The sequence below is a fragment of the Chryseobacterium sp. RR2-3-20 genome (genome assembly GCF_017808115.1).
Taxonomy (GTDB): Bacteria; Bacteroidota; Bacteroidia; order Flavobacteriales; family Weeksellaceae; genus Chryseobacterium; species Chryseobacterium oryzae.
In genome coordinates, this window is record NZ_JADQBD010000010.1 from 1 (window position 1) to 57,671 (window position 57,671).

General features: G+C 33.9%; 54 protein-coding genes and 1 pseudogene (1 of these 55 running past the window's edge). 24 read left to right on the forward strand and 31 right to left on the reverse strand.

What is annotated here, in order from left to right:
* Positions 1 to 559: 559 nt before the first annotated feature.
* The 7 genes from IV513_RS04110 to msrB all read left to right on the forward strand — a co-directional run bounded on the left by IV513_RS04110 (position 560) and on the right by msrB (position 6,193).
* Positions 560 to 1,123: a 30S ribosomal protein S16 gene (locus tag IV513_RS04110; protein ID WP_209389244.1), complete on the forward strand. Its 564-nt coding sequence runs from the start codon at positions 560 to 562 to the stop codon at positions 1,121 to 1,123.
* 95 nt (positions 1,124 to 1,218) lie between these two features.
* Positions 1,219 to 1,761: a ribosome maturation factor RimM gene (gene rimM / locus IV513_RS04115; protein WP_209389245.1), complete on the forward strand. Its 543-nt coding sequence runs from the start codon at positions 1,219 to 1,221 to the stop codon at positions 1,759 to 1,761.
* Between the two features lie 338 nt (positions 1,762 to 2,099).
* On the forward strand, positions 2,100 to 3,548 hold the full coding sequence (gene asnS, locus IV513_RS04120) for an asparagine--tRNA ligase (protein ID WP_209389246.1): 1,449 nt from the start codon (positions 2,100 to 2,102) through the stop codon (positions 3,546 to 3,548).
* A 178-nt stretch (positions 3,549 to 3,726) separates the two neighbouring features.
* Entirely contained in the window at positions 3,727 to 4,281 is a 555-nt protein-coding gene (locus IV513_RS04125) for a sigma-70 family RNA polymerase sigma factor (protein WP_209389247.1), read from the forward strand.
* Positions 4,282 to 4,292: 11 nt separating this feature from the next.
* Entirely contained in the window at positions 4,293 to 4,559 is a 267-nt protein-coding gene (locus IV513_RS04130) for a hypothetical protein (RefSeq protein ID WP_209389248.1), read from the forward strand.
* 78 nt (positions 4,560 to 4,637) lie between these two features.
* Entirely contained in the window at positions 4,638 to 5,075 is a 438-nt protein-coding gene (locus IV513_RS04135) for a DUF417 family protein (protein WP_209389249.1), read from the forward strand.
* 137 nt (positions 5,076 to 5,212) lie between these two features.
* The gene (gene msrB, locus IV513_RS04140; RefSeq protein ID WP_245168853.1) at positions 5,213 to 6,193 is read left to right on the forward strand and encodes a peptide-methionine (R)-S-oxide reductase MsrB; all 981 of its coding nucleotides are present in this window, start codon (positions 5,213 to 5,215) and stop codon (positions 6,191 to 6,193) included.
* Between the two features lie 73 nt (positions 6,194 to 6,266).
* On the opposite strand, the gene clpP is transcribed toward msrB, so the two are convergent.
* Complete coding sequence (gene clpP / locus IV513_RS04145) at positions 6,267 to 6,950, reverse strand: ATP-dependent Clp endopeptidase proteolytic subunit ClpP (RefSeq protein ID WP_209389251.1); 684 nt, start codon at positions 6,948 to 6,950, stop codon at positions 6,267 to 6,269.
* 99 nt (positions 6,951 to 7,049) lie between these two features.
* Positions 7,050 to 9,032, reverse strand: a complete 1,983-nt coding sequence (gene dnaG / locus IV513_RS04150) for a DNA primase (protein WP_209389252.1) — start codon at positions 9,030 to 9,032, stop codon at positions 7,050 to 7,052.
* Positions 9,033 to 9,166: 134 nt separating this feature from the next.
* On the opposite strand from dnaG, the gene IV513_RS04155 reads away from it, so the two are divergent.
* From IV513_RS04155 to IV513_RS04185, 7 genes are all read left to right on the forward strand, one after another.
* A complete protein-coding gene (locus IV513_RS04155; protein ID WP_209389253.1) occupies positions 9,167 to 9,862 on the forward strand; it encodes a hypothetical protein in 696 nt (231 codons plus the stop codon).
* A gap of 19 nt (positions 9,863 to 9,881) precedes the next feature.
* Positions 9,882 to 10,019 carry a hypothetical protein gene (locus IV513_RS04160; protein ID WP_209389254.1) on the forward strand — a complete coding sequence of 46 codons (138 nt, stop codon included), beginning with the start codon at positions 9,882 to 9,884 and terminating at the stop codon, positions 10,017 to 10,019.
* Between the two features lie 9 nt (positions 10,020 to 10,028).
* A complete protein-coding gene (locus IV513_RS04165) occupies positions 10,029 to 10,547 on the forward strand; it encodes a hypothetical protein (protein ID WP_209389255.1) in 519 nt (172 codons plus the stop codon).
* A gap of 4 nt (positions 10,548 to 10,551) precedes the next feature.
* Positions 10,552 to 11,226, forward strand: coding sequence for a hypothetical protein (locus tag IV513_RS04170; RefSeq protein ID WP_209389256.1), 675 nt, complete (start codon positions 10,552 to 10,554; stop codon positions 11,224 to 11,226).
* Between the two features lie 111 nt (positions 11,227 to 11,337).
* Complete coding sequence (gene tsaE, locus IV513_RS04175; RefSeq protein WP_209389257.1) at positions 11,338 to 11,745, forward strand: tRNA (adenosine(37)-N6)-threonylcarbamoyltransferase complex ATPase subunit type 1 TsaE; 408 nt, start codon at positions 11,338 to 11,340, stop codon at positions 11,743 to 11,745.
* Positions 11,746 to 11,794: 49 nt separating this feature from the next.
* On the forward strand, positions 11,795 to 12,988 hold the full coding sequence (locus IV513_RS04180; RefSeq protein ID WP_209389258.1) for an alanine dehydrogenase: 1,194 nt from the start codon (positions 11,795 to 11,797) through the stop codon (positions 12,986 to 12,988).
* Complete coding sequence (locus IV513_RS04185; RefSeq protein WP_209389259.1) at positions 12,988 to 13,359, forward strand: hypothetical protein; 372 nt, start codon at positions 12,988 to 12,990, stop codon at positions 13,357 to 13,359. The genes IV513_RS04180 and IV513_RS04185 overlap by 1 nt, the downstream gene beginning before the upstream one ends.
* A 114-nt stretch (positions 13,360 to 13,473) precedes the next feature.
* On the opposite strand, the gene kbl is transcribed toward IV513_RS04185, so the two are convergent.
* The 6 genes from kbl to IV513_RS04215 form a co-directional block, all read right to left on the reverse strand.
* Entirely contained in the window at positions 13,474 to 14,667 is a 1,194-nt protein-coding gene (gene kbl, locus IV513_RS04190; protein WP_209389260.1) for a glycine C-acetyltransferase, read from the reverse strand.
* Between the two features lie 143 nt (positions 14,668 to 14,810).
* Positions 14,811 to 15,182 carry a septal ring lytic transglycosylase RlpA family protein gene (locus tag IV513_RS04195; protein ID WP_209389261.1) on the reverse strand — a complete coding sequence of 124 codons (372 nt, stop codon included), beginning with the start codon at positions 15,180 to 15,182 and terminating at the stop codon, positions 14,811 to 14,813.
* Between the two features lie 269 nt (positions 15,183 to 15,451).
* Complete coding sequence (locus IV513_RS04200) at positions 15,452 to 16,798, reverse strand: ATP-binding protein (protein WP_209389262.1); 1,347 nt, start codon at positions 16,796 to 16,798, stop codon at positions 15,452 to 15,454.
* Positions 16,799 to 16,981: 183 nt separating this feature from the next.
* Entirely contained in the window at positions 16,982 to 18,049 is a 1,068-nt protein-coding gene (locus IV513_RS04205; RefSeq protein ID WP_209389263.1) for a DUF2891 domain-containing protein, read from the reverse strand.
* Positions 18,050 to 18,072: 23 nt separating this feature from the next.
* The gene (locus tag IV513_RS04210; RefSeq protein ID WP_209389264.1) at positions 18,073 to 18,825 is read right to left on the reverse strand and encodes a polysaccharide deacetylase family protein; all 753 of its coding nucleotides are present in this window, start codon (positions 18,823 to 18,825) and stop codon (positions 18,073 to 18,075) included.
* A gap of 14 nt (positions 18,826 to 18,839) precedes the next feature.
* A complete protein-coding gene (locus tag IV513_RS04215) occupies positions 18,840 to 19,805 on the reverse strand; it encodes an NAD-dependent epimerase/dehydratase family protein (RefSeq protein WP_209389265.1) in 966 nt (321 codons plus the stop codon).
* Positions 19,806 to 19,896: 91 nt separating this feature from the next.
* Between IV513_RS04215 and ggt the strand changes: the two genes are divergently transcribed.
* Together ggt and IV513_RS04225 are read left to right on the forward strand one after the other, a co-directional pair.
* On the forward strand, positions 19,897 to 21,582 hold the full coding sequence (gene ggt, locus IV513_RS04220) for a gamma-glutamyltransferase (protein ID WP_209389266.1): 1,686 nt from the start codon (positions 19,897 to 19,899) through the stop codon (positions 21,580 to 21,582).
* Between the two features lie 178 nt (positions 21,583 to 21,760).
* Positions 21,761 to 23,041: pseudogene (locus tag IV513_RS04225) on the forward strand (dicarboxylate/amino acid:cation symporter).
* 133 nt (positions 23,042 to 23,174) lie between these two features.
* On the opposite strand, the gene IV513_RS04230 reads toward IV513_RS04225, so the two are convergent.
* The 4 genes from IV513_RS04230 to IV513_RS04245 all read right to left on the reverse strand — a co-directional run bounded on the left by IV513_RS04230 (position 23,175) and on the right by IV513_RS04245 (position 26,882).
* Entirely contained in the window at positions 23,175 to 24,026 is an 852-nt protein-coding gene (locus IV513_RS04230) for a diacylglycerol kinase family protein (RefSeq protein ID WP_209389267.1), read from the reverse strand.
* Between the two features lie 65 nt (positions 24,027 to 24,091).
* Positions 24,092 to 25,000 carry an NAD(P)/FAD-dependent oxidoreductase gene (locus IV513_RS04235; protein WP_209389268.1) on the reverse strand — a complete coding sequence of 303 codons (909 nt, stop codon included), beginning with the start codon at positions 24,998 to 25,000 and terminating at the stop codon, positions 24,092 to 24,094.
* A gap of 131 nt (positions 25,001 to 25,131) precedes the next feature.
* A complete protein-coding gene (locus tag IV513_RS04240; protein ID WP_209389269.1) occupies positions 25,132 to 25,977 on the reverse strand; it encodes an ABC transporter permease in 846 nt (281 codons plus the stop codon).
* Between the two features lie 2 nt (positions 25,978 to 25,979).
* Complete coding sequence (locus IV513_RS04245) at positions 25,980 to 26,882, reverse strand: ABC transporter ATP-binding protein (protein WP_209389270.1); 903 nt, start codon at positions 26,880 to 26,882, stop codon at positions 25,980 to 25,982.
* 218 nt (positions 26,883 to 27,100) lie between these two features.
* Between IV513_RS04245 and hpt the strand changes: the two genes are divergently transcribed.
* From hpt to obgE, 3 genes are all read left to right on the forward strand, one after another.
* Positions 27,101 to 27,655, forward strand: a complete 555-nt coding sequence (gene hpt / locus IV513_RS04250) for a hypoxanthine phosphoribosyltransferase (RefSeq protein ID WP_209389271.1) — start codon at positions 27,101 to 27,103, stop codon at positions 27,653 to 27,655.
* A 133-nt stretch (positions 27,656 to 27,788) separates the two neighbouring features.
* Entirely contained in the window at positions 27,789 to 28,367 is a 579-nt protein-coding gene (locus IV513_RS04255) for an adenylate kinase (protein ID WP_209389272.1), read from the forward strand.
* Between the two features lie 79 nt (positions 28,368 to 28,446).
* Entirely contained in the window at positions 28,447 to 29,430 is a 984-nt protein-coding gene (gene obgE, locus IV513_RS04260; protein ID WP_209389273.1) for a GTPase ObgE, read from the forward strand.
* A gap of 100 nt (positions 29,431 to 29,530) precedes the next feature.
* Here the strand turns inward: obgE and IV513_RS04265 are convergent, their stop codons facing one another.
* Complete coding sequence (locus IV513_RS04265) at positions 29,531 to 30,262, reverse strand: methyltransferase domain-containing protein (RefSeq protein WP_209389274.1); 732 nt, start codon at positions 30,260 to 30,262, stop codon at positions 29,531 to 29,533.
* Between the two features lie 263 nt (positions 30,263 to 30,525).
* On the opposite strand from IV513_RS04265, the gene IV513_RS04270 reads away from it, so the two are divergent.
* Complete coding sequence (locus IV513_RS04270) at positions 30,526 to 31,794, forward strand: DEAD/DEAH box helicase (protein ID WP_209389275.1); 1,269 nt, start codon at positions 30,526 to 30,528, stop codon at positions 31,792 to 31,794.
* Between the two features lie 56 nt (positions 31,795 to 31,850).
* On the opposite strand, the gene IV513_RS04275 is transcribed toward IV513_RS04270, so the two are convergent.
* From IV513_RS04275 to gyrB, 5 genes are all read right to left on the reverse strand, one after another.
* Positions 31,851 to 32,261 (reverse strand): META domain-containing protein, encoded by a 411-nt coding sequence (locus IV513_RS04275; RefSeq protein WP_209389276.1) that lies wholly within the window; start codon positions 32,259 to 32,261, stop codon positions 31,851 to 31,853.
* A 162-nt stretch (positions 32,262 to 32,423) separates the two neighbouring features.
* The gene (locus IV513_RS04280; protein WP_209389277.1) at positions 32,424 to 33,233 is read right to left on the reverse strand and encodes an RsiV family protein; all 810 of its coding nucleotides are present in this window, start codon (positions 33,231 to 33,233) and stop codon (positions 32,424 to 32,426) included.
* Between the two features lie 81 nt (positions 33,234 to 33,314).
* Positions 33,315 to 35,252: a transglutaminase domain-containing protein gene (locus IV513_RS04285; RefSeq protein WP_209389278.1), complete on the reverse strand. Its 1,938-nt coding sequence runs from the start codon at positions 35,250 to 35,252 to the stop codon at positions 33,315 to 33,317.
* Complete coding sequence (locus tag IV513_RS04290; RefSeq protein ID WP_209389279.1) at positions 35,253 to 37,148, reverse strand: DUF3857 domain-containing protein; 1,896 nt, start codon at positions 37,146 to 37,148, stop codon at positions 35,253 to 35,255.
* 140 nt (positions 37,149 to 37,288) lie between these two features.
* Positions 37,289 to 39,223 carry a DNA topoisomerase (ATP-hydrolyzing) subunit B gene (gene gyrB / locus IV513_RS04295; protein ID WP_209389280.1) on the reverse strand — a complete coding sequence of 645 codons (1,935 nt, stop codon included), beginning with the start codon at positions 39,221 to 39,223 and terminating at the stop codon, positions 37,289 to 37,291.
* 248 nt (positions 39,224 to 39,471) lie between these two features.
* On the opposite strand from gyrB, the gene IV513_RS04300 reads away from it, so the two are divergent.
* Positions 39,472 to 40,815 (forward strand): cytochrome ubiquinol oxidase subunit I, encoded by a 1,344-nt coding sequence (locus IV513_RS04300; protein WP_209389281.1) that lies wholly within the window; start codon positions 39,472 to 39,474, stop codon positions 40,813 to 40,815.
* Entirely contained in the window at positions 40,812 to 41,822 is a 1,011-nt protein-coding gene (locus IV513_RS04305; protein WP_209389282.1) for a cytochrome d ubiquinol oxidase subunit II, read from the forward strand. Before IV513_RS04300 ends, IV513_RS04305 begins: the two co-directional genes overlap by 4 nt.
* 67 nt (positions 41,823 to 41,889) lie before the next feature.
* Here IV513_RS04305 and IV513_RS04310 read toward each other — a convergent pair whose 3' ends face one another.
* The 4 genes from IV513_RS04310 to IV513_RS04325 all read right to left on the reverse strand — a co-directional run bounded on the left by IV513_RS04310 (position 41,890) and on the right by IV513_RS04325 (position 45,178).
* The gene (locus IV513_RS04310) at positions 41,890 to 42,336 is read right to left on the reverse strand and encodes an ecotin family protein (protein ID WP_245168852.1); all 447 of its coding nucleotides are present in this window, start codon (positions 42,334 to 42,336) and stop codon (positions 41,890 to 41,892) included.
* 109 nt (positions 42,337 to 42,445) lie between these two features.
* Positions 42,446 to 43,246 (reverse strand): patatin-like phospholipase family protein, encoded by an 801-nt coding sequence (locus tag IV513_RS04315; RefSeq protein ID WP_209389283.1) that lies wholly within the window; start codon positions 43,244 to 43,246, stop codon positions 42,446 to 42,448.
* A 130-nt stretch (positions 43,247 to 43,376) separates the two neighbouring features.
* The gene (lpdA, locus tag IV513_RS04320) at positions 43,377 to 44,765 is read right to left on the reverse strand and encodes a dihydrolipoyl dehydrogenase (protein WP_209389284.1); all 1,389 of its coding nucleotides are present in this window, start codon (positions 44,763 to 44,765) and stop codon (positions 43,377 to 43,379) included.
* Between the two features lie 149 nt (positions 44,766 to 44,914).
* A complete protein-coding gene (locus IV513_RS04325; protein WP_209389285.1) occupies positions 44,915 to 45,178 on the reverse strand; it encodes a hypothetical protein in 264 nt (87 codons plus the stop codon).
* Between the two features lie 138 nt (positions 45,179 to 45,316).
* On the opposite strand from IV513_RS04325, the gene IV513_RS04330 reads away from it, so the two are divergent.
* The gene (locus IV513_RS04330; protein ID WP_209389286.1) at positions 45,317 to 45,691 is read left to right on the forward strand and encodes a hypothetical protein; all 375 of its coding nucleotides are present in this window, start codon (positions 45,317 to 45,319) and stop codon (positions 45,689 to 45,691) included.
* A gap of 54 nt (positions 45,692 to 45,745) precedes the next feature.
* On the opposite strand, the gene IV513_RS04335 is transcribed toward IV513_RS04330, so the two are convergent.
* From IV513_RS04335 to IV513_RS04355, 5 genes are all read right to left on the reverse strand, one after another.
* Positions 45,746 to 48,409, reverse strand: coding sequence for a beta-glucosidase (locus IV513_RS04335; protein ID WP_209389287.1), 2,664 nt, complete (start codon positions 48,407 to 48,409; stop codon positions 45,746 to 45,748).
* Positions 48,410 to 48,548: 139 nt separating this feature from the next.
* Positions 48,549 to 49,991 (reverse strand): alpha-L-fucosidase, encoded by a 1,443-nt coding sequence (locus IV513_RS04340; RefSeq protein ID WP_209389288.1) that lies wholly within the window; start codon positions 49,989 to 49,991, stop codon positions 48,549 to 48,551.
* Between the two features lie 96 nt (positions 49,992 to 50,087).
* Complete coding sequence (tnpA, locus tag IV513_RS04345) at positions 50,088 to 50,537, reverse strand: IS200/IS605 family transposase (RefSeq protein WP_209389289.1); 450 nt, start codon at positions 50,535 to 50,537, stop codon at positions 50,088 to 50,090.
* A 320-nt stretch (positions 50,538 to 50,857) separates the two neighbouring features.
* Positions 50,858 to 53,362: a VWA domain-containing protein gene (locus IV513_RS04350; RefSeq protein ID WP_209389290.1), complete on the reverse strand. Its 2,505-nt coding sequence runs from the start codon at positions 53,360 to 53,362 to the stop codon at positions 50,858 to 50,860.
* 12 nt (positions 53,363 to 53,374) lie between these two features.
* Positions 53,375 to 53,893, reverse strand: coding sequence for an RNA polymerase sigma factor (locus IV513_RS04355; RefSeq protein ID WP_209389291.1), 519 nt, complete (start codon positions 53,891 to 53,893; stop codon positions 53,375 to 53,377).
* Positions 53,894 to 54,176: 283 nt separating this feature from the next.
* Between IV513_RS04355 and IV513_RS04360 the strand changes: the two genes are divergently transcribed.
* Positions 54,177 to 55,379, forward strand: coding sequence for an aminopeptidase C (locus tag IV513_RS04360; protein WP_209389292.1), 1,203 nt, complete (start codon positions 54,177 to 54,179; stop codon positions 55,377 to 55,379).
* A 63-nt stretch (positions 55,380 to 55,442) separates the two neighbouring features.
* On the opposite strand, the gene IV513_RS04365 is transcribed toward IV513_RS04360, so the two are convergent.
* From IV513_RS04365 to IV513_RS04380, 4 genes are all read right to left on the reverse strand, one after another.
* Positions 55,443 to 55,946 (reverse strand): DinB family protein, encoded by a 504-nt coding sequence (locus IV513_RS04365; RefSeq protein ID WP_209389293.1) that lies wholly within the window; start codon positions 55,944 to 55,946, stop codon positions 55,443 to 55,445.
* A gap of 98 nt (positions 55,947 to 56,044) precedes the next feature.
* The gene (locus IV513_RS04370) at positions 56,045 to 57,211 is read right to left on the reverse strand and encodes a cystathionine gamma-synthase (RefSeq protein WP_262897318.1); all 1,167 of its coding nucleotides are present in this window, start codon (positions 57,209 to 57,211) and stop codon (positions 56,045 to 56,047) included.
* 59 nt (positions 57,212 to 57,270) lie between these two features.
* Positions 57,271 to 57,597, reverse strand: a complete 327-nt coding sequence (gldC, locus tag IV513_RS04375) for a gliding motility protein GldC (protein WP_209389295.1) — start codon at positions 57,595 to 57,597, stop codon at positions 57,271 to 57,273.
* 56 nt (positions 57,598 to 57,653) lie between these two features.
* Positions 57,654 to 57,671, reverse strand: the final stretch of a protein-coding gene (locus tag IV513_RS04380; RefSeq protein WP_209389296.1) for a gliding motility protein GldB. The gene runs 969 nt beyond the window's last position; the window shows 18 of its 987 coding nt (coding positions 970-987); its start codon lies beyond the right edge, outside the window — the gene reads right to left on this strand; it ends in the stop codon at positions 57,654 to 57,656.

The following is a 57,671-nucleotide window of genomic DNA, read 5'->3' on the forward strand; positions in this document are numbered from 1 at the left end:
ACCTACTTAACTTCCGTTTTTCGGTGCCGCAAAGATAGATATTCATACAAACACAAAACAAATTAATTTAACATAAAATTTACCCTCACGTAACATTAACACCATAACAGCATGGATATCAGCCACTATTTTTTTAAACAACTGTTTGCTTTTTTTTACTCTAAAGCTAGAAATGTATTCAGATTGGATACGTTTTATATCAATTCAAAAATATGACACTATATAATATGGAGCAATTTCAAAAGAAAACTCGGTTATCAATATAATTTAAATAAGTATAAAATTGATTGATTATCATTTTTTTAATTCAATAGAAATCAATATTATATAATAATATAGAAGAAAATATAGTATTTATCAATGAATCATACCAAAGTAAATATTAAATATTATACAAAACTAAAAACCCTAATTACTTTAAAATATTTAAAGAATTATATATAGTAAGAATTCTGATTTTTACAAATTCTTCATAATATATACAAAATTTATTTTTTTTTGTTTATCTTTGCACACTTAAATATTTAACCGGGACGAGTTCCCATAACAATTAAACAATATGTCAGTAAAAATCAGATTACAGAGACACGGTAAAAAAGGTAAGCCTTTCTTTCACATCGTAGTTGCAGATTCAAGAGCTAGAAGAGATGGTAGATTCATCGAAAAATTGGGTACTTACAATCCAATTACTAACCCTGCTACTATTGATTTGAACGTTGATGCTGCTGTAAAGTGGTTAAACAACGGAGCTCAGCCAACTGATACGGCAAGAGCTATTCTTTCTTACAAAGGTGCTCTTTACAAAAAACACTTACAAGGTGGTGTTTCTAAAGGTGCTTTTGATGAGGCTGAAGCAGAAAAAAGATTCAATGCTTGGTTAGAAGCTAAAGATGCTAAAGTTCAAGGTAAAGTTGAAGGTTTAGCAACAGCTAAAGCAGATGCTAAGAAAGCTGCTTTGGATGCTGAGCAAAAAGTAAATGAAGCTAGAATTGCTGCAACTGCAAAGGCTGAAGCAGATGCAAAAGCTGCTGAAGAGGCTGCGAATGCTCCAGCTGAAGAAACTGCTGCTGAAGGGGATGCTCCAGCTGCTGAGGCAGAAGGAACTGAAGAGGCTCAGGCTTAATCTTTAAGAAAATACAAAGTAAAGGCACGGTTTTTATCGTGTCTTTATTGTTTCATAAATATTGATATTTGTACACCACCACTTAAATTTTTACAATGAAAAAAAAAGAATGCTACTTATTAGGTAAAATTACGAGAAGACACGGTCTTGCCGGAAATGTAATTCTTAAATTAGATACCGACCAACCTGAAATCTACAAAAAACTGGAATCTATTTTTTTAGAAATAAATGGATTATTAGTTCCTTTTTTTATTGAAAAATCTTCTTGGAGTAAAACAGATGCACTGAATATCGCTTTCAAAAATTCTTCTGATGCATTGGTAGATCAGTCTTTAGGAAAAGATGTTTATCTTCCTTTATCCTCTTTACCAAAGTTAACAGGAAACCAGTTCTACTACCACGAAATTATCGGATACAATATTTTGGATGAAAATGATAATGACTGTGGTGTAATTCGCTCTGTGAACGATCAGACTGCACAGTCTTATTTCATCACAAATCTTGATGGTAAAGAGGTTGTTATTCCTATCATTAAAGACTGGATTTTGGAAGTAAACAGAAATGAACGTTTTATTAAAATGCAGCTTCCGGAAGGTCTTATTGATGTTTTCTTAGTTCCTTCTAAAAAAGATGAATAAAATTCACTTTTATAATAATTAGTTCATTTATTAGTCATTCATATTTTATAAGTAATTTTTATTATTTTATTCTGAAATAATTTTTTTCCAGAATTATTGGTATATAGAAACTTAAATAAATTCAGAACTTTGGATATTATTTTAATTCTCCTAAAATAAAATAATATTTACAGAACTTTTTCACGATTAAAAATCTGTAGTGCAAGCTCAATAAAAATCTTCATCTCAAAATTAAATTATAGATATTCTTTTTAAAAAGACAGCGTAAACTTTAATTTGCGTTGTTTTTTTGTAACTTTGCACTCATTAATTTTTAGACAAAAATTTATCATCAACCAATGAAAAAGCAGACGATTAAAGAAATCCTACAGGATTACAAAAAAGTATTACATCATGACATTACCGTTTACGGTTGGGTAAGAGCCTTCCGTTCTAACCGCTTCATCGCGCTTAATGATGGTTCTACAATTAATAATTTGCAGATTGTTGTTGATTTCGAAAATTTCGATGCAGAATTAATCAGTAAAATAAGCACAGCTTCTTCCCTTAAAGTTGTTGGTGAAGTTGTAGAAAGCCAGGGAGCCGGACAAACTGTAGAAATTATCGCTAAAAAAATCATTATTTTAGGAGATAACTTTACAGAAGAAAGAGATAAAACTATTCTTCAGCCTAAAAAACATTCTCTGGAAGTATTAAGAGATCAGGCACATTTAAGATTCAGAACCAATTTGTTTGGAGCTGTTTTCAGAGTGCGTCATGCGGTAAGTTTCGCAATCCACTCATTTTTCAACAAAAATCAGTTTTTTTACATCAACACACCGGTTATAACGGGTGCAGATGCAGAAGGAGCCGGAGAAATGTTTGGTGTAACCAATTTCGATTTAAATAATATCCCAAGAGATGAGCAGGGAGATATCGATTTTTCTCAGGATTTCTTTGGAAAAAAGACCAATTTAACCGTTTCAGGACAGCTTGAAGGCGAAACTGCAGCAATGGGATTGGGAAGAATTTATACTTTCGGACCAACTTTCCGTGCAGAAAACTCCAATACAACGCGTCACTTGGCAGAATTCTGGATGATTGAACCAGAAGTTGCTTTCAATAACCTTGAAGACAATATTGATCTTGCAGAAGATTTCCTTAAATATGTAATTCAGTACGTTTTGGATAACTGTAAAGACGATTTGGATTTCTTGGACAAACGTTTTGCCGAAGAGCAAAAATCTAAACCTGAAAAAGAAAGAGCAAAAGAAGGTTTGATTGAAAAACTGGAAAATGTAATTACCAAGCGTTTCAAGAGAGTTTCTTATACAGAAGCAATAGAGATTTTATTAAATTCAAAGGAAAATAAAAAAGGAAAATTCGTCTATCCAATCGAAGAATGGGGTGCAGATTTGCAATCTGAGCACGAAAGATTTTTAGTTGAAAAACATTTCGAATGCCCTGTAGTTTTATTTGATTATCCTAAAGAAATTAAAGCATTCTACATGAAGCTGAATGATGACAACAAAACGGTTGCTGCAATGGATGTACTTTTTCCAGGAATTGGCGAAATTATCGGAGGTTCCGAAAGAGAAGCAAGATTAGATGTTCTGAAAACAAAAATGGCAGAAATGCACGTTGATGAACATGAATTGTGGTGGTATTTGGATACCAGAAAATTCGGTTCCGTGCCACACGCCGGATTTGGTCTGGGATTGGAAAGATTGGTTCTTTTCGTAACAGGAATGACAAACATCAGAGACGTAATTCCTTTCCCGAGAACACCGAAGAATGCTGAGTTTTAATTTTTTAAACATACAATGTCTCTGGAAGTTTCAGAGACATTTTTATTTGCTGATTATGGGAATTAAAATTAATTTTACTTTTTTATTGTTAAACAAATTCAAACTTTGCTGATAATTTATAATTATTTTTACAAGTCTTTTAATGATGAAATCATTCAACACTTGACCTATCAAAAGAATGACCAAAAACGAAACCTTCAGAAACTGGATTAATCAGTATTCCGCTCCTTTACTAAAACGTGCCGTTTTTCTAATTTCAGATAAAACAGAGGCAGAAGATATTGTGCAGGACGTTTTTGTTGCCGCTTTTCATTCTTATGAATCTTTTGAAGGCAAAAGCAATCCTTTAACTTGGCTCATGGTAATTCTGCAGAGAAAAGTTTCTGATTATTACCGAAAAAAATACAAATCTGAGCCTCACGTTAGTTTTGATCAGTATTTCGATGAAACAGGCTCCTGGAGAAATGATGATGTATTGGCAGACTGGAATATTTCAGATAAAGAAAATGAGTTGCTGAATGATTTTGATTTTAATAAAATATTTGATAATTGTATAGAAAATTTACCCGAAAGATGGAAAATTCCCGTAAAATTGTATTACCTTCAAGAAAAAAAAGGAGAAGATGTGTGTCAGGAATTAAAACTTTCTGCGACTAATCTTTGGAAGATTCTGCAAAGAAGCCGGTTACAGCTAAGGGAATGTTTGGAGCTCAATTGGTTTTTGCCCACATAAATGAACTGAGAATGCTAAAAAAATTAATTCATAAACTTTTTTTACCATGCAGCACCGCTACCCTGCTCATGGAAAAAAGTATTGCGAAAACCATTTCTTCCAGAGAGCAAAAACAGCTCAATATTCATCTGAAAATATGCAAATGGTGCAGATCTTATCAGGAAAAATTAAAAATCCTCGATGACATTTTAAAAAGAAAAATTCAATCCGAAAACAAAACTGATTCAATTGATATTCAGAAATTTAAAGAAAAAACGATGAAAAATCTGAAAATATAGAAAAAAAATCTGTCAGGATTTTATCCTTGTTCCGACTATACTTTTGAAAATAAAGTATTCATTTAAAAACTAAAGAAAATGAGCGGAACAACATCAGTTAAAAACAAAACGTATCAGAAAGGCTACACCATTTCCATATTAGGAGCTTCTTTAATCTTACTGTGGATAGGACTTTTTAAATTTACTCCTACAGAAGCCAACGCAATAAAACCCTTATTGGAAAACCATTTCCTTACTTTTTTCGTTTATGATTATATAAATATTCAATGGGTATCAAATGCTATCGGAACGATAGAAATTATCATTGCAATTGTATTATTGTTTAGTGCGAAATTTGCAGTGCTGAAAAGGTTTGCAGGAATCGGAATGATCGCAGTGTTCACAGTAACACTAAGCTACCTCTTCACAACTCCCGGAATATGGAAGATTGTTGACGGATTTCCTGTCACAGACTTTTTCATTCTGAAAGATTTGATGCTCTTGGGATTTGGATTAATGATTTTAAATGATAAATAATGAATTTAAATAATAAGAGAAAGATGAAAAGTATATTAATGTTATTCGGATTAAGCTTCGGAATAGCTGTATTTGCAGGAAGTTGTGGTGATGCAAAACCAAAATCCACAGAAAATAAAAAAGAAAATAACACCATTATGGACAGTAAAAATTTAAAGGAAATCTATTTTGCAGGGGGATGTTTCTGGGGAACCGAGCATTTTTTTCAGCAAGTTCGAGGAGTGGTAAAAACGGAAGTGGGATATGCCAACGGAAATACTAAAAATCCTACTTATGAAGAAGTGGTAAGTCACACTACGGGTTTTGCCGAAACAGTAAAGGTGCTTTATGATCCAGAGCAGGTAGATCTTAAACTTTTAATTGATCTGTATTTTAAAACGATTGATCCTACAAGCATAGACAAGCAGGGAAATGACAGAGGAAATCAGTACCGGACAGGAATTTATTCAACAGACAAAGAAACTGAAGCGGTTGTGAAAGCTGAAGTGGAAAGATTAGCCAAAAACTACAGTAAACCCGTAGTGGTAGAAACGATTCCATTGAAAAATTTCTATAAAGCAGAAGATTATCATCAGGATTATCTTGACAAAAATCCTGGAGGATACTGTCATATTGAGCCGGGTCTTTTTGAAATGGCAAGAAATGCCAACCCACTGCCTAAAAAAGAAGTAAAATACCAAAAGCAGGATAAAAAAGCTTTGAAAGAAAAACTGACTGCAGAACAATATTATGTAACGCAGGAAAACGGAACTGAACGACCTTTTCAAAACGAGTACTGGGACGAAACAAGAGAAGGAATTTATGTAGATATTACCACCGGAGAGCCTTTGTTTATCTCAACCGATAAATTTGAATCAGGTTGCGGATGGCCAAGTTTTTCTAAGCCGATTACAAAAAAGCTGATTGATGAAAAATTAGACCGTTCTCACGGAATGACCAGAGTTGAAGTAAGAAGCAAAACAGGAGATGCGCATTTGGGTCATGTCTTTAACGATGGACCGGCAGATAAAGGCGGACTTCGTTACTGCATCAATTCAGCTTCGTTGAAATTTATTCCAAAAGCAGAAATGGAACAGAAAGGATACGGAGAATATATTTCGCTCTTAGACAAAAAATAATAGACCTAAGATATTTAAAATTTCGGCGCGCCTCTGCGAGGCGCGCCGAAATTTTATCGTATTAAGAAAAAAATTATTTTTCTTTTGATCTTTGTAAAACTTCATCTACCATTCCAAAGCTTTTCGCTTCTTCAGATGTCATCCAATAATCTCTGTCAGATGCTTTCTCCACCCATTCGTAAGTCTGTCCGGAATGTTCAGAAATAATGTCATACAATTCTTTTTTCAGTTTCAGCATCTCTCTCAGGTTAATTTCCATATCAGAAGCAACACCTTGTGCACCGCCGCTCGGTTGGTGAATCATCACTCTAGAATGCTTTAATGCAGAACGCTTACCTTTTTCGCCTGCAACTAAAAGTACAGCCCCCATAGATGCAGCAATACCAGTACAAATTGTTGCTACATCTGGTTTAATAATCTGCATCGTGTCATAAATCCCCAATCCTGCATAAACACTTCCTCCAGGAGAATTAATATAAATCTGAATATCTTTATTCGGATCCGAACTTTCCAGGAACAAAAGCTGTGCTGTTACAATATTTGCCACCTGATCGTCGATTCCGGTTCCCAGGAAAATAATTCTGTCCATCATCAATCTAGAAAAAACGTCCATTTGTGCAACGTTCATTCTTCTCTCCTCCATAATATAAGGTGTAAGATTGGTAGGATTGAATGCTCCAATATATTGATCGGTTACCAAACCGTTATTTCCCATATGTTTTACTGAGAAATCTCTGAATTCTTTTTTAATATCCATTCGCTTATAATTTCTTTATTTTTTTCCAATATCGTTCCAAACAAATATAAGGACATTATGGCAGAAGAAAAAATCGTTATTACTTATTATTCCCTTTATTTATCTCATTTTATCCAGATAAATCCCTTTAATGGGTGAGTATTCTATCATATCGTTCAGGCGCATAGAAGCCTGCTTTAGTAATGTTATTTTTTTTATCAGCTCAAAATATTTGGATTCGTCTGAAGTTCTGTAATTTTCTAGTTCGGCTATAGCTAGTTTAATTAAATAATCAATATAACGGTATTTGTGAAGTAATATATCGCCTTTTACCTGATCTCCTACTTTATCTCCGTAATTAGGCGGATAGATATTTCTCGAAGCCCAGTTTTCCAGTTCATCTTTTGGAAGAAGTGCATCTACTACTTTGGTGGTAATCTCTTCATCCATAAAAGTCACAAAAAAACTTCCGCTTCTCAGTTCGTCATTCTGAATTCCTTCTTTAATCTGGTTGATGATAATTTCGTTGTTTTTTGCTAAAAAACCGTAATGTTCTTCTTCAAAATGATGAAGAATTTCTTCAATAACAGTAATCTGATATTCTGTATTTTCCTCGTCTGTACGCTTTAGAACAACATCTCCGAACATCAGCATATGATCAATCAGTTTATTTTCCATAAATAAAACATCAAACAAAAACGGATCTTCCTTTTCTTTATCAAAAGGCACAATTTCCATTTTTACTGGTGTATTTTCTTTTTGCTGATGCGTTTTCTGTGTTTGATTATCTGTAATCTGCCGCTGAATATCCAGTTCATTAAACAGACTTTGCTCCGAAAGCTGGAATTTTTTTGAAACTTCTTTTAAGTAAATTTCCTTTTTTAATGCATTCTGAACAAAAGAAACCGATTTTACAATATTTCTTATCGCATCGGCTTTTTTAATAGGATCGTTTCCTGCATCCTTTAAAAGAATTTCAGCTTTAAAATCTATAAAATCTGTTGCTTCATTTTCAATAAAATTCTCAACATATTCCTGCGGATGCTTACGGGCGAAAGAGTCGGGATCATCACCTTCGGGGAAAAGAAGAACTCGAATATTCATTCCTTCAGCCAAAAGCATATCAATACTTCTGAAACTAGCTTTAATTCCCGCATTATCACCATCAAAAAGAATAGTTACATTCTCTGTAAGTCTTTTAATAAGCTTAATCTGCTCTGTTGTTAATGAAGTTCCGGAACTTGCCACAACATTTTCGATTCCGGAAAGATGAAGAGAAATTACATCCATATAGCCTTCTACCAAAAGACAGACATTTTTGCGGGAAATTGCCTGTTTACTTTGGTTTAAGCCATATAAAACATTAGACTTATGATAAATTTCGGTTTCAGGGGAATTGAGATATTTTGCGGTTTTCACATTGCTTCTCAGAATTCTGGCTCCAAATCCTAACACTCTTCCGGAAAAACTGTGGATAGGGAAAATTACTCTTTCTCTGAAACGATCTATACCCGCAGGAGAATTCTCCGGAAAAATAGATAATCCAGATTTTTCTAAAATTTCTTTTGTGTAACCTTTTTCTAATGCAAATTCTGTGAATGCGTTTTTCTTTTCTGGTGAATAACCGAGTTGGAATTTTTTGATGATATCGTCTTTCAGTTCTCGTTCTCTGAAATAGGAAAGACCAATTGCCTTACCTTCACCATCTTCCCAAAGGATATTCTGAAAAAACTCGTTGGCTACTTCATGAATTTTATACAGTAAATCTCTTTCAGACTGTGCAATTTTGGCTTCTTCGGAAAATTCCCGTTGATCTTCTTCTATCTCTATCCCATATTTTTTTGCTGCATGTCTTAATGCTTCAGGATACGTAAAATTTTCGATTTCCATGAGAAAAGAAATCGCTGTTCCTCCTTTTCCTGTAGAAAAATCCTTCCAAATCTGTTTACTTGGAGAAACCACAAAGCTTGGCGATTTTTCCTCATGAAACGGGCTTAACCCTTTAAAATTGGATCCTGCCCTTTTCAACTGTACATATTCTCCAACAATTTCTTCTACCCGAATTGTGGAAAATATCTTATCTATTGTCTGTTTGGAAATCATAATATAAAAATGATGAAAATAATTAAAACGATTAACTTTATATTTAACATGAATATAATCATATTAAAATATGCTTAAACGCTTACCAAAAGTTTAGATCTTTTTAATTTTGCAAAATTAAATAAGTATTTAAGATGAAAAGTATTTTAAATAAAATATCTTCTTTTTTTTTCTTTATTGTTTTTTTTCATTTTGCCAACGCACAAGTCGGGATTAATACCAATAATCCTTCAAGAATGTTAGATGTTGAAGGCACAATGAAAGTACACAATTTGAACGACGCCCATGCCAATGCAGATTACGACCAATCTATAGTAACCGACAGCAATGGCAATATAGATTTTACAAAAAAATCTAGCCTTTTGCCATCTGGAAACAGTAATAATACAGACAAGGAAAGCTTTAGCCAAATTTACAATACTACAGACGGAAATGGTGATGGAAACAAAATTTTAAAATGCGGGAAATTTCAGTTTTCGCTGACATCTACCAGTGATTCTAAGATTAGATTTAGATTGAATGACAATCCTAATACCCAAGTTGGAATTTATATGAACATGGAACAAAACTGGGATTCTAATGGTTATCAATTTTTCCAAGGAAAAAGCTATTACGGAACCCCTAGCGAAAAGTTTGTATTTGATTCTACAAATTATACAGCCTGGCAAAATTTAGCCGAAGCACAACTAGCTGATTTCGAACAAAATGTACTCAATTTTCAATATCCTGGTGATTCTGATTTTTACCGGCTCATCATCTATAGAATTAAACAAAGCGTAGGATCTACTCCAGACAGTAGGGATTTTGCCGTAGTATGCGAAAAATTTTAGAAAAATGAAGAAAATTTTAATGTCAGTTTTTTTTATTCCTGCACTGTTTATATCTCAAAACGTAGGAATTAATACAGCTGAACCCTCGAGAAAACTCGATGTAAATGGTAATTTAAAAGTAAGCAGCATCCTTGTTAAAACTGGCAATGTAGATTAGTCCAGGATCTTGCATTCTGATAAAACCTCTGGAAAGATAGACTATATCCTTATCTCGGATATTTTTAAAGCTCCAAACAATAATTCTGATGTTAAAAGAAAGATTTATTTGGCAGATACTCCTGTAACGGCTAATGAATGTACCTGTAGCGATCTCACCTTTAGAATTAACAACAATAATACTGCAGAATTTAAATTAAATTCTAATACTATTTTCACCACAAATAATAATGCTACTCAATTTGTAATGGGATATGGTATAAAAAGGTGGTCTAATAACAGCCCGGAATATACTTACCAAAATGGATCTACCACATTTACGTCTACGAATTACAACACCTTCCAAACTTTAGATGCTACTCTCTTTCCGTCTTCTACGGACAATACGATAAGAATTTATACCATTGTGCCACCCAACCAAAAAACACTGTATAGAGTAACCTTAACAAAGAATACGAATAACGATTCCGGAACTAACAAATATCTTTACGGGATCATCTGTGAACGGTTTTCAATGCAATCTTTATAAAATTATGCAAAAGAAAAATTTATATTTACTATTCAGTTTATTATTAAATCTATTTTTTTACGCACAAAATGTCGGAATAGGAACTACTAACCCTGCAGCAACATTAGATTTAAACGGAAATTTAAGAGTTCGTACCCTAACAGACAAAACCACAGATACAAGCTACAAAGATGTAGTAGTAGCAGATGCTAACGGTAATCTTGGAAGATGGGATAAAGCAAATATGATAGCAAAGATTCAGGATGAAATTTTAACAAATCAGAAGATTAATTACGTTTCCAATCTATCAACATATGGCTCCGAAATGAAATGTGACAGATTTAGATTGAAATTCGATGTTGAAAACAATAAAGTATATCCATTTATCTCGCTTTCATCCGATCCTGCACCGGTTAATTCTTCAACAAAAGTATATTATAGTTATATACATAAAACCAATGCAAGTAGCTTTAGTTTTGTGTCACCTAACGTCCTTTTTATGCAGCAGTCCGTTAATATAACGAGTTCTACATGGCAAAAATTAGATACGAATTTTAATCATAATGTGCTCGACGAAGTATATTTAAGCTATCCTAATACCAATGTCCTTTATCGTATTACTTTTTTGCAAAGACAAAGTGGTGACACTCAAAATGGGGTTACGCCTTACTTTTACACCATAACTTGTGAAATATTTTAAGACTTCACATTCATATAAAACTTTGAAGTTACCTCTAACTGACTGATTTGTTTCAGTCAGTTTTATTTTATACTTACGACAAAAATTTAGCACAAATACTTATATTTGCTTATGCAATTCACCATTCATCAAAAGAGCGACTGGCAAAAAGTCGCAGATTCTATTCTTCCTGAATTCAAAAATAATATCTTGCTGTTAAAAGGAAATTTAGGAGCGGGTAAAACAACATTTACCCAATTTTTGCTTAAAAATCTGGGAAGTGAAGATGAAGTAAGCTCTCCCACCTACTCTATTGTAAACGAATACAATTCTCCAAAAGGAAAAATTTTTCATTTTGATTTATACAGACTTAAAAACATTGATGAAGTCTACGATATTGGTATTGAAGAATATCTCGATAATTCTTATCTCTGTATAATAGAATGGCCGGAAGTATATGAAGCAGAATTGCAGGGCTTGAATTTTCATACAATGACTATTGAAAATACTGGTGAAAGCAGAGAGATTTCATTCGATTAAAAATGATATCTTTGTCTGATAAAAATAGTAAGTCTTTAATTGAATAATCATGAGTACTACACATATTTTTACACCTTTTTCAGAAGAAGAACTGATGCCGAAAGAAGAAAAACTGGATGTAATTAAAAAAGGGAAACAATTCAGTATAGGAATTCCAAAAGAAACCTGTCTCAACGAAAGAAGAACGTGTATTACGCCAGATGCTGTACAGGTTTTGGTAGAACATGGTCACGAAATTATTGTAGAATCTGGTGCAGGAAAAAGCTCATTCTTTACCGACTTACAATATTCAGAATCTGGAGCCAGAATTACAGAAGATCCTAAAGAAGCTTTTGCTCAGGATTTGGTTCTTAAAATTAACCCTCCCACAGAAGAAGAAACAGAATATCTTAAACCTAATTCTTATCTTGTTTCTGCTCTACAGATCAACTTAAGAGATAAAGATTATTTTCTGAAACTCGCCGAGAAAAAAATTAATGCTATTGCGTTCGAATTTATTGCAGACGAATACAAACAACTCACATTAGTGAGGTTAATCGGGGAAATTGCCGGTACTGTTTCTATTCTTTATTCATCAGAATTATTAGCATTGTCTAATGGATTAATGCTTGGCGGAATAACCGGTGTTCGACCTGCGGAAGTAGTGGTTTTAGGAGCCGGAATTGTAGGAGAATTTGCAACAAAAGCTGCCATAGGTTTAGGGGCAAGTGTAAAAGTTTTCGATAATTCTCTTTCCAAACTGAGAAGGCTTCATACTTTGGTAGACAGCAGAGTTCCTACTTCAATAATCGATCCTAAAGAGCTCAGCAAGAGCTTAAGAAGAGCAGATGTGGTTATCGGAGCTTTACCGAGACTCAATATGCAGCCTATTGTTACCGAAGAAATGGTAATGAAAATGAAGAAAGGCAGTGTTATTATAGACATCGGAATCGACAACGGGAAAGCAATAGAAACTTCCGAACTTACAACAATGGAAGATCCGTATATTATAAAACATGGCGTAATCCATTGTGGACTTCCGAATTTAACTTCAAAAATGCCGAGAACCACAACCAAGGCAATTTCTAATTTCTTTCTTTCTTATATTTTGAATTATGACGAAGAAGGTGGTTTCGAAAATATGCTTTTACGCAAAAATGAAATGAAGCAAAGCTTATATATGTACAAAGGGCGACATACTAAAAAAGTAATCTGCGACCGTTTCGGACTTACGTATCACGACATCAATCTTTTAATTTTCTAATGAAAAAAATAAAATTCTTTGTAATTGGTCTGGTTCCCGGACTTATTATCGTTTTTTTTGTACTTAATAAAAAAGGTGTAAGCTGCAGTGGTTATTTACCCAACAGCAGGGTTATTGCCGAAACACTTTCTAAAGATTTTGAATATTCAGATCAATTCAAAACAGAGATGAATGCTTTAAAAATCAACGAAAAATTCCTGAAAGACAGCATTATTACCAACGGGAAAATAGATTTCGACAAAAGCCATGCTCAGAAAAAACCTTGTCCAGACTATCTTTTAACGTATCCGGAAAAAAAACCTGCCTACGAAATTACTTTCGAAAAGTGTGAAAATAAAGCAGTTTTACTTTCCCTAAAAAAACTTCCATAATTTAGAAAGTAATATCAATTTTCTGAATTTCTGATATTTTATTATCAGTTTAAAATACAAAAAAAAGCCGCTGAACAATTTTTCAGTGGCTTTTTTTAGGTATATGAATCCAATTTAAATAACTCCTAACTCTTTTCCAACTTTTTCGAAAGCAGCAATAGCTTTATCTAAATGCTCCTGAGTATGGGCTGCCGAAAGTTGAACTCTTATTCTGGCTTTACCTTTTGGAACTACAGGATAGAAAAACCCGATTACATAAATTCCTTCATCCATCAGTTTCTCTGCCATTTTTTGTGATAACGGTGCATCATAAAGCATTACCGGAACAATCGCAGCATCTCCATCAGGAATATCAAAGCCTTTTGCTTTCATTTGGGTTCTGAAATATTCTGCATTCTGCATTACTTTGTCTCTAAGAGAAGTATCATCCGAAATCATATCCAAAACCTTCATTGCAGCTCCCACAATTCCCGGTGCAAGAGAATTAGAAAATAAATAAGGTCTGGAACGTTGTCTCAGCATATCAATAATTTCTTTTTTTCCTGAAGTAAATCCTCCTAAAGCCCCTCCTAAAGCCTTTCCTAGTGTAGAAGTAATAATATCTACTCTTCCCATTACTTCATTGGCTTCGTGTGTTCCGCGACCTGTTTTTCCGATAAATCCGGTAGCATGAGAATCGTCTACCATTACAAGTGCATCATATTTATCTGCCAAATCGCAAACTCCTTTTAGATCTGCAACAATACCGTCCATAGAAAAAACGCCATCGGTAACAATAATTTTAAATCTGTGATTTTTTTCAGAAGCGGCGATAAGCTGTGCTTCCAAATCTTCCATATTGTTGTTTTTGTAACGGTATCTTGCCGCTTTGCAAAGACGAACACCATCAATAATAGAAGCATGATTCAGTTCATCCGAAATAATAGCGTCCTCTTCAGAAAATAAGGGTTCGAAAACTCCTCCATTGGCATCAAAACATGCTGCATAAAGTATTGTATCTTCAAGACCTAAGAATTTTGATATTTTTTCTTCCAGTTGCTTATGAATATCCTGCGTTCCACAAATAAAACGTACCGAAGACATTCCGTATCCATGAGATTCAATCATATCCTGAGAAGCTTTCATCACTTCCGGATTATTGGATAAACCTAAATAATTGTTGGCACAAAAATTCAGCAATTTCTTCCCGTTCGCCTCTATTTCTGCACTTTGTTGGGATGTAATGATTCTTTCTCTCTTATAAAGACCATCATTCTCTATATTTTTGAGTTCGTTCTGTAAGTTTTCAAGATATTTTGCTGAAATCATATAATTAAATTTATTTGGTGCTAATTTACTAAAAAGCCTTTAAACAAATCCGCTAAAAACAATGCAAATATGGGCTGTGAAAAAGTCATAAAAAAACAGGTCTCAAATTATTGAAACCTGTTTTTTTTTAATTAAATCATAAATTAATCGACAATTTCATATTCAACCGGAATAGTACCCTGATTGGTGTTTCCGATTTCTTCGAACGCCGCCTTAGACATATCTAATGCCCTTGAAGAATGGAAAGGTCCTCTGTCATTAATCACTACGATTACCTCTTTTCCATTATTCAGATTGGTAACTTTTACTTCAGTACCAAAAGGAATTGTTCTGTGAGCTGCGGTAAGTTTTTTATTATCAAAAATCTCTCCGCTGGCTGTTTTTCTACCATTAAATTTACTGTGGTAGTAAGACGCATAACTTGTTTTCTTCGCATCTGCGGCATCATTCTTGAAAGAATAAATACCGAAGGTTGAAATCATCATTATGATTACGAGAATAAATCTTTTCATCACTTTGAACTTTTTTACTTGTTTGACGAGGCAAAAGTATAGGGAAACTTTTTACTTGCCTAGTTCAAACGTTAATAAAAGTTAACAAAATCATAAAAATATACTAATTTTTTCGCTAAACAGCTTATTTTAAAGGCTTAAGGATATGATGTTAAAGAATGTTAAAAAAGAGAATTAAAAGTTAAGAGAATTAACAAAAAATTATATTTTAGTTTAACACAAATATACAACATTCTGATTATTAACAAATTACAACCAAATTAAAAAACAACTTATTTGCTTTCTTCATCACTCTGACTCTGGAATCCAATAGCTCTTCGAGGTTCTTCTACAATTTTATAAGTTTCCAATTCATTTTTAACTGCCTGAATTCTGGTTTGAAAGTAATCTAAATTATTCAGAACAGCATCGGCCAAAAACTGTTCTACCAAGTCGAGATATTCGTTGGTAAGCTTTGCGGCAGCATCTCTTAAAGCTCCATGAAGAAGATTTTCATCAATAATCAGATTTTCATTTTTACTTTTCTGATATGCATTTTTAATTCTTTTTTTCAAACTCTGCGTGAAATCTATTAGCATCGTATTGCTGAAAACTTTCATCTGAGAAGCCACATTATTCCAGAAAGGAATTTTGTCAGCCTGATTGTTTTTAAGAATTTTATACAAAAGAGAATCTTTATCCAAATTTCTGGTAATCTGAAATAAGATTATTTCGGCTCTCTCTGTCGCATTAGGCGGGAAAACGGGAATCAAAACATCAAATCTTCCTGGTGCAAGTATTTCCTCATCAATATCTGAAACCGAATTTGCAGAACCTACCATCAGTATATCTTCACTTTCAAATTTAGAAATATGATGCAACACCATTTCCTGAGCTTCGAGATTGGCATACGAAATATTATTTTCTGCCTTTCGCTGCATCATGATTTCATCAAAATCTTCCAGAAAAAGCAAAACCCGATCGTGCTTCATTATCGCTAACAAATAATCGTTGAAATTGGTTTCATTTCCATTCACGAAAGAAATTCCGAGATCGTACTTTTTGATTTCCTTGAACTGATAATTGATAATTTCTGCAATCTTATTAGCCCAGAAAATTTTTCCGCTTCCGGGAGGCCCGTAGAGAATAATTCCGGCAGGTTTATAAATTCCCCAATCTTTAATCTGCTGAGGATTGAGAAAAGGTTCCAAAACTTCCGAAATGTAAAAAAACAAATCTCTGTACCCGATAAAATCTCTTTTCTGAAGACTGGTTTTATTCCCGAAATAGTCGTAAACAAATTTATAATTGCCTCCTAATCTTTTATCTATTCCGTAACTGGAAACAGACGAGCGGTAAAATCCGTTATCGAATATATTATTTTCTTTAATTGCTTTTTCTATTTTTTCTTTGGGCTGATTGATGGTTTCTGCAATCTGTTCTACCGTCTTGTTTTTATCTAAATCTTTTTCATATTGCTTTAAAAATTCGGAATTTTCACGGGCAAATTTTTCGAAATCTTCCTTTACTTCGAAATTAGTTGAAATACAATCTGTAAGATCAAGATCAAAATCCTGTATAAAGCATTTTATGGCTTCCGGAGAAACATTCAGTTCTTTTGCGAGTTGTATTAATTTCATAATTAGATTGGTATAGATTTCAGAAAGCTACAATCTTTGAACCATTATCGAAATTTAGAACTTCCATAATATTCAGATTGAAGAAACCATTTTTATTCTTTTAAAAATATGATTTTTTTTGAAGATTTTAAAAATCATCAAACTAAAAATGAATTTTTAAATGAAATTAAAGCAAATAAAGGATTATTCTTCCAGTGCATACACCGCAAAACTGGCTAACCAATGATCGCCACCATAATTACCTTGAAAAAGTAAAGGTAAACCATTATTCAGGAAAATATTGGCTGTTTTCAGAAAATCTCTTTTCAAAGGATGACTTTCCGGAAGACTTTTGGCAACGCCTTTCATACACCAAGCTTTAGAAAAAGACAATCCCACCAGATGAACGGTCTGAAAATCATTCAAATCACTTACTACAGGTATTTTTTCGATATTTTTTAGACTTCGTTGATCATAAAATGTATTCAGCCACTGCACAAAATCTTTTTGAGGCAGCACTCTTCTCATTAAGTCTGCAATTTCCAAACTGGGAGAAAAGAAATCGGATCCATCCGGCTCAAGATATGCAGGCGTTTTTTCGTCTTTCAAATAAAAATATTTTACCTTTTCGGTAAGTTGCTTTTCAAATTCAGAATCTTTGTTGGCTCTTGCCCAATCTATTGCAAATCCCATCGCAAAAGCAGTATTGGGATGCACACCCGTTCTGTTGGGATAAGTTTGTTTGGGAAGAAAAGATTTCCAAGAAGCCAGAATTTTATCTGTTAAAGGCTTTAAATTCTGATGCCAAATCTTCGCTTTAGGATTATCCCAAGTAGTAAGTTCTTCATCCAGCTTAAGCAGCCAAGCCCAACCGTAAGTTCTCTCGAAAGTTGCTGTAAGCTGATATTTGGTAAAATAATCGGCTTCTGTCTGAAGATTTTCTTTGGTAAGAGAGTTTTCCAAAATTGACTCAATATTTTTTGCAACAGAAAGATGTGGTTTAGATTTTAACAATTTTACCAACATCCAATGTCCGTGAACAGAACTGTGCCAATCGAAACACCCATAAAAACTGGGATGCAAATCTTTAGGACTTAATGCAACCTCATCAGAATTATTGATGATATGTGCAGTTTTATTAGGATATTCCTGAGTAATGCAGTGTAGCGGTTTTTCAGATAGCTTTATCGCCATTTCGTCTGAAAGTTTCGGAACTTCCTGAGCAAAAACTCCAAAAGGGAAAATAGTGATTGCCAAAAAATATTTTCTCATAAGATATTTTTAGAGTTTCAATATTAGAAAATATAATCTTTCACACGGGAAGTAGCCATTTCTTTTTCGTTGATCCAACTTAGAAAAGACTCCAATTTATCCTCCATTTTTTTTCCTAAATTCCATTTTCTGTGGAAAGGTATCTTAAAATGATGTTTATTGACATCTGTAAATTGCCAAGAATCTAAGTAAATCATTACAAAATCATCTTTTTTCAAAGTTTCGAAGACCATATTCTGATAATATTTCATAGGCAAAACCTGAAAAACAAAATCATTATACGGAAGCTGACTGTAAGGAGAAATACTTTCCGGAATAATGCTTACTCCATCTTCTTCTATAATCTCCGGAGATTTCTTAAGCCGTTTGAACGGAAAGAGAATATCTGCATGATCTATCGCTGAAACATAATTAAACCCAGACTGTTTCAGCTCCTGTAACGTAAAACTGTTGTTTTTATAACGAATTCCTCTTATATTTTTTTCGAGAACATCCTGAATACTATGTTTTACAAGCTCTACCCTTTCCAAAGAACTGTTTTGATGGTAAAAAGCAATCTCATGCCCTTGAGCCGAGATTGCTTTTAAAAGATCTTTAAGCTTCTCAATAATAGAAATTTCTACAAAAAAGCTTGCTTTAATATCATGGATATCTAAAATTCTCAAAATTGCCCTTGTATTACTTTGCGTAATCTGTAATCTTTCCTCGTTGGAAATCTCAAAGCCTTTTTGGGTTTCGGCTTCGATAGAAATTATGTTAAACGTAAGTAATATCATGCAAATTGGGAAGCTTAATTTTTGTTTAGCTTAACCTTAAGATTTTTAATCATATCTTTTGTCATTTCAGAAATTCCGAAATCGTAAGACAATCCCCAATCTTTTTTAGCTACAGAATCATCAATAGAAGCCGGCCAAGAATCGGCAATTGCCTGTCTGAAGTCTGGCTTATAATCTATCTCAAAATCTTTAATTTCATTTTTAATTTCTTCAGCTAATTCTTTAGGAGTAAAAGACATTCCGCCAAGATTGTAAGAAGTATGAACTGTTAAACTTTCTTTGGGAGCATCCATCAGTTTAAGTGTTGCATTAATGGCATCATCCATATACAACATCGGCATTCCCGTATTCTCAGAAATAAAACTTGTATATTTTCCTTTTTCAATTGCTTCGTAAAAAATTTCAACTGCATAATCTGTAGTTCCTCCACCTGCGGGAGTTTTCCAGGAAATAAGCCCAGGATAACGGATACTTCTAACATCTACTCCATATTTATCAAAATAATATTCGCACCATTTTTCGCCTGCCATTTTAGAAATACCGTAAACAGTAGTAGGATTAAGAACCACATCCTGCCCAACATTTTCTTTTGGAATTCCTTTACCAAAAACGGCAATAGAGCTTGGCCAGAAAATCTTTTTTATCAATCCTTCTTTTGCCATTTCACAAAAATGTAATAAAGGCTCAAGATTCAGTTTCCATGCAAAAATCGGCTGTTTTTCTGAAGTTCCGGACAAAAGAGAAGCCAAATGATAAACCGTTGTTATTTCGTAATCTTTAATAACCTGTCTTACCAATTGCGTATTGGTTACATCCATTCTTTCGTAGTATCCTGCCGATGTAATACCCTGCTGAAATCTGTCTAAACCCGAAGCTACAACATTTTCTGCACCATGAATTTCTACAAGTCTATTGGTAAGTTCTGTTCCGATTTGCCCTAAAGCTCCTGTTATAAGTATTTTTTCCGTGAAGGACTCCATTTTTATTTACTGTTAGTTGATTATAAGCAAAAGTAAAAATTTTGCTTACGATAAGAAAACAAAATTGTAAATTAGATTATAAAATTTACAGATGAAAAAAATCTTGTTTCTATGTATTATGATGAGCCATTCTTTTTCGGCTCAGTATAAAGACATTACCATTGTAAAAGAAGTTAGGGTAAAAAATAAAGGTGTTGTAGTTTCTGCTCATCCATTGGCAAGTGAAGCTGGAGCAAAAATTTTAAAACTCGGAGGAAATTCTTACGATGCTATTGTTGCTACACAATATGCTTTGGCAGTAGTTTATCCTCAAGCAGGAAATATAGGTGGAGGCGGTTTTCTTGTAGGAGTAAAAAGTACGGGAGAAAAATTCACCATTGATTACCGTGAAACGGCTCCCCAAAAAGCCAGCCATGATATGTATATCGACAAAAACGGAAAAGCCGATACCAATCTCTCTCAAAACGGAAGATTAGCAGTGGGAATTCCGGGAAGTGTTGCCGGATTTTTTGCTACATTGAAATATTGTAAACTCCCAATGAGTCAATTGATTCAGCCAGCTATAGATTTAGCCGAAAAAGGGTTTGCAATCACAGAAAAAGAAGCAGATTTATTAAATTCTAACCAAGAAAATTTTAAGAAACACAATTCTTCGTCTATCGTTTTTGTTAAACCTATTCCTTGGAAAGCAGGAGATATTTTAACCCAAAAAGAGCTTGCAGAATCATTAAAATTAATTCAAAAATTGGGTGCAAAAGGTTTTTATGAAGGAAAAACCGCTAATCTTATCGTTTCTGAAATGAAAAAAGGCAACGGAATCATTAGTCTTGATGATTTAAAAAATTATAAAGTTGCCGAAAGAAAACCATTAGATTTCAATTATAAAGGCAATAACATCGTGTCTATGCCATTGCCTTCCAGTGGCGGAATATTACTTGCTCAAATGCTGAAAATGGCGGAATTCGAAAATTTAGAAAAACATCAACAAAATTCTGTGAAAGCTGTTCAGATTATGGTGGAAGCAGAACGGAGAGCTTTTGCCGACAGAGCAGAATATATGGGCGATCCGGATTTTATTGAAGATAAAACTTCCTACCTTATTTCTGATGAGTATCTTAAAAACAGATGGAAAAACTTCAGCTTCAATAAAGCAACCTTAAGCTCTGAAGTTGGAAAAATTATTCCTCAACCTAAAGAATCTACGGAAACTACGCATATCTCTGTAATTGATAAAGAGGGAAATGCTGCTTCGGTTACCACTACTCTGAATGGCTTATATGGCAGTAAAGTTGTTGTTTCGGGAGCCGGTTTTTTCCTGAATAATGAAATGGACGATTTTTCTGTAAAACCGGGTGTTCCCAATATGTTTGGAGCAGTGGGTGGAGAAGCAAATTCTATTCAGCCTCATAAAAGAATGCTTTCTTCTATGACTCCTACTATTGTTTTGAAAAACGGAAAACCCATTATCATTGTTGGTACACCGGGAGGAACTACCATTCCGACCTCTGTTTACCAAACTATTGTTGATGTAATTGATTTTAAACTGAATGCCAATATTACCGTAAACAGTCCCAAATTTCACCACCAATGGTTACCTGAAACTGTAGCTTTTGAAAAAAACTTTCCAGAATCTACTGTGAATGAGCTCGAAAAGTTAGGCTATAAATCTGAAAAAGTAAAACAGATAGGAAGAACTGAAATGATTCTAATTGATGAAAATGGAAATATTAATGCCGTTGCAGACGGGCGTGGCGACGATTCTGTTGCGGTGGAATAATTCAGTTTTCAGTTAATTTTTGTCAAATCAAATAGGCTTCATCATTTTATAGAGTAATATTTTTATTAGAATTATTCAGTTTCGGCTCGGGCGTCGCCCGAGCCGAAACTGAATTGCTGTATTAGCCTTCTATTTAAACAAATTTTATTAAATTTCAATCCTAATAAAAACATTCTCTTTGAAAGCAAAAAAAATATACCAACAGCTTTATTTTCAGGTTATCATCGCAATTATTGCAGGTATTCTTCTGGGAAAATTTTATCCTGAAATGGGTGAAAAAATGAAACCATTGGGTGATGGATTCATAAAACTGGTAAAAATGATTATTGCTCCTGTCATTTTCATTACGCTTACTTTAGGAATTGCTCACATGACAGATTTGAAGAAAGTGGGAAGAATTGCAATAAAAGCAATGATTTATTTTTTCACGTTCTCTACTTTAGCCTTAATTATAGGATTAATTGTAGGAAATGTTATTCAGCCCTGAGCTGGTTTAAATATAAATCCCGCAAGTTTATCCGGAGACATTTCTCAGTATCAGCAAAAAGCACACGATACTACCCTTACAGGATTTATGATGAATATTATTCCTGAAACCCTGTTTAGTCCGTTAGTTGGAGAAAATATTCTGCAGGTCTTGCTGGTGGCAATTCTTATGGGAGTAGCTTTGGTTTTAACAAAAGAAAAAAGCGGAAAAATTACAGAATTACTACAGTCGCTTTCTACTCCGATATTCAAAATTGTACACATGTTGATGAAGTTGGCTCCTATTGGCGCTTTCGGAGCGATGGCATTTACAATTGGAAAATATGGTCTTGCATCAGTTTTAAATTTAATTTTTCTTGTTGGCACGTTTTATATAACTTCTATTCTATTTGTAGTCTTGGTTTTGGGTACAGTTGCATGGTACAATGGGTTCAATATATTTAAACTCATTTATTATCTAAAAGAAGAACTTCTTTTGGTTTTAGGAACAAGCTCTTCAGAATCTGCACTTCCGGGAATTATGGAAAAACTGGAAAAAGCCGGCTGTTCCAGAGCAATTGTTGGCTTGGTGGTTCCTACAGGATATTCGTTCAATCTCGACGGAACCAATATTTACATGACATTGGCTTCGCTATTCATTGCACAGGCTTTAGGGATTGATCTTTCCATCGAAAAACAGCTGATGCTGCTTTTGGTTGCGATGCTGAGCTCTAAAGGAGCAGCCGGAGTTACCGGAGCCGGATTTGTTACTTTAGCTGCGACTTTAGCGGTAGTCCCCGAAATTCCTATTGCAGGAATGACTTTAATTCTGGGAATAGATAAATTTATGAGTGAATGCCGTGCTTTAACCAATGTTATCGGAAATTCGGTTGCCACAGTAGTTGTCGCCAATTGGGAAAAGCAGTTAGACAAACAACAATTACAGTTTGCCCTCGACAATCCTAATAAAATTGAAGATAAACTTGAAGTTTAATTTAAGGGATGATTTAAATTATTTTTTTTCCTAACAGTAAAACACTTTAATAAACCATTTAAGCAAGTTTTCTATTACTTAAACAAGTTTACATCTAAGTTAATCTTAATTAAATATTTAAATAAACAGACCTTTAAATCAAAATATTTAGGCTCGAAGGCTGCACTTTTATATGAATGGGAGATTTAATTTTGTTGAATTCCCCGTCCAGATGCCAATTTTTAGTATTGACTTTAAATTCTATTTCTGAAACCGGTAAATACGTGATGTAATTGTCCTCTTTCAGTTTTTTGGTAAACATTCTGAACGCAAAAAAAGGAGAATAAGTAATCGGAAATTTCTTTACCAAAACCATATCCACCAAACCATCGCTTTTACTCGCCATTGGGGCAATATAAGCATTGTTACCAAACTGACGGGTGTTGGCAATATTAATCATTAGATATTTTCCGTTGTACTGCTTATAATTTTCATCAAAAAACTTCAGCTTGATGGGTTTATAACTGAAAAATGTTTTCAGGGAAACTTTAATGTAATTTTTGAATCCACGTGTGGTTTTTTCAAACTCTTTCACCACTTTTCCGTCGAAACCTGTCCCTGAAACATTAATAGAGAGCTTTCCGTTAACCGTAAAAGTATCTATTTTTCTCGATTTTTTATCTTCAAGCTTCTTTAAAAGCTCTCCTAAATTTTTACTGAACTGTGTTTCGTTGGAAAATCCATTTCCTGAACCTGCCGGGAAAATAGCGAGAATTTTTTCAGTATTAATAAGATTCTGGGCAACGGTTGAAATGGTTCCATCTCCGCCTATTGCTACAAAAATATCAACATCATTAAAATGTTTTAAAATAAATTCATCGGTTCCCTGTATAGATTCCGAAATATAATATAAAGGATCTTTTACCCTAGATTTCAGATCGTTAAGAAACGGATGATAATTTTTCTTCGCCGAAAAAGGATTAATGATAAACGCAATTCTTTCCATTCCCGCAAAATTATAAAATGGAAATGTATTGGAAAGCATTAAACTGTGTTAATCTTACCATATCCTCAAAAAACTTCATTACTTAGCTCCATATTCACCATTGCTCCTGTAAAATTTCCTGTATGTACAGCATTGGCAACCGACCGCAGAATACTGGAGTTGTCTCCACATGCATAAATTCCGGCTTCTGTCGTCATTTGTTTATGATCTACGACCAAATGACCATGCTCTGTAAACTTGCAACCTAAAGATCCGGGAATATCCGAATGCTGTTTGAAATGAAATGCTCCGTAAACGGCATCAAAATTCAATTTTTTGCTGTTATTCAAGCTCAAATAATCAACACTTCCCTTATGATGAACCATTTCTTCAATCTCTGTTTCGATGATGGAGATTTTATTTTCAGAAAGTTTCTGAAGTTGCTCGTCAGTAAAACAAGCTTCTCCTCTCGTAAAAATGGTAATGTCATCCGTAAGGTTTTTTAGGATTGAAGAAAGATGAAAACCTCTGTCGCCATTGGCAATAATTGCAGTTTTTCTGTTTCGGAATTCGTAACCGTGGCAATATGGACAATGAATAAGGGAAATTCCCCAACATTCTTTAAATCCTTTAATATTCGGAATATCATCTGTAATTCCTGTAGCAAAAATCAGCTTTTTGGCTTTGAACGATTCGCCGTTTTCCGTAATAACTTCAAAACCATTTTCTGTTTTTTTCCCTTCTATAGCTAATCCTTCAAAAAATGTTATTGTATCATAATTTTCAACCTGTTTTTTTGCAGTTTTCAAAATTTCTAAAGGTTTTTCGCCATCATGAGTAATAAAATTATGAGAATAGGGTGTTTGGCGGCTGCATGGCTTTCCGTTATCCAGAACTAAAACTTTCCTCAAAGATCTTCCTAAAGACATTGCTGCAGAAAGCCCGGCGTAACTTCCGCCAACGATAATAACATCCAATAAATCTGAATTTTTCATATCTAATTTTTGGTTTAATTGGTACACAAAGATATATAAAAAGTGAACCAAGATTTTATAAAATTCCTATGGTAAAATCATAAAAAAAGTGACTCCGAAGAATCACTTTTAATTTGAATAATATTGATGAATTACCAATCTCTTTTCTTTAGTATTAAATAAGAGCCTAAAATAAACAAACCGCACCAAACGACACAGGCAATAAGACTGTCTATAGGGTAAGTAAATTCGTATTTTAAACCTAATGCTTTTGCCATATTAAGCCTGAACATAGGATTAGGAATTAGACTAGACATACTTTCTAACGGAAGTAACTTACTGAAGAAAAAATCATGCTGAAGAATTTCATTTCTTTCTGCCATCTGTGTGCCTTGAACTTTTGCAAAAGTTTCTATTCCGCCAATAATAGATTCGCCAACCCATAATGCGAAAAATGCCAAAAACACAAACATAGATTTTCTTAACAATATAGATAAAAACATCAGAAAACAGAAGAATGTAAACAACTTAAGAAAATAACTTCCTATGAAGTACATTTCCTGATACACCAATGCAGAATCGGTAGTTTTAGAATAATTCAGCCCTAAAAACAAAGTAATTCCGAAAACAAGTATTGTAGAAATAATAGTAAAAATACTTATCGTAAGAAGCTTTGAACCGATAAACTCTTCTCTGCTCAGTCCGTCTATTGTATTTTGTTTAAACATCCTGTTGCTGAATTCTTGGCAAATGGAGAAAACAATGATTAGTCCTAAAAATATCTTCAGCAATGCCACAATATAGGTGGTAAAATTCCAAATTTCAGGGAAATTATACATTCCCTGTTCTTTTAAATTAATTGTACTGCCAAAAATTTCCAGATCTGCCAAACCCATAAAAAGAAAGATAACAAGAATGGCAAAATACATAATTGTAAAAACCTTAAATGGAGTGTAATTCAGGTTTTTATAATATTCTAATTTTAATAGCTTCATCATGATTATTGTTTGTTTTTTACAAGTTCTAGGAATTGATTTTCTAAAGATTTCTTTTTCTTTGCCAAGTGAGAAAGATAAATACCTTTCTCTGCTAATTTCTGATTGAGTGCTGAAGCAGAAATAGAAGCATCATCGCGAATTTGTGCTTTAACCATATCACCTTCAGTAGAAACAGAACTGAACCACTGCAATTCTTCCAAAGCACTCAATAATGCGGTATTTTGATCTGCTTTCAGTTCAAAAAAGCCCTGATTGCTGGTCATTTCATCTACTCTTCCCGAATAAATCGCCGTTCCTTCTTTCAGAACAATTACATGGCTGCAAATTTTTTCAATTTCATCCAAAAGATGACTCGCAATGATAATAGTAATACCCTGTTGTGCAATAGAACCAATAATTTCTCTAATTTGAATAATTCCTTCCGGATCCAGTCCGTTGGTTGGTTCATCCAGAATAAGGACTTCAGGATTATTCAGCAAAGCAGAAGCAATGGCTAAACGCTGTTTCATCCCTAACGAAAAAGTTTTGAATTTATCTTTTTTCCTTTCCAGAAGCTTAACCATGTTCAAAACTTCATCAATTCTTGCAGACGGAGTTCCCTTTATTTCTGCAACAATTTTAAGATTAGTTTCTGCACTTAGGTAAGGATAAAAATTGGGCTGCTCTATAATCGCTCCAATTCTTTTTAAAGTTTCGGGATCGGTTCCTTTTTTACCAAACCAAAACCAGTCGCCACTTGTAGGATTAATGGTGGAAAGCAACATTCCGAAAGTAGTAGATTTCCCACTTCCGTTGGGACCGAGAAGTCCGTAAACATTTCCTCTTTCTACATCGAAAGAAATATTGTTCACCACCACTCTTTTGAATTTTTTCGTCAGATTCTTTACTGATAAAACTTTTTCCATGTAATTTGAGTTAAGTTATATGTAAAAAGTCTAAAATTTAGACCAATTGTTACAGAAAAGAAAAATAAGTTTGCTGTTTCCTTAATCTGAATAAAAATATTAAAGAAAATTCTTGTTTCTCGGAAATAAATACTCTTATTCTATTATTAGACTGCGATTGAAAAGGAACATCATTTTTTAATCAAAAAAACGTAACTTTGCATCCTACGAAAAATTTTATGGAAAGTATACAAGTACACGACAAAACTTTTGTACCCTATCTAAAGGACGCCGAAATTCAGGAAATTGTAAAAGCAACCGCTTTAAAAATATACGAAGATTACAAAGACGAAACACCAATTTTTGTGGGTGTACTGAATGGAGTAATCATGTTTTTCTCCGATCTTCTGAAACATTATCCCGGTCCCTGCGAAATAGCATTCATCCAAATGAGTTCTTATGTAGGAACAGAATCTACGGGAATTGTTTATCAGAAAATGGAATTAACCAAAGATATTAAAGACCGCCACATCATTTTGGTAGAAGATATTGTAGATACGGGAAATACTGTAGAAAGTCTTTTTAAATATTTCACCGAAACACAGCGTCCTAAATCTGTAAAACTGGCTTCTTTTCTATTAAAACCTGAAGTTTATAAAAAAGATTTCAAGCTGGATTATATTGGAAAAGAAATTCCTAACAAATTTGTTCTCGGCTACGGTTTAGATTATGATGAATTAGGAAGAAACCTACCAAATCTTTACCAGTTAGAAGACGGACAGATTAACCATTAAGCGCTGTTGGCTGAAAGCTGATAGCTTTTAGCCCCAACTTAAATTAGAAATAAATTTAATAATAACTTAAAAAAGCTAAAAGCAAAAGCACCCTGCAAAAGCCAGACGCCTATTGCAAAAAGCACTTAACATTATGATAAACATTGTTCTGTTTGGTCCTCCGGGAAGCGGAAAAGGTACACAAGCTCAAAACCTTATCGACAAATTTAATCTGAAACAAATTTCTACAGGTGATCTTTTCAGATTCAACATGAAAAACGATACCGAACTGGGTAAATTGGCAAAATCCTACATCGACAAAGGAGAATTGGTTCCCGATCAGGTAACCACAGATATGTTGGTTGATGAAATAAGAAAACCTACCGATGCCGCAGGATTTATTTTTGATGGGTATCCTAGAACAGCAGTTCAGACAGAAGCTTTGGAAAAAATAGTAAAAGAAGAACTGAATGATGAGATTGATGTTTGTCTTTCTTTGGTTGTAGAAGATTCAATTTTAGTAGAAAGATTACTGAAAAGAGGTGAAGTGAGTGGAAGATCTGATGACAGTAATGTAGAAATCATAGAAAACAGAATTAAAGAATACTACGCAAAAACTGCCGAAGTAGCCGAATTATACAAGCAGCAAGGTAAATATGTAGAAATTAACGGTGTTGGAGACATCAATGAAATTTCAGAAAAACTTTTCGCTGAAGTAGAAAAAGTAAAATAAGGAATTAGGGTTTAGAAATTAGGTAACAGGTATTAACCTAAATTCTAAGCTCTAAGCCCTAAATCCTAAGTAAAAAAATATGTCAAATTTTGTAGATTACGTAAAAATCCATTGTAAAAGCGGTCATGGCGGTGCAGGTTCTGCCCATCTACGTCGCGAAAAATATATTCCTAAAGGAGGACCTGATGGTGGCGACGGAGGTCGTGGCGGACACGTCATCATGAAAGGAAATGCTAATGAATGGACTTTACTTCCACTACGTTACACCCGTCACATAAAAGCAGAACGAGGTGAAAACGGAGGAAAAAACCAACTTACTGGAGCTTACGGAGCAGATGTTTACATAGAAGTTCCTATCGGAACTATTGCAAAAAATGAAGAAGGCGAAATCATTGGTGAAATTCTGGAGGACGGACAGGAAATTATCCTCATGGAAGGCGGAATGGGCGGAAAAGGAAATGAGCACTTCAAATCTTCTACCAACCAAACTCCACGTTTTGCACAACCTGGAATGGAAGGACAGGAAGGCTTCGTCGTTTTCGAGCTTAAAATTCTTGCAGATGTAGGATTAGTAGGCTTTCCAAATGCGGGAAAATCTACTCTTTTATCTTCTGTTTCTGCTGCAAAACCGAAAATTGCCAATTATGCATTTACTACTTTAACCCCCAATTTAGGAATTGTAGATTACAGAAATTACAGATCTTTTGTAATGGCAGATATCCCGGGAATTATTGAAGGAGCTGCCGAAGGTAAAGGTTTGGGACATCGTTTTTTAAGACATATTGAAAGAAATTCTATCCTTTTATTTCTCATTCCTGCGGATTCTGAAGATCATTTTCAGGAATTTAAAATTCTTGAGAACGAGTTGAAAGAGTACAATCCTGAACTTTTAGATAAAGATTTTATTATTTCGGTTTCTAAATCTGATCTTTTAGATGATGAACTGAAAAAAGAAATCTCAGCAGAGTTTCCGGAAAACAGAAAGCCTTTATTTTTTTCAGGTGTAACAGGAGAAGGATTAATGGAACTTAAAGATGCAATTTGGAAAAGACTTCACGGATAAAAAATATTGATTTTATTCGCTAAAATAAAAACAAACCTCGAAATGCATTTCGAGGTTTGTTCATTTTGATTTTCAGAAAATAAGAAGAAAAAGTTTACAATTATTTTTCGCAAACAATTACCGTTTCATTTTTTGAAAAACCTAAATATTCATTTTCATCAAAGACTTTTACTTCAGTTTTAAATCCGGCATTTTTCAGCCTGTTTTCCAAACCTGAAACCGAATAAATTCTTACATGATCTTCCTGTCCGAAATACTTCAAACGTCCTTCAGGAGAATTAATACTGTAATCTTCATAAATTTCTCCGTCTTTAAAAGGCGTTTGAATTAAAACAGTTCCGTTAGTTTTCAAAACCCTGTACAATTCCGACATTGCTTTTTGATCGTCAACAATATGCTCTAAAATATGGTAACAAACCACAAGATCAAACTTTTCGTTCTCGGTATTAATATTGGTAATATCAAAATGATAATCCGAAAGAAATTCGTTTTCAAAATCGTTTGGAAAATAAGAAATATCATTTCTTTTTTTCCATTTTTTATACAACATTCTGGAAGGTGAAAAATCAAGAAAAAGCATATTGGGCTTTAGATATTTCTGTTCTAAAAGCTGGTTGAGTCTCCGTGTTCTCGGTAAACTTCCGCAGACTGGGCAAATTAACTGTCCGTTTTCCAACTCAGCAAATTTTTTCAGTTGAGTTGTGCAAATATTACATTCATAATTTTTTCCTTTATAGAAAGGCTTTAGCAACTTTCTGAAATTATCCTCATTTTCAATAAGCAATTTCTGAGGAATAATATTCTTTACAATCGATTTTAAAAAATTATACATGTAAACGTTTTTCTGACTTCAAAATAACAAAAATTTATACGAACTCAATCGGTTTTTGAAGAATTAAAGTATCCTGACAACCCGAAAAAAGCTGAAATAGAGCTTTATGAAATTTTTACACTATCTTTGCATTATATTTCGCGGCATTCTCAGCCATAAAGCTCATTGATATGGCTTTAAAATTCTGTTAATAATTTTAGCAGATCTGCTAAAAATGATGAAGTAAACTACTTCACCCGCATTATTTAATACACATTAAGAATTTGTTATTTACCGACTTAAAATTGATTAAGCCCATCTTAGATGCGCTTCAAACTGAAGGATACGAAAAGCCAACTCCCATTCAGGAACAGGCAATACCTTCCATATTAGAACACAGAGATGTCTTGGGAACCGCCCAGACCGGGACAGGAAAAACAGCGGCTTTCGCCATTCCTATTCTTCAAAATCTTACAGAAAGAAAAGCTCCGAAAAATAATTTCATCAAAGCTTTAATTCTTACGCCAACCAGAGAACTTGCCATTCAGATTGAAGAAAGTTTCAATGCATACGGCAGAAATTTACCATTAAGAAAACTGGTAATATTTGGTGGAGTAAAACAAGGAAACCAAGAAGCTGCCCTTAAAAAAGGAGTAGATATTTTGGTTGCCACACCCGGAAGATTATTAGATTTTGTTGCACAGGGAATCATCAGCTTAAAAAATCTGGAAATATTTGTTTTGGATGAGGCAGACAGAATGCTGGATATGGGTTTTGTGCATGATGTAAAAAGAATTATTAAGCTTTTGCCTCAGAAAAGGCAAACACTTTTCTTTTCGGCTACTATGCCTACGGAAATTCAAAAACTTGCAGATTCTATCCTGAATACTCCTATAAAAGTTTCTGTAACACCCATTTCTTCTACTGCAGAAACCATAAAACAGGCGGTTTATTTTGTTGAAAAAGAAAACAAACTAGACCTCCTCACTCATATATTAAAAAATAATATTTCAGATTCTGTACTTGTTTTTGCCCGAACAAAACATGGTTCGGATAAAATTGCGAGAAAGCTTCAGCAAAGCCAGATTACGGCAGAGGCAATTCATGGTAATAAATCGCAGAATGCAAGGCAGAATGCTTTAAACAACTTCAAATCAGGCAAAACAAGAATATTGGTTGCTACAGATATTGCTGCAAGAGGTATTGATATTGATGAGCTGAAATATGTAATTAATTTTGAATTGTCTGATGTTGCCGAAACGTATGTGCACCGAATTGGACGAACCGGTAGAGCTGGTGCAAAAGGAAGTTCAATATCTTTTGTAGACGGTTTAGATTTGCTTAATCTAAAAGATACCGAAAAACTAATCGGAATGAAAATTCCTGTAGTAAAAGACCATCCATACCATACAGATGATTTGGTTGTACAAAAAAGAGATTCTAATAATAAACCTTTTGTACCGAAACCGAAATCATCCCATCCAACTCAACAGAGAAAAGATATTGGATTTAAAAAACCGAAAAACAAAAGCAATTTTTCTCGCAAAAAGTAAAATAAAAGGCTGTCTAAATTTCTAAGACAGCCTTTTTTATTTATAAATACAGTAATCTATTCAGATTTGTTAAATTTCAAAAGCAAGAGATTATCCTGATACAATTCTAAAGTATCTCCAGAAACAACATATTTGTTAACTTTCTGAAGCATATCCAGAAAATTCTTTTCTACCGACATATTGTTGCAAGCCATTCTGGTAGAACCCACCCCAGAAGTTTCAAATTTTCCAGATGTAGTATCCATCACTACTCCACCAAAAAATCTGTTGCAGCCAGAATTTCCGTTAATTTTTGAACCTTCAATCTGTAACGTAGGAATCTGTCCTTTTACGTTATCTGCTAAAGCCCATTTCGTATTGACAATAGATGGTTGCTCCTTTCCTACTTTTGCAGCAGAAGCATTTTTGGTCGTTCCGCAAGATGCCAAAAGAGCAAATGTGCATATACTTAAAAAAATATTTTTCATTTTAAAATTTTACTTTTAGGATTAATTTGAAATTCAAAAAGATTTGAAAAAGCTTATTATAAGCTAGAATAAGCCAAATTTACGCAAATATGTTTGAAATATTCTTAGTCTTCATTGATATTTTCTTGGAATTGAAGAAAAATATGGTTGAGTAATTTATTTTTATTGAATTTTCATTCTTTCAGCAAACTGAGGATTAAGTGTACCTTTCAATTCCTGCCAAGAAACGGGGATTACAATATCACCTGCCGCAAATGCGGCTATTTCGTAAGGGCTGTAATGAAAATAAAGATTTTTATCATCAAAATAGAAATTATTATTTGCAGGAATAACGTCTACCAGAAGCATATCAGAATTTTTAACATTTCCTTTATCATCAGTTGTTCCACTAGGAATTTTATTGATATTTTTCTTCAATAATTCCTGAAGCTTCAAAGTTTTTATGGATGTAATATCTGTAAGCTGAACTTTTTTATTGTTTTTTAAATCGAATACTCTGTTTGCAAAACCATAATTGCCGTGAGCTCCGCCTTCATAAGAACTGAACATATATTCAATCTGAAGAAAATCGTCGGAAAGAGATTTCAGCTTCATTAAAGAACTTGAATCCCAAGTTTGAGGGTTGGGTAAATCTTTCATCCAATCCTCATCTCTACCTTTTAAAGATGAAAAATAATTATTTTTTTCTTTTTCTATAAAAGAAGTTAAACCTTGTTTTGAAAAATCTGAAATTCCTTTTTTGTCGTAATAAATACTATCCAATAGCGATTTATCTGTTATGGAAGGAAATAAAAGCACTTTCGATTCGTATTTCAAAGATAACTTTTCGTTTACTTTTACAGAATCATTTACTTTAAGAGAATCTTTGGCAAATTTTTCTGCACTTTTATTTTCTGTTTTTAAATCAGTCTTTTGGCAAGCAGTAAAAAGAAAAGAAACAGAAAACAAAATGGGAAGAACATTACTTTTCATAAGAATTAATTTTCCTATCAAAATGCAAAAACCATTCACAAAATGAATGGTTTTTAAAATTTGTTTAAAAATAATAATCTATTATTTCTTAATTAAGCTCATGACTTGGCTTTCACAATCCGAAATTACCTTCCAAATTTGTTTGAATGCCGGGTAATATTCTTTAGGATAATTTCCACTTGCAATATTATATTCTGAAACTGTTAGAATTTTATTATCTTTTTTCTCAATAGTATAAGAATAGCTAATTTCTTTATCTTCAGTAACGATTTTTTTATTTTTTGGCAATTCAGCAACATCGTATCCCTCAGGAATTTCTATTTCTACAATCTTTGTTTTACTCATTGGTGAAATAAAATCTATCCTATATTTTCTTTCATCCTGCTGATCGAAATCATTTTTAGTTTGTTGTAAAAATAAAAGAGGATTCAGAATCATTTTTTTTCCTATAACATCAATCATATTATTTGAAGTAAAGGCCATAGTAGATCGAAACTCTTCTTCATTTATAACTCTAGAGTTGACACTCCCGAAATCCACTGAAAAGTTTTCCTTATATTGTTTTTTATACTTATCCGGATTTTCATCAAAATTTTCTTTTGCATTCATAGCAAACATACCTTCATCTTGATCCTGATATGCACCTGACACAGTTCCATCGGGATTTATTTTTGCTTTAACAGTATGACTATTATGTCCTATATAAATATTTGTAAGCGAAATAATTTCTGCTTTGTCGTCTTTCATTAAAAGCCCATTATCATTCCATACTCGTGATGGTAAAAGATTAGCCTGTGATTGTTTCGAGGTTGCATCAAAAAGATAAAATACTTTGTTTATTTCTGCTCCTACAATTACATAATTAAAATTGCCTAAATTAGGGAATGTTAAATTAACGCTTCCATTCCTCACAGTAGAAATAAGAATAGGATAAGCAGTGATATTCGCACTCCTGAACATTGCTGTCAACATTAAATTAAGATCAGAATCATTCCCTGTCTTATTTTTGATAAGATCTCTTACTCCATTTTCTGCATAAATACCATTATTTTGATTCCATGTAAAGTTAGTCTTTACAAATTCTAAAATTTTATTGGCTCTAGTAAGATTATTTTTTTCATCCAGAATTGCTGCAGGTAGCAAGTCTTTTACCAATCTATCTTTTTTGTACTGAGATCCAAAGTCTTCATGATCCCATAATTTCTTTCTAATATCCTCCCAAGTAGAAGTATACACTTTAAGATTATTGCCAATGTAGGTTGAATGAAGTTCAGCTCTGATTTTTGTTCTGTAGTTATCATTATTTTTCACAAATTTCTCAGTCTTAAAACTTTTAAGATTATTATAAGCAAATCTATAAGTCTTATACTGCGATCCATACATTATTTCTTCTTTAACGGTTTGGTATTTCGGAACTAGACTTCCTGTAAAATCTACATTATAAGAAACTTGTATTGGTGAGTCTAGAACATATTCTGTATACACCGAAGGAATATCCAATTCAATATAAATCAACGGAATTTCATATCCAAAAGGTGAAGAAACTTCGTAATGATACTCTAAAATTGACCCATTTTTTATAGCGGGAAATGCATATTTATTAACGGTTCTATATTTATTTTCTTTCGATCTGAATTTTGAACTTTTATCCACTTTAGATTCTACTACATTATCTCCTTCAAGATTGTAAACTAATGCATTCATATTCAACAAAACTTCACGGTCTCCGGAATTGTTATCATAAAGAGAAACCTCCAGATTATGCCAATCTTCAGATTTGTCTTTGTCATAGATTTTCACACGATAAGTATACTCTTTAATAAGGTTTCCGGTGTTATTATCTATGCGGAAGTGTATGGAGCGATACAATATTTCTGCTGGAGCTTTCGGTTCGATTTCAGATTTTTCTTTTTTAAGATCATCTTTATTAAACTTAGGCATCTTCAAGAATTTTTGTTCTTGTGCAAAAAGAGCTGTACTCATACAAAATACAGCAAATAGGATGATTATATTTCTCATTTAAGATTTTTTTGAAATTAAAATTTTTGAGTTGTCGGAATTCATAATTTTTTTTCTGAAACTTACATAGTCATTATACTTTTCTTTAGGAAAAAGCCCTTTGTTTACCTGAAAAAACCTTTTTACAATAAGCTTATCTTCTTTCTTTTCGAAAGATATTTTATAACTGCCAAATTCTGAATTAATGCTTCCATTTTCCGGCATTTCTTCAATAGTATATCCTAGCGGAAGCTTATAAATAATTTCATATTCATCTTCATAAGAAAAACGAATTTCAAAAGGAAGGTTTCGTTTTTCATTTTGATGATATATAGAATTCGTATAAATAGGAACAGCTCTGAAAATATAACTAGAACCCACGTTTTTAGAATAATTAACAGCCTTGAAATTCAAATCAAAATCGATTGTTCCTAAATCTCTGTTATTTTTGAAATCAGACATCTCAATCTTTTCAAAATCTAAAGTACTGAGCCTATTTTTTATGGTATTATTTTTTTCGCTTTGCCCTAATCCGGCAAATACTAAATTAAAATCATACTGATTTCCTGTATAAGTAAATTTCCCATTTCCTGTGATTGTTTTATCCGGATTTAGCTGAACATTTAATACCTGTTTTTCTTTATTCTGCTGAGAAGAATAACCTGGAGTTTCCATGATGTCGATTCCATTTGGTTTTACAGCTAAAACATTTCTATCCGTCGTATTGAAACTTAAATGATTGTAAGCCATTTCCTGAGATGTATTTTCCAGCCAAATATTTCCTTTTTCTGTGGGAACTACCAAAATCGCATGGTTTCCTGCCATTTTTGGGAAATTAACATCAAAACTTATAGGTGAAGAATTAGAATTAATAATTACATAATAAGAATTTATTCCTGCTTCATCCAAAAGTGTTTTCATATAATTGGTAAGACCTTTACAATCACCATATCCTTTTTTTTGAACTTCATCCGGCATCATTGGCTGCCAACCTCCAATTCCCAACGCTACGAATACATATCTTGTTTTACTCTGCATATACTGATAGATTTTCTTCACTTTTTCCTCCGTAGATCCAGAAAGATTAAGTGCAGCAATTTCAGATTTTATTTGCGGAGTAGACACAGAAACTGGTTTCAGAAGATTGTTATAATACCATAAACCAAAATCTTTCCAAGTAGTGATATTCCCTTTTTTTCCGACTAAACTAAACTGATCTAAGGAAAAGCTTACTTTTGGAAGTATTTTTTGTGGATTAGGAACCATATCTTCATGATCCATCGCCGGAATATTCTGATAGGTATACAATTTACCACCATCCTCATCTGATACATTTACCGAAGCAAAGCCAAAAGGAGAATCATAAGTTTTTGAACGTAAATTAATTCCTGATTTATTAATAATTTTAAAACTGCTTTTCTGTAAAGAAATATTAAAACCATAATAGGGAATGAAATCTGGAATAAAGACTGTATTCTGATCTTTTTGATCGTAACTAAACTCAATGGTATAAGGATAACTTGTTGGCGTGTAAGACAGATACATCATCCTGTTATCTGAATAAAATGAGCCTTGGGAATTTGCTGCAACATCGGAGAAATCACTTCTAGAGTAGCTTTTTACTTTAGCTCCTTTCTCATCATATATTGTTACTTTTATATTCGAAACTGTATTTCCTTTTTCATAATATATTTTAGGAACAGAAAAACCAACTGCATCTTTGTTGATTACAGTAATAGCTGAAGAATTTCGGTAGAATATTTCATCTATTTTATTAATTTCCAAAACTGTACTTTCATTCCTGATAACAGCACTTGCATTCTTTTTAAGTACATCACTAATTTCGGATACTGGATAATTTTGAGCATAGTAAAAAGAAGCTAAAGAAAATGCTCCTATACACCATAATTTCATCATTAGTTATTATTTTCTCAAAAATATAAAAAATCTTAATAAAATGTTAAAAAAATTATCCTTCAGATGAGAATTATTGTGTTTCTAAACAAAAAAAAGACTCCATAAAAAATGGAGCCTTTAAAATATTATTAATGAAATGATTATGCATCAATCTTAGCATATTTTGCATTTTTCTCAATAAATTCTCTTCTTGGCGGAACTTCATCCCCCATCAACATAGAAAATACATTGTCTGCTTCAACTGCATTATCGATGGTTACCTGTTTTAGAATTCTGTTTTCCGGATTAAGAGTTGTTTCCCAAAGCTGTTCAGGATTCATTTCCCCAAGACCTTTGTAACGCTGTACTTCTACACCTTTTCCATCTGGAGACATTTCTAAAGTAAAATCTTCACGCTCTTTTTCGTTATAAGCATACACTTTTTTGTTTCCTTTCTTCAAAAGATATAAAGGCGGCTGAGCAATGTAAACATATCCGTTTTCTATAAGTTCTTTCATAAAACGGAAGAAAAACGTAAGAATTAATGTCGAAATGTGAGAACCATCTATATCGGCATCGGTCATGATAACGATTTTATGATATCTCAGTTTTGCCATATTCAGTGCTTTGCTGTCTTCTTCAGTTCCTACAGAAACACCAAGAGCAGTATAAATATTTTTTATCTCTTCATTATCATAAACTTTGTGGAGCATAGATTTTTCAACATTCAATATTTTACCTCTTAGAGGCAAAATTGCCTGAAAATGTCTGTCACGCCCCTGTTTAGCCGTTCCACCCGCAGAATCCCCCTCTACTAAGAATAATTCAGATTCCTGAGGATCTTTAGAAGAACAGTCTGAAAGTTTTCCCGGAAGCCCAGAACCTCCCATTGGAGATTTTCTCTGAACCATTTCTCTAGCTTTTTTCGCTGCCTGTCTTGCCTTTGCTGCTAAAACTACTTTCTGAACAATCTGCTTAGCTTCGTTAGGATTTTCTTCTAAAAAGTTAGTAAGCATTTCTCCCACGATTTTATCAACCGCACCAGAAACTTCAGAGTTTCCTAGTTTTGTTTTTGTTTGCCCCTCGAACTGAGGTTCCATAACTTTTACTGAAACCACAGCTGTTAATCCTTCACGGAAGTCGTCTCCTGTAATTTCTACTTTTTCTTTCTGAGGAATACCTAAATCATCTGCATATTTTTTCAAAGTTCTTGTTAAAGCCCTTCTGAAACCCGCCAAGTGAGTTCCTCCTTCGTGAGTATTGATATTATTAACGTAAGAATGAAGATTTTCGCTGAAAGATGTATTATATCTCATCGCAACCTCCACCGGAATATCATCACGATCACCTTCCATGAAAATTACACTTTCCATGATAGATTCTCGGTTTCCGTCTATAAATTCAACAAATTCTTTTAAACCGCCTTCAGAGTGAAAAACTTCAGATTTGAAAGAACCGTCTTCAAGAACACTTCTCTCATCTGTTAGCGTAATGGTTATACCTTTATTAAGGTAAGAAAGTTCTCTTAAACGAGTAGCAAGAGTATCGTAATTGTAAACTAATTCTGTGAAAATAGTATCATCCGGCTGAAAAAACTGTTTTGTACCTCTGTAATCACTTTTTCCTATTTCTTCTACATTTGTCTGAGCTTTTCCTTTAGAATAAATCTGCTGATAAACATTTCCGTCACGATAAACAGTCGTTATCATTTCATTAGAAAGTGCATTCACACAAGAAACCCCAACTCCGTGTAATCCTCCGGATACTTTATAAGAATCTTTATCGAACTTACCTCCGGCTCCAATTTTGGTCATTACTACTTCAAGAGCAGACTTTTGTTCTTTTTCGTGAAAATCTACAGGGATACCACGCCCATTATCCATCACCTCAATAGCATTTCCTTCTTTAATGTTTACCGAGATGGTATCACAGTACCCTGCCAAAGCCTCATCAATAGAATTATCTACTACTTCATAAACCAAGTGGTGAAGACCTCTGAATCCTACATCACCAATGTACATTGAAGGACGCATACGTACGTGCTCCATTCCTTCTAATGCCTGAATACTACTTGCTGTATATTGTTTCTGACTCATATTTTTGTAACAGCTACCCGATTTTATCTGTAGCTTAATAAGATTATTTTTTCAATAAAAATGCTTACAAATATCGTGATTTTTTTCGAGTTATGAAAGACAAAAGAACACCAATATTATCATCATATCATGAACATTTCACGAAAAATAATTTAAAGTTAATTTTAAATTATTTCGCTTCATTGCTGTTATAAATCATATTTAAAAAAGAATATTTATCCCTAACTTTCATGGGAAAATTTGGTTTTATGGATGATTTTATTGCAGCCCGCTCGCAGATGGCTCTTTCTTTAGGTTTTCATATTATTTTTTCCTGCGTCGGGATGGTGATGCCTTTCTTAATGGCATTTGCCCATTGGAAATACTTAAAAACCGGCAACGAAGTTTACAAAGGCCTTACCAAAGCATGGAGCAAAGGTGTAGCAATTCTTTTTGCGACGGGAGCTGTTTCGGGAACGATGCTTTCTTTTGAACTTGGCTTATTGTGGCCAGGATTTATGAAGCACTCCGGACCTATTTTCGGAATGCCGTTTTCTTTAGAAGGTACCGCTTTTTTTATTGAAGCTATTGCCATAGGCTTTTTTCTGTATGGATGGGACAAATTCAATAAGTGGTTCCATTGGTTTTGCGGATTTTTGGTAGGGATAAGCGGTTTAGCTTCGGGAATTTTAGTGGTTGCCGCCAATGCTTGGATGAATTCGCCATCCGGTTTTGATTATATTAATGGAAATTACGTGAATATAGATCCTGTAAAAGCAATGTTCAATGATGCTTGGTTTCCTCAGGCTCTTCACATGACTGTTGCTGCTTTTTGTGCTACAGGATTTGCCGTTGCAGGGGTTCATGCATATTTAATTTTAAAAAAGAAAAATGTAGAATTTCATACAAAAGCTTTTCGTATTGCAGCTTCTTTTGCACTTATCGGAGCTTTCGGTGCACCTTTAAGCGGTGATATTGCTGCAAAATCTGTTGCCGAAAGACAACCTATAAAACTTGCCGCCATGGAAGCTCATTTTGAAACTGAGAAAGGAGCATCTTTTGTAATTGGTGGAATTCCTGATGAGGATAAAGAAGAAATTAAATATGCAATAAAAATCCCAAAAGTTTTAAGTTTTTTGGTGAGCAGCGATTTCAATTCTGAAGTAAAGGGATTAAAAGATTTCCCAAGAGATGAATGGCCACCGGTTTCAGTGGTTCATTATGCGTTTCAAATCATGATTTTTTTTGGTGTCATCATGATTATTATTGGCAGTATTTATGTGTATTCAACATTCTTCAAAAAAGAGTGGCTGGATAAAAATTGGCTTCTGAAAACTTTTGTATGGGCAACTCCATTCGGATATATCGCTTTGGAAGCGGGCTGGACGGTGACTGAAGTAGGCAGACAACCCTGGATAATATATGGAATTATGAGAACCATAGACGCGGTGACTCCGATGCCCGGAATACAATATTCTTTTTACTTTTTTACGGCAATTTTCGTTTCATTATCGTTAATCCTAATTTTTCTTCTAAAAAGACAGATTAAAATGGTGCCGAAACTGTATGATCCTACAGATGTTGAATATCAATCTAAAAGCAAAAAATCATGAATTATATTGTTATAGGATTTCTCTGGCTTGCAATATGTCTTTATATTATTTTAGGAGGTGCAGACTTCGGAGCTGGGATTGTAGAACTTTTCAGCAGAAAAAAAGAGAGAAAATACACTCAGAAAATAATGTATGAATCTATTGCTCCTATTTGGGAAGCAAATCACATGTGGCTTGTTATTGCTATCGTAATTTTATTTGTTGGATTTCCTGATATTTACAGCTTTGCTTCCACCTATCTTCATATTCCGTTGGTTTTAATGCTTGTGGGAATTATTGCGAGAGGAACGGCATTCACATTCAGACATTATGATGCGGTTGAAGACCAATGGCAGAACGTTTATACTCATATTTTTTATTATTCTAGTTTACTGACGCCTTTTTTTCTGGGAATGATTGGTGCGTCTTCTATTTCCGGAACCTTAAATCCTGATGCAAAAAATTTCTTGGATCTTTATGTATTCAGTTGGTTTAATTTTTTCGGAGTTTGTGTGGGATTATTTACGGTGGCAATATGCTTTTATCTTGCATCAATATTCAGTTTGAGAGAAACAAAAGCAGGATACAACCTCAATCTCATGATAAAAAAAGCCAAGCAGTCTATGATCTTTGTAGTAGCGACAGGAATTTTAGTATTCATATCCGCTTACACTTCCGGAATTCCTTTATTGGAAAGAGTTTTTGGACATTGGATTGGTATTGCAGCAGTTGTTACCGCTAGTCTATTTTTAGGAATGCTCTTTATTTTCATTAAAACAAAAAAACTTTTGCTGGTAAGAGTTTTGGCAGGAGCACAGATTCTCATGATTCTTGTTGCAGCAACTTATCAGCTTTATCCCGATATTATTCTGCTTCACAACGGAAATCACTTATCATTAACGGAAAATATAGCTCCGGAAAAAACCATCATTTTTTTAGGATGGGCACTTATGATTGGATGTATTTTTATTTTGCCTTTCCTTTTTTATCTGATGTATTCATTCAGCAGACGGAATGCTAAAGAGTAGTTTTTTGCACAACAAAAAATGATTTAAAAAGAAAACTCCCTACAAAAAATGTAAGGAGTTTTTAAGCTTATAATTTTCCAACAGCTTTCTTCATTAAATCGGGGCGTAAAATCCTGTATCTAACTTCCATATCTTTAGGGACATAAAGCACTAAAGGCAATTTACTGTTATAATTAGCAATTTCTGGCTGCAAAGAAACGAACTTAAGAGTGAGTTTTTGATCCGGACATGCCATTAAGGTGCTTCCAGTTTCTCCTTTAGAATCTATTTCATAATAATTGTATCCCCAACCCTGAACTTCTTTCAGTTTTTTATCGCCAATTAAGAAATGTCTGTTACAATCTACTTTTTTTTCAATTCCTGCAAAAAATTCTACTTTTAAATCGTTCTCATTTTTCTCAACAGGAAGCTGAATATATACCATTTTATATCCATCCTTTGCTTTAGGGAACATTTCAATTTGGAGTTTTTCAAACTTTTTAGTTTTCTTTTGTGCCCATACATTTCCTCCCATTAAAAGAATTGCAGAAAGACAAATTATTTTTGAAAATTTTATATTATTTTAAATTTTGAAAAAGTAAAATTCAAAAATTATTCCACAAATGTGGTATCAAATTAACTTGTTAATTTTCAACATTATTCAAACCTGCAAAAAAATAACTCTCGGAAAAACTTTCTTTAGCTGCTTTGTACCCAATATTAAAAATCTGTTCCAACCTTTCTTTTTTTCGCTCAAATGTACCAAAACCAGAAAGTTCCTGAGAGGAAATAAGCCAATCGCAATGGTCGAACTTAATTTTTTCTATCCTGTAAGAAAGTAAATCGTATGAACGGGAAACAATTGCTTTTATGGATTTTAAATCATTTATCTTAATATCGTTTGGCGGAGAAACAAATACACCAATCATTTTATCGCAATCGTTCCGAATAATATCTGCTGGGAAATTATTAAGCACACCGCCATCGCAAAACATCTCTTCTCCCAAAATATAAGGTGTTGTAATCCCCGGAATTGAGCAGGAAGCAATAATGGCATCTGTAACCAAAAAATCTTTATCGAAGATTTTTTCTGTTCCTCCCACAAGTTCGGTAGCAACAATTCTCACGTCTTTATCCAAATCACCTATTTTAATTCCCTGAAAAATAGGTTTTAGATAATTTTTAAAAATAATAGACGAAACAAGCCCGGGTTGATTAAAAGCAAAATGCTTCCAGTTAAAAAAATATACCGATTGAAAAAAATCTAAAATTTCTTCAGGTTTTTTACCAATAGCATAAAGGCACCCAACAATAGAACCGGCACTGCAACACGATAAGACATCTATGTTGATGTTTTGTTCATTCAGAAATTTTAAAACTCCGGCATGAGCAATACCTTTTGTTCCGCCGCCGGATAAAACCAATCCTATTTTTTCAGAATTCATTGAATAAATTTAAGAAAACATCTTTAAAAGTAATCTTTAAGATTTCTAAATTTTATGTTAATTATTAAGAAAACAAAAAACCACAGGCGCAAATCTGTGGTTTAGTTTATATTAAGTTGAAGATATCAAATTAAATATGAATTACCTCTCCATAAGCAGCTGCAGCTGCTTCCATAATCGCTTCAGAAACTGTTGGGTGCGGGTGTATAGCTTTGATGATTTCGTGACCTGTAGTTTCTAATTTTCTTGCAACAACAGCTTCAGCAACCATATCCGTAACACCATCACCAATCATGTGGCAACCTAACCATTCACCATATTTTGCATCAAAGATTACTTTGATAAAACCGTCTGTATTTCCGTTGGCAGTTGCTTTTCCGCTTGCTGAAAGAGGGAATTTACCCACTTTAATTTCGTATCCTTTTTCTTTAGCCTGCTTTTCTGTAAGACCAACAGAAGCCACTTCTGGGTGACAGTATGTACATCCCGGAATATTGCCATAATCTATTTTCTCAACGTGCATTCCCTTGATTTTTTCTACGCACGTAATTCCTTCAGCAGAAGCAACGTGTGCCAAAGCCTGCGTAGGAATAATATCTCCGATGGCATAGTAACCAGGAACAGAAGTTTCATACCACTCGTTTACCAAAACTCTGCCTTTATCTGTCTGAATTCCCACTTCTTCAAGACCAATCCCTTCAATATTTGCAGCAATTCCGACAGCGGACAATAAAATATCAGCTTCAAGAGTGATGTTTCCGTTTGCCGTTTTTACCGTTGCTTTTACGCCTTCACCGCTTGTATCAACACTTTCTACAGAAGCATTGGTCATAATATCAATACCAGATTTTTTCAGAGATTTCTCGAGGTGTTTAGAAATTTCTTCATCTTCTACAGGAACAATGTTTGGCAAGAATTCAACAATGGTAACTTTGGTCCCCATCGTGTTATAGAAATCTGCAAATTCTACTCCGATAGCTCCGGAACCTACAACAATCATAGATTTAGGTTGTTCAGGAAGAGAGAGCGCCTGTCTGTAGCCAATTACTTTTTTGCCATCCTGAGGAAGATTCGGCAATTCTCTGGAGCGGGCTCCGGTTGCAATAATGATATGAGTTCCTGTATATTCGGTTGTTTTACCTTCTTTATCTGTAACAGAAACTTTTTTACCTTTCTGTACTTTGGCAGTCCCAAGAATTACGTCGATTTTGTTTTTTTTCATCAAAAACTCAATCCCTTTGCTCATTTTAGAGGCTACACCACGGCTTCTCTGAATAACATTCGGAAACTCAAAACTTGCTTCCACTTTATTCAAGCCATAATCTTCAGCGTGATTAATATAATGAAAAACCTGAGCAGATTTCAGTAAAGCTTTAGTGGGAATACACCCCCAGTTAAGGCAAATTCCTCCTAAATTTTCTTTTTCGATAATTGCAGTTTTAAAACCCAACTGTGCCGCTCTGATTGCGGTAACATATCCACCAGGACCACTTCCGATGACAATAATATCGTAATTCATTAGTTTAAAATTTTTATGCGAATTTAAGGAAAAATATTGGATCTTGAACGTTATCAAACAGCAGACTTCCCCTACTGATTAACAAAAAAGAGCATGCTTTGTGCACACTCTTTATTATGTTCTTCTATACAATGATTTTTTAAGAAAAATTATCTTACAGATTTTAATAGTTTTTTTTCGTTTCTGTACCTTTCATTTAAAGCTTTCAGCTGCTGGCTTTTCATTTTTTTTGTGGCAAGCGGATGTTTCAGAATTAATTTTTTCTCAAAATTATATTTTTTATCCAGCTCTTTTGCCTTAGCGTTGTACAATTCAGTTTTTGAAGGATGTGGCGGAACAGGCGGGCGTTTCTGTGCAAAAGCAGTTGTGGTGAAACCAAGCAATAATACTGTTGATATAAATAAGTTTTTCATAACATTTTATTTTTTGATATTTAAAGGAAAACCATTCATTGGATTTTGAAATGAATATTACACATACTATACCAAATTATTCATTGCTATTTTTAAACTATTTCTTTATTTTTATATCTTGAAAATTCATTTACATTTATGAAAAAAAGTACTTTAACCCAAGATAATATTTGGATGAAAGAGCCCGAAGAACACGACTTCCCCGCTGCTCAGGATTACCTGGAACTGCTTTTGGTTCCCGATGCTGCAAAAAAAATTGTTGAAGATCTCAAAAAAGCTCCCACGATTATAAAAAAATCTAAAGATATTCTGAGAGCAAGCAGACTTCCATTATTGCCGGAAACCAATATTCAAGTTAAAGAAAATCTGAAAAAAGTACAGAAAAATAAAAAATTGTCGCCCATATTGCTGATGAGAGGGCAAAATGATCTCATTATTGCAGATGGTTACCATCGCTTATGTTGCAGTTATTATCTTACGGAAGATATGGATGTTCCGTGCAGATTAGTATAACCCCAAATCAGAAATTGGTTTGAGTTTTTACTTTAAAATACATTTCAAAACCAATTACTGTATTTCAATATTTTGCTTTAAAGGCAGATTTTTAGAAGAATTTCCTACAAAAATTCTGTATGTACCTTTTTCTACAGTCCAGCTCATTGTTGAATCCAAAAACTGAAGTTCTTTTACAGGAAGCTCAATAGAAATACGTTTTGATTCTCCGGGTTTTAAAAATACTTTTTGAAAGCCTTTCAGCTCAATAACCGGTCTTGAAACTGATGCCAGTAAATCTTTTACATAGAGTTGTACAACTTCGCTTCCTGCTTTTGAGCCTGTATTTTTCACATTAATTTTTGCAATGATAGTATCATTTTCTGCAAATTTTGACTGATTTAATTTTAAATCTGAAATCTCAAAAGTGGTATAGCTTAGCCCAAAACCGAACGGGTATAACGGTTCACCACTCAAATCATAATAATCATTTCCTCTTCCTGTTGGATGATGATTGTACGTTAAAGGCAATTGTCCCTCCTCAACCGGAAATGTAATGGGTAATTTTCCTGAAGGATTTTCTGCACCAAAAAGCACTTTTGCAACCGCATTTCCGCCTTCTTCGCCGGGATACCAAACGTCTAAAACTGCTCCTACCTGATCTTTCCAGTCCGTGGTTTTTATAGCAGAACCGCCCACTAAAATAACTGCGGTTGGTTTGTTTAGTTTTGAAATTTCATGAATAAATTCTTCCTGATTTCCCGGAAGGCTCAATGAAGAACGATCCTGAAATTCACCTTCATGAATTCCTGCCGTAACGATAATGTAATCTGCATTTTGAGCTAATTTTACAGCATCTTTAAAATCTTTTTGATAATCATTTAAACCATAATTCCAAACCAGTTCTATATTGGCTTCTCCTCTGTTTTCGCGAAATTCTACAGCAATATTATATTTTTGACCTTTAGTGAAATCCACATCTACTGTTTGGGTTGAATAGCTCAGTTTTTCCCAATTATCAATCAATAATTTTCCATTTAAATATAATCTGAAACCATCATTTCCACGAAGTCCCAATTGATATTTTCCTGATGTTGGAGCATCCAGTTTGCCTGTCCAGCGGATGCTGTAATTATCCGGCTGAAGCTTTTCGGGATTTGGAGAATATAAAGTCCATTTAAAATTCAACTGTTCGTCCTGTTTTTCAAACTCTGGAGTTCCTTTTAAATCGGAATTAGAAAAATAAATCCCTTTTAAGCCTTTTTGGTTTTCAGAAGATAAAAATTCCGCAGGAACAGTTACCAACTTTTTCAAATTCCAGTCAATTCCTTTTGAGTAGGTGATTTCGACATTTTTATTTTTAACGAAATTTTTAATTCCTTCCAAAATATTCACTTTTTTATTTCCCGGTCCCGAATATCCTCCCAATCTTGCATCTAAAGCATCCGTCCCAACCACCAAAATCTTTTTATAATTTTCTGAAATGGGAAGTGTTTTGTTATGATTCTGAAGCAAAACAAACGATTCGGCAGCTGCCTTTTCCGCCAACGGTTTATGATTGATTTTCTTTAGCTCAGCCAAATCTTTTTCGGAAACATAGGGATTTTCAAAAAGACCCAATTCAAATTTCGCTCTTAAAACTCTCGCCACCGCATCATCAATTCTTTCCTTCGAAATTCTTCCATCCAAAAACGGCGGAATAAACAATTTATAATGTTGATATTCGGTTTGAAAAATTACATCAAGTCCTGCATTAATCGCCTGTGCAGAAGCATCATCATAATCTTTTGCCGTAAAATGCAAAACGTTCGCCCCGCCAACCGCACTTGCATCACTAATCACGAAACCCTTGAAATTCCATTCGTTTTTCAATTTTTCGGTTAATAACCAATGATTTGCGGTTGATGGCCTTCCGTCCAAGAGATTATAAGAAGTCATCACAGAACGGCTTTTTCCTTGATTAAAAGCTTTTTGAAAGGGAATTAAATGCGTTTCTTCCAAATATCTTTTGCTCCAATGAATTGGATATGAATCTCTTCCGCCATCGCCCACATTGGCCAAAAAATGTTTTGGAGTTGTAATAATACCCAGATTTTCAAAAGAGCTGACGAAATTCACCCCCATCACGGAAGTCAAAAACGGATCTTCGCCGTAGGTTTCTTCTGTTCTTCCCCATCGAACGTCACTCGCCAAATTCACGACGGGTGTCAAAATCTGACGAATTCCTCTCAGTTTAGATTCTTTTGCAATCGCTGTCGAAACTTGTTTCATCAACTCAGGATTAAAAGTTGCCGACAAGCCTATTGCCTGTGGAAAAGCCGTTGCTCCTTCACGCATCAACCCGTGCAAAACTTCGTCAAAAGGGATGATGGGAATTCCCAATCGGGATTCTTCCACAAAATATTTTTGAATGGCATTGATTTTTTTTGCCAGCCTTTCTGCATCTTCATTGGCATTATATTTCAGCAATTGTCCGGCAACGCCACCTCCCGGATTTCCTGCACTCACCTGTAAACCAAAAATTCCGTGGGAATACTGCCCTTTCGGAACGTTATCCAAATCTCCGGGAATCATAAAACACTGCCAGAATTTTTCTTCGGGAGTCATCCTTTTCAATAAATCCTGAACTCTGACTTCCACAGTCTGTTTCGGGTCTTTATACAAAGGTTTTTGAGCTGAAATGATTACAGAACTCAATAATGAAAAAGCTATTATTTTAAAACGAAACTTAAAGTACATACATAATTTGATTTAATTATTGTTCTTTTGTCATTAAACATAAGAACCAAAGTTCAAGACGGATTCTTCTGCTAAAATTTGGAAAAACTTCCTTAACACTTCCGAATCCTAAGTCATTTTTAAGTCTTCGCCAATTCAACTATTGTGTAATCTGAATTACCGTTGAATATTTTAATTGAGTTCTTTCCTTTGGTAAATTGAGTTCAATTGAATTTCCTGATTTTTTCCATTGAATTCTGCCTGATAACCCTAAAGCTTTTAATGATTTTGGGTTAAAATTTTCAGGAATAATAAATTTCAGCGTTGATGGCGATTGATAATCTGACTGATCGCTCAAATGAAAAATATTTACTGTTTTTCCGTCTTTACTCTGTGTGTAATAAAAATTTCCTTCGTGGTAAGGAGCAACACTTCTCGTTGCAAAAACCGCCGACTGATTTTTATCCATCCAACCGGCAATTTCGCTTAATCTTTTATAAACAATCTCATCATAATCTCCGTTGGGCCCTGGAGCAATGTTCATCAGGTAATTTCCACCTCTTGAAATGATTTTCACCAGCGTTTCAATAATTTTCTGGGAAGATTTATAATTGTCATTCGGGACATACGAAAAAGAATCGCCCATCGTAATGCAACTCTCCCACGGAATAGAAAGTGCTTTTTCCGGAACAGCCTGTTCCGGTGTCACATAATTTTCCCATTTTCCGGGCACAGTGCGATCTACAATAATAATTCCGGGTTGGTTTTTTCTTGCCATTGTCCCGATTTTATCCATATCAATATCCTGCTCTACTTTAATCGTTCTTTGCCATTCAACATTTGGATCGATGGTATGAAACGGGCGAACCCAGCCTCCGTCCAGCCAAAGAATATCAACTTTACCGTAATTTGAAGTGATTTCATTCAACTGATTAAAAGTGAAATCTTTGAAATTATTCCATCTTTCAGGATACTTTTTCGGATCATAATTTACATTTCTGTCTTTCGGCGGAAAGTATGACCACCAATAATTATCGGAATGCCAATCTGGTTTCGAAAAATAAGCTCCTATTTTGAAACCTTCTTTTCTGAATGTATTGAAAATTTCTCTCGTTACATCCGCTTTAGGATTTTTAGAAAAAGGTGTTTTGGAAGAAGTGATTTTATAATCAGACTGTTGGGTATCAAACATTGCAAAACCATCGTGATGTTTTGTAGTAAAAACCAAATATTTCATCCCAGCTTTTTTGGCTGCATCTGCCCATTTTTGTGGATTTAATTGTGTGGGATTGAATGTCGTCTGAAGATTTTCGTAATTTTTCACATAATCATAGTAAGATTTGCCATGTTCGGGTTTTCTCTGCGTCCAGGATTCGTCTTCCGGGCAAATGCTCCAGCTTTCCACAACTCCCCACTTGCTGTACGTTCCCCAATGCATAAACAGTCCGAATTTAAGATCCTGCCAATTTTCAAGATTCTGAATAACAAGTGGATCTGTAGGTTTCTGATAACCATCAGACACATTATGAGCTTGTGAAAAAAAAGTGGAGGAAAGGAGAATTGAAGAAAAAAATAAGGCTTTCGTTTTTAGCGTGGCAGACATTAATTTAGTTTTTGCTAAATTAATGTTTCCTCAAGAAAAGGCACAAAATATTTCATTTTAAAATAAACTACCCCGAGGCAAGCCTCGAGGTATTGGTTAATCCCATAACTTGAGTTGTTCGCCGTGTATTTTTTCATACTCCACTTCTTTCCCTTGATTTTCAATATATTTTCGAATGACGTCTTTATTTCCATATTGACCAACCGTGTTAGCGTAGTAATCGCTTGTCCATAAATTTCCTCCCCATAAAATTCTTTTTATCTCTGGATGAGATTTAAACAATTCTCGTGCACTCAAACTTTTTATCATTGTTATTAATTTTGAAACTGAGATATTAGGAACACTTTGAACTAAAAAATGAACGTGGTCAGATTCATATCCAATTTCTACAAATTGAACTTCATATCTCTCCGAAATACCAATACAAATCAATTTGAGACTCTCTCCTATTTCCTTCGTTAAAACTTCTCTTCTATATTTCATTGGAAAAACCAAATGATATAAAAGCAAACTTTTATTGTGTCTTTTGTAAATATGTTCATCCACAAGTCAAATTTACACTTTTTCAAAGCGTCTTGAAAAACCCTCCGTTTTTCAAACTTTTCCGCTTTTACCCCGAGGCAAGCCTCGAGGTATTCTCTTCGAATAAAAATTGAGAATAGCACTTCATTTCAGGAAAATGATGTATTAATAAAGCTTCTTTAAAAATAAAATTTGAATTTTTTATTGATATTCATTAAAGAAAAACGACTTCACTCAGTCTGACAACACTTTAAAATTACAGGTACCACACTGAGTAAAATCGAAATATCTAAACAAATTGTGTTGATTTTATAAAAGAAATTTTCTCAAGAAAATAACCATTACTATTTATTTTTCATAGTTGATCGATAAGCTTCTACCAATCTTACAAATTCTGCTCTGTAGCCTTCTTCGTCAATACCTTTTCCTTTTTTGGCAAGATTTTGAATGTCCTTTAAATCTTTATTTTCAATTAAATCTGAATTTCTTAAAACCAAACCAAACCATGCTACGGCGGAAGCAAACTTAAAATCTGTACTTGCAGAACTAAAGGACGGACTGCTGTTTTTCACCACCTCAACAATTTCATAACTTTTGTCACCATCTGGTTTTTTATATCGGAATTTTACGGTTGCCAGTTCGTCGCTGAAATTTTGTGAAATTATACTGTCAGAATACTTCAACTCTGTTTCTTTAGGCAAAAATTCAGAAGAAACATTGTTAGGAATAATTTCGTACAAAGCCGTAACGGTGTGACCACTTCCCAATTCTCCTGCATCAATTTTGTCGTTGGTGAAATCTTCATTTTTCAGTTTTCGGTTTTCATAACCTATTAAACGGTAAGATTTTACATATTTAGGGTTAAATTCAATCTGAATTTTCACATCCTTGGCAATGGCATACATATTCCCGGCAAATTCTTTTCCCAGAAACTTGTTGGCTTCCTGAAGATTATCAATATAAGCATAATTTCCGTTGCCTTTGTCTGCTAAAGTTTCCATTCGGTTATCTTTAAAATTCCCCATTCCGAAACCTAAACAGGTAAGAAAAACTCCCGATTTTCTTTTTTCTTCCACCAAAGTCTGGAAGTCGCCCGTTGAAGAAGCCCCAACATTAAAATCTCCGTCTGTTGCAATAATAACACGGTTATTTCCCCCTTTTATAAAATTTTCCTGAGCCAATTTATACGCCAATTCAATTCCTTCTCCACCTGCGGTACTTCCGCCTGCCCGAAGATTATCTAAAGCTTTAATAATTTTGCTTTTTTCTTTGGCTGAAGTTGGTGGTAAAACCATTCCTGCGTTTCCGGCGTACACTACAATTCCTACTTTATCTGTTGGTCTCAATTGATTGAGAAGAACTTTAAAAGAAGATTTCAAAAGCGGCAATTTATTGGGTGCATCCATCGAACCTGAAACATCAATCAGAAACACAAAATTTGAATTCGGAAGTTGATCTGTCGGAATTTCTTTTCCCTGCAAACCGATTTTTAATAATTTATGCTTTTTGTTCCATGGAGAATCATTGTATTCTGTATTGATTGAAAAAGGTTGGTCATTTTTCGGCTGTGGATAATTATATTTAAAATAATTAATCATTTCCTCTATTCTTACGGCATTTTTATTAACATACTCGCCGTTATTAATCATTCTTCGGATATTGGAATAGGCTGCATTATCTACATCTATGGAAAACGTAGAAACCGATTGGTTTTTCGTGAGTTCAAAAGGATTTTCTACAAAAGCATCATATTCCTCATTATTTTGCTGAATCTGACTGGCTTTTCTGATGCTGTCCTGAATTTTTTGAATTTGCTTGAAAGCTTTTCTCTCTTTTCGGGAAAGTTTTTTGGTTTTAATAACAATAACTCCGTTTGAACCTCTGCTCCCATAGATTGCTGTAGCAGAAGCGTCTTTTAAAACTTCTATATTTTGAATTGAATTCGGATTGATTTTGCTAAAAACTTCTCTACTTTGAGGAACACCATTCACAACATATAATGGCTGTGTATTTCCGCTAAAACTTGAAATTCCTCTAATAATAACTTGTTTGGAAGAGCCTGGAATCTCTGAGTTGGGAATTACCTGCAAACCGGAAACAGTTCCGATTAATGCCTGAGAAATATTATTTTTTTGTTTAAATTCATTTCGAATATCAAAATTTGAAGAATAATTCTGATAATCACCCATTGCTATAATAGGCGCAGAATGATTCAGAATTGAATATTGATTTCTTTCTTTAACGACTTCAGAGGAAGTGTTTGATGTCGCACTTGAAGTATAAAATTGATTTTTTACTGTTCTATAACCTTTTACAACTATTTCTTCATTACTAGGCTTTACATCTTCTTTATCTAAAACCCCATCATGATCTGGTTCCATGTAAACAATATTATCTTTTGTAATATTGGAATTTTGTGAAGAAATTTCATTATGATAAACAGGAGATATTGTAGGTTCTGGAGTTATGGTTTGATGTACCAAAATTTCAGGTTTCTGAATTTCTTTTTGAACACTCATTTCCTTTTCAATATTGGTTTTCGCTACACTATCAATTTCCTGAATTTTAGAATTAACTTTTGGTGAAACCGTATTTTGAACAACAATATTTTTTCCGCTTTCAGAACTATTATTTTTCTGAATGAAATAAAATGCTCCCAAACCGATCATTAAACTTGCAGCAATGCCGTAAGGAAACCAAATGGGGATTATTTTCTTTTTATCGTCTTTTTTATCTAATTTTTCTTCAACTTTTGCCCAAATTTTGTCAAACCCAGGAAAAGTAACAGGTTCTTCCAAAGATTGGGAAGCCTCATTGAATTTTTTATCTATATCGTGATTGTTTTCCATTTTGTAAAAGTTTTAAATGTTCTGATTAACCAAAAGTTCCTGAAGTTTTTTTCTTGCAAAATTCAGCTGCGATTTTGAAGTTCCTTCGCTTATCGAAAGCATTGCTGCAATTTCTTTGTGAGGATATCCTTCAATGGCAAAAAGATTAAAAATTGCTCTGCAGCCTTCCGGCAGAAAATTCAGTAGTTTAAGAATATCTTTCTCGAAAGAAATACTGTCTGTAGGAGAATCTGCCGATTCCAGAAACTCTTCATCTAAAGAAACGTCAAGAGCTTTCATGCTTCTTAGCTTCTGCAAACATTCATTTACTGTAATTTTCTTTGCCCACGATTCAAAAATATCATGATTCTGAAGCTGATTAAGTTTTGTGAAAATTTTATAGAAGGAATCGGCTAAAACCTCTTCTATATCCTCATCATTTTTAAGGTAACGCTTACAGACTGCGTAGAGCTTACCCGCCATTTTTTCGTAAACTTTCCGCTGGGCATTTCGGTCGTTTATTTTACATTGTAACAGTAATTCTTTATCCATACTCTGGCTTATACTCTTAAAGATGCGGGAAATCTATGAATGGTTGGAAAATATCATTACTTTTTTTTAAAACTATCAAAATACGTTGATTGAGCTTAATTTTTTTCAATTAAAAAATGAAAATACATTAAAAAAACTTATCAAAACAAATAATTTTAACCCTTCTTTAACACTAAATCTTGTAACATATTCTTAACATTGCTGACTATTTAATTACTGTTTAAAGCTGATAGGAAATTTAATTATAAGTTAACAATCATCTTTAAAACTAATAGATTTACTTATGAAAAATAAAAGATTTGCATCTTTACTTTTGGTTTTATGTACCGGAAGTATGATGTTTGCTCAGGATGACTTAATTAATAAATTAAAAAACAATCATTCTCAGAATGCTAATTTCCAATTTACTACACTGAAAGATGTTGGAGCTACTTCGGTGAAAAACCAAGGTTCTTCGGGAACTTGCTGGAGTTATTCCGGAAACTCATTTCTGGAGTCTGAAATGCAGAGAATGGGTAAAAAACCTGTTGATTTAGCTGAAATTTTCACCGCAAGAAATTCTTATCATGATAAAGCTAAACTCTATGTTTTAAACAGTGGGGCAATTAGTTGGGGCGATGGTGGAGAACTGCACGATGTTATCAATATGTATAAAAAATATGGTGCAGTTCCGCAGGAAGTTTACACCGGTCTGAAAACAGGGCAAACTTTAAATAATTTTAAAGAAATGCAGGATAAGCTGAAACCAGTTTTAGACAGTTTGGTAACAGCTTCTTCTAAAGCAAAACTCTCAGATAACTGGATGAATTCTGTAGATGCTGTTTTAGATGCTTATTTGGGTAAAGTACCAACCAATTTTACCTATGAAGGTAAAAATTATACGCCAAAAACTTTTGCCAAGGAAGTTGTGGGAATAAATCCTGAAGATTATGTTGAAATTTCTTCTTATAAAGATTATCCTTATTACCAGAAATTCGTAGTTCCTATTCCTGATAACTGGAGCCATGATTCTGACTGGAATGTTCCGATGAAAGACCTTACAGCCATAATAGACAATGCAGTAAACAAAGGATATTCTGTAGGTTGGGCAACAGATGTTTCTGAACCTTATTTTTCTTATAAAAATGGTGTAGCTTATGTTCCGGATACCGATTTGGATCAAATTACCAAAGCCAACAGCGGAACTCTGTTCACCGAGCCTAAGAAAGATAAAACCATTACGGAAGATATGCGCCAAAAAGCATTGAATAATCTTTCTACAACAGATGACCACGGAATGCACATTGTAGGTTTGGCAAAAGACCAAACAGGTAAAGAATATTACATGGTGAAAAATTCTTGGGGTGTTACCAACGATTTTGCAGGATATTTATATGTAACAAGACCTTATGTAGAATATAAATCTACCGCAATACTGGTTCACAAAAATGCAATTCCGAAAAGCATTAGAAAACAACTAAAACCAACGAAAAGTATCGGTCTATAAATCGCCGATTGAAAATAAAAAAAACAGAGTCGCTTTACAATATGAAGCGACTCTGTTTTTATTTTATAAGAGAGGTAAATACCTTTCTGAAATAATATTGAGATGATGAATATTATGTCCAACAATAAGCTTCCCTATTGTTTCCGCAGATATTCTGTTTCCGTTGGCATTTCCCACATTTTGTAAAGCTGAAGAACGGGCACTTTTTAAAAGAATTTCAGATGAATTTCTAATCAATTTATACTCTTCAATTAGACTTTGTAAAGACCTTTCGTTAGCAAAAGAATTGTTGGCATAGCTGTTTTCATCAAAACCGGGTAGTTCATTTTGATCTCCTCTTGCAATCGCGAGAATTCTGTACTGAAAAACTCTTTCAGTATCCGAAAGATGTAAAAGCAGTTCCTTTAAAGTCCATTTTCCTGTATCATAAGCAAAAAGAGATTGCTTTTCGAAAATATCAGAATAGATTTCCACAGTTTTCTTACCACTTTCTGTTAATTCTTCTATCCAGTTGTCAGACGGAATTAAATTTAAATACCTCTGAACATATTTTTCAAAATCATTCATAATTTAAGTTGAAGAGTTAATCATTATCAAAAAGCAAAAATATTATTCAAACGAAACAAAAAAAAACATCTGCTTTAAAAACGGATGCTGAGTTTATTTTAAGAAAAAGCTCTTTCTAAATCTGTAATAAGATCTTCTGCATCTTCAATCCCAACACTTAGGCGAACCAAGTCGTCGGTAATACCCAATTCTGCACGTTTTTCTGCAGGAATGGAAGCGTGAGTCATTAGAGCGGGATGATTTGCCAACGATTCTACTCCACCCAAAGATTCTGCCAAAGTAAAAACTTTCAATTTTTCTAAAAACTTAATGGCATCTTCTTTTTTCCCGGACTTAAATGTGAAAGAAACCATTCCTCCAAAATCTTTCATCTGAGTTTTTGCCAATTCGTATTGAGGATGAGATTCTAATCCCGGATAAATAACATCTGCAACTGAAGGATGAGATTCTAAATATTTTGCCACAGCCATTCCGTTTTCAGAATGTCTCTGAACCCGCAATGCCAATGTTTTAATTCCTCTCAACACCAAATAAGAATCGTGTGGTCCTAAAATTCCACCGCTTGCAAACTGAATAAAATGAAGTTTCTCTCCTAGTTCTGCATCTTTTGCTACTAATGCACCTGCAATAACATCAGAATGTCCTCCCAAATATTTTGTAGCTGAATGCATTACAATATCTGCTCCCAAATCTATTGGGCGTTGCAAATACGGCGTTGCAAATGTATTATCTACTGCAACCAGAATATTTTTTCCTTTGGCAATATCTACAACCGCTTTTATATCTACCAACTTCATAAGAGGATTGGTTGGAGTTTCAATCCAGATTAACTTAGTTTTATCGGTAATAACATCGTTTATTTTTGAAGCATCATCAAAATTAACAAAGGTAAATTTTAACTGATATTTTTCGAAAAGTCTGGTAAACATTCTGTAAGTTCCGCCATACAAATCGTCTACCGCAATTACCTCATCGCCCGGATTTAGTAATTTCAAAACACAGTCTATTGCAGCCAAACCAGACCCGAAAGCCAAACCTCTTGCACCATTTTCGATGCTTGCCAAAGAGTCTTCTAATGCCTGTCTTGTAGGATTTGCTGCTCTCGAATATTCGTATCCGGAATGTACTCCAGGAGATTTTTGCGCAAATGTGGATGTTAAAAAAACGGGAACATTTACGGATCCTGTTGCAGATTCGTGGTGTTGCCCTCCGTGTATAACTTTTGTATTAAAATTCATTGTTTTTCTATTTTGAAAATATATCATTTTAACAATTTAGCAATGATTATTAGATTGTTAGATTATTAAAATCACATATTAATTTTTTACATTTTTATTGCTGATTTTATGGCAAATTCTTCTGCAATCTGCTCAATCCATTCTGCAACATCATCTTCACCGGTTGCTCTCTGGTAAGTATTTCCTAGGGATACCAAAATCTGATGAATAAACATTTTCATTTGGTCTACAGGCATATCTTTTGTCCATAAATCAATTCTTAGAGCTTCCATTGTTTTGTCGTCCCAAACGGAGATCATCGTTGCTTTTGTTTCTTCCTTTTCAACGCCTCCGTCCTGTGCATTCCAGGTGATGTTTTCCGGAATGTGATTTTCGTCCAGCTCTACATCTATCGTTATCTGAGTTTTTCTCATTATTTATTATTCTGAATATATTATTTTGATATTAAAAACTGCTTTCAGCTTTAAATTTATTTATCTAATTTCGG

What these genes read in the sequence shown, in the direction of transcription:
- IV513_RS04110 (WP_209389244.1), top strand. Translation starts at nt 560, where the DNA reads ATGTCAGTAAAAATCAGATTACAGAGACACGGTAAAAAAGGTAAGCCT.
- rimM (WP_209389245.1), top strand. Translation starts at nt 1,219, where the DNA reads ATGAAAAAAAAAGAATGCTACTTATTAGGTAAAATTACGAGAAGACAC.
- asnS (WP_209389246.1), top strand. Translation starts at nt 2,100, where the DNA reads ATGAAAAAGCAGACGATTAAAGAAATCCTACAGGATTACAAAAAAGTA.
- IV513_RS04125 (WP_209389247.1), top strand. Translation starts at nt 3,727, where the DNA reads ATGACCAAAAACGAAACCTTCAGAAACTGGATTAATCAGTATTCCGCT.
- IV513_RS04130 (WP_209389248.1), top strand. Translation starts at nt 4,293, where the DNA reads ATGCTAAAAAAATTAATTCATAAACTTTTTTTACCATGCAGCACCGCT.
- IV513_RS04135 (WP_209389249.1), top strand. Translation starts at nt 4,638, where the DNA reads ATGAGCGGAACAACATCAGTTAAAAACAAAACGTATCAGAAAGGCTAC.
- msrB (WP_245168853.1), top strand. Translation starts at nt 5,213, where the DNA reads ATGGACAGTAAAAATTTAAAGGAAATCTATTTTGCAGGGGGATGTTTC.
- clpP (WP_209389251.1), bottom strand. Translation starts at nt 6,950, where the DNA reads ATGGATATTAAAAAAGAATTCAGAGATTTCTCAGTAAAACATATGGGA.
- dnaG (WP_209389252.1), bottom strand. Translation starts at nt 9,032, where the DNA reads ATGATTTCCAAACAGACAATAGATAAGATATTTTCCACAATTCGGGTA.
- IV513_RS04155 (WP_209389253.1), top strand. Translation starts at nt 9,167, where the DNA reads ATGAAAAGTATTTTAAATAAAATATCTTCTTTTTTTTTCTTTATTGTT.
- IV513_RS04160 (WP_209389254.1), top strand. Translation starts at nt 9,882, where the DNA reads ATGTCAGTTTTTTTTATTCCTGCACTGTTTATATCTCAAAACGTAGGA.
- IV513_RS04170 (WP_209389256.1), top strand. Translation starts at nt 10,552, where the DNA reads ATGCAAAAGAAAAATTTATATTTACTATTCAGTTTATTATTAAATCTA.
- tsaE (WP_209389257.1), top strand. Translation starts at nt 11,338, where the DNA reads ATGCAATTCACCATTCATCAAAAGAGCGACTGGCAAAAAGTCGCAGAT.
- IV513_RS04180 (WP_209389258.1), top strand. Translation starts at nt 11,795, where the DNA reads ATGAGTACTACACATATTTTTACACCTTTTTCAGAAGAAGAACTGATG.
- IV513_RS04185 (WP_209389259.1), top strand. Translation starts at nt 12,988, where the DNA reads ATGAAAAAAATAAAATTCTTTGTAATTGGTCTGGTTCCCGGACTTATT.
- kbl (WP_209389260.1), bottom strand. Translation starts at nt 14,667, where the DNA reads ATGATTTCAGCAAAATATCTTGAAAACTTACAGAACGAACTCAAAAAT.
- IV513_RS04200 (WP_209389262.1), bottom strand. Translation starts at nt 16,798, where the DNA reads ATGAAATTAATACAACTCGCAAAAGAACTGAATGTTTCTCCGGAAGCC.
- IV513_RS04205 (WP_209389263.1), bottom strand. Translation starts at nt 18,049, where the DNA reads ATGAGAAAATATTTTTTGGCAATCACTATTTTCCCTTTTGGAGTTTTT.
- IV513_RS04210 (WP_209389264.1), bottom strand. Translation starts at nt 18,825, where the DNA reads ATGATATTACTTACGTTTAACATAATTTCTATCGAAGCCGAAACCCAA.
- IV513_RS04215 (WP_209389265.1), bottom strand. Translation starts at nt 19,805, where the DNA reads ATGGAGTCCTTCACGGAAAAAATACTTATAACAGGAGCTTTAGGGCAA.
- ggt (WP_209389266.1), top strand. Translation starts at nt 19,897, where the DNA reads ATGAAAAAAATCTTGTTTCTATGTATTATGATGAGCCATTCTTTTTCG.
- IV513_RS04230 (WP_209389267.1), bottom strand. Translation starts at nt 24,026, where the DNA reads ATGGAAAGAATTGCGTTTATCATTAATCCTTTTTCGGCGAAGAAAAAT.
- IV513_RS04235 (WP_209389268.1), bottom strand. Translation starts at nt 25,000, where the DNA reads ATGAAAAATTCAGATTTATTGGATGTTATTATCGTTGGCGGAAGTTAC.
- IV513_RS04240 (WP_209389269.1), bottom strand. Translation starts at nt 25,977, where the DNA reads ATGATGAAGCTATTAAAATTAGAATATTATAAAAACCTGAATTACACT.
- IV513_RS04245 (WP_209389270.1), bottom strand. Translation starts at nt 26,882, where the DNA reads ATGGAAAAAGTTTTATCAGTAAAGAATCTGACGAAAAAATTCAAAAGA.
- hpt (WP_209389271.1), top strand. Translation starts at nt 27,101, where the DNA reads ATGGAAAGTATACAAGTACACGACAAAACTTTTGTACCCTATCTAAAG.
- IV513_RS04255 (WP_209389272.1), top strand. Translation starts at nt 27,789, where the DNA reads ATGATAAACATTGTTCTGTTTGGTCCTCCGGGAAGCGGAAAAGGTACA.
- obgE (WP_209389273.1), top strand. Translation starts at nt 28,447, where the DNA reads ATGTCAAATTTTGTAGATTACGTAAAAATCCATTGTAAAAGCGGTCAT.
- IV513_RS04265 (WP_209389274.1), bottom strand. Translation starts at nt 30,262, where the DNA reads ATGTATAATTTTTTAAAATCGATTGTAAAGAATATTATTCCTCAGAAA.
- IV513_RS04275 (WP_209389276.1), bottom strand. Translation starts at nt 32,261, where the DNA reads ATGAAAAATATTTTTTTAAGTATATGCACATTTGCTCTTTTGGCATCT.
- IV513_RS04280 (WP_209389277.1), bottom strand. Translation starts at nt 33,233, where the DNA reads ATGAAAAGTAATGTTCTTCCCATTTTGTTTTCTGTTTCTTTTCTTTTT.
- IV513_RS04285 (WP_209389278.1), bottom strand. Translation starts at nt 35,252, where the DNA reads ATGAGAAATATAATCATCCTATTTGCTGTATTTTGTATGAGTACAGCT.
- IV513_RS04290 (WP_209389279.1), bottom strand. Translation starts at nt 37,148, where the DNA reads ATGATGAAATTATGGTGTATAGGAGCATTTTCTTTAGCTTCTTTTTAC.
- gyrB (WP_209389280.1), bottom strand. Translation starts at nt 39,223, where the DNA reads ATGAGTCAGAAACAATATACAGCAAGTAGTATTCAGGCATTAGAAGGA.
- IV513_RS04300 (WP_209389281.1), top strand. Translation starts at nt 39,472, where the DNA reads ATGGATGATTTTATTGCAGCCCGCTCGCAGATGGCTCTTTCTTTAGGT.
- IV513_RS04305 (WP_209389282.1), top strand. Translation starts at nt 40,812, where the DNA reads ATGAATTATATTGTTATAGGATTTCTCTGGCTTGCAATATGTCTTTAT.
- IV513_RS04310 (WP_245168852.1), bottom strand. Translation starts at nt 42,336, where the DNA reads ATGGGAGGAAATGTATGGGCACAAAAGAAAACTAAAAAGTTTGAAAAA.
- IV513_RS04315 (WP_209389283.1), bottom strand. Translation starts at nt 43,246, where the DNA reads ATGAATTCTGAAAAAATAGGATTGGTTTTATCCGGCGGCGGAACAAAA.
- lpdA (WP_209389284.1), bottom strand. Translation starts at nt 44,765, where the DNA reads ATGAATTACGATATTATTGTCATCGGAAGTGGTCCTGGTGGATATGTT.
- IV513_RS04325 (WP_209389285.1), bottom strand. Translation starts at nt 45,178, where the DNA reads ATGAAAAACTTATTTATATCAACAGTATTATTGCTTGGTTTCACCACA.
- IV513_RS04330 (WP_209389286.1), top strand. Translation starts at nt 45,317, where the DNA reads ATGAAAAAAAGTACTTTAACCCAAGATAATATTTGGATGAAAGAGCCC.
- IV513_RS04335 (WP_209389287.1), bottom strand. Translation starts at nt 48,409, where the DNA reads ATGTACTTTAAGTTTCGTTTTAAAATAATAGCTTTTTCATTATTGAGT.
- IV513_RS04340 (WP_209389288.1), bottom strand. Translation starts at nt 49,991, where the DNA reads ATGTCTGCCACGCTAAAAACGAAAGCCTTATTTTTTTCTTCAATTCTC.
- IV513_RS04350 (WP_209389290.1), bottom strand. Translation starts at nt 53,362, where the DNA reads ATGGAAAACAATCACGATATAGATAAAAAATTCAATGAGGCTTCCCAA.
- IV513_RS04355 (WP_209389291.1), bottom strand. Translation starts at nt 53,893, where the DNA reads ATGGATAAAGAATTACTGTTACAATGTAAAATAAACGACCGAAATGCC.
- IV513_RS04360 (WP_209389292.1), top strand. Translation starts at nt 54,177, where the DNA reads ATGAAAAATAAAAGATTTGCATCTTTACTTTTGGTTTTATGTACCGGA.
- IV513_RS04365 (WP_209389293.1), bottom strand. Translation starts at nt 55,946, where the DNA reads ATGAATGATTTTGAAAAATATGTTCAGAGGTATTTAAATTTAATTCCG.
- IV513_RS04370 (WP_262897318.1), bottom strand. Translation starts at nt 57,211, where the DNA reads ATGATATATTTTCAAAATAGAAAAACAATGAATTTTAATACAAAAGTT.
- gldC (WP_209389295.1), bottom strand. Translation starts at nt 57,597, where the DNA reads ATGAGAAAAACTCAGATAACGATAGATGTAGAGCTGGACGAAAATCAC.